The sequence below is a fragment of the Idiomarina sp. genome (assembly GCF_048265525.1).
GTDB lineage: Bacteria > Pseudomonadota > Gammaproteobacteria > Enterobacterales > Alteromonadaceae > Idiomarina.
The window spans coordinates 1-57671 of record NZ_JBLXBI010000003.1 but is presented as its reverse complement, the minus strand read 5'-3'; the positions used below and the strand labels follow the sequence as shown (position 1 = coordinate 57671).

Annotated in this window: 49 protein-coding genes (1 of these 49 running past the window's edge); 19 read left to right on the top strand and 30 right to left on the bottom strand. The window is 47.4% G+C overall.

All coding sequences use genetic code 11. The features are described from left to right. A protein-coding gene (locus ACN0TF_RS07885; RefSeq protein WP_417441481.1) for a hypothetical protein crosses the window boundary here: on the top strand, window positions 1-199 show its final stretch. The gene continues 293 nt to the left of window position 1, outside the view; 199 of the gene's 492 nt are visible here — the last part of the coding sequence; its start codon lies off the left edge, out of view; its stop codon occupies window positions 197-199. Here ACN0TF_RS07885 and ACN0TF_RS07880 read toward each other — a convergent pair. Further along, the gene (locus ACN0TF_RS07880; RefSeq protein WP_417441480.1) at window positions 196-903 is read right to left on the bottom strand and encodes a ZIP family metal transporter; all 708 of its coding nucleotides are present in this window, start codon (window positions 901-903) and stop codon (window positions 196-198) included. The genes ACN0TF_RS07885 and ACN0TF_RS07880 overlap by 4 nt on opposite strands. 277 nt (window positions 904-1180) lie before the next feature. On the opposite strand from ACN0TF_RS07880, the gene ACN0TF_RS07875 reads away from it, so the two are divergent. Continuing rightward, a complete protein-coding gene (locus ACN0TF_RS07875) occupies window positions 1181-3124 on the top strand; it encodes a S8 family serine peptidase (protein ID WP_417441479.1) in 1944 nt (647 codons plus the stop codon). Window positions 3125-3198: 74 nt separating this feature from the next. Here the strand turns inward: ACN0TF_RS07875 and ACN0TF_RS07870 are convergent, their stop codons facing one another. After that, entirely contained in the window at window positions 3199-4479 is a 1281-nt protein-coding gene (locus tag ACN0TF_RS07870; RefSeq protein WP_417441478.1) for an anti-phage deoxyguanosine triphosphatase, read from the bottom strand. Window positions 4480-4662: 183 nt separating this feature from the next. On the opposite strand from ACN0TF_RS07870, the gene ACN0TF_RS07865 reads away from it, so the two are divergent. After that, on the top strand, window positions 4663-5310 hold the full coding sequence (locus ACN0TF_RS07865; RefSeq protein ID WP_417441477.1) for a hypothetical protein: 648 nt from the start codon (window positions 4663-4665) through the stop codon (window positions 5308-5310). 22 nt (window positions 5311-5332) lie between these two features. Here ACN0TF_RS07865 and ACN0TF_RS07860 read toward each other — a convergent pair whose 3' ends face one another. Next, window positions 5333-6484, bottom strand: a complete 1152-nt coding sequence (locus ACN0TF_RS07860; protein WP_417441476.1) for an alpha/beta hydrolase — start codon at window positions 6482-6484, stop codon at window positions 5333-5335. A gap of 497 nt (window positions 6485-6981) precedes the next feature. Between ACN0TF_RS07860 and ACN0TF_RS07855 the strand changes: the two genes are divergently transcribed. Beyond that, a complete protein-coding gene (locus tag ACN0TF_RS07855; RefSeq protein WP_417441475.1) occupies window positions 6982-8106 on the top strand; it encodes a DNA cytosine methyltransferase in 1125 nt (374 codons plus the stop codon). Here the strand turns inward: ACN0TF_RS07855 and ACN0TF_RS07850 are convergent. The 7 genes from ACN0TF_RS07850 to ACN0TF_RS07820 all read right to left on the bottom strand — a co-directional run bounded on the left by ACN0TF_RS07850 (window position 8097) and on the right by ACN0TF_RS07820 (window position 22086). Then, window positions 8097-8978: a hypothetical protein gene (locus tag ACN0TF_RS07850; protein ID WP_417441474.1), complete on the bottom strand. Its 882-nt coding sequence runs from the start codon at window positions 8976-8978 to the stop codon at window positions 8097-8099. The genes ACN0TF_RS07855 and ACN0TF_RS07850 overlap by 10 nt on opposite strands. Further along, the gene (locus ACN0TF_RS07845; RefSeq protein WP_417441473.1) at window positions 8968-10107 is read right to left on the bottom strand and encodes a DUF3696 domain-containing protein; all 1140 of its coding nucleotides are present in this window, start codon (window positions 10105-10107) and stop codon (window positions 8968-8970) included. The genes ACN0TF_RS07850 and ACN0TF_RS07845 overlap by 11 nt, the downstream gene beginning before the upstream one ends. Before the next feature lie 10 nt (window positions 10108-10117). After that, window positions 10118-12019, bottom strand: coding sequence for a DUF262 domain-containing protein (locus tag ACN0TF_RS07840; protein WP_417441472.1), 1902 nt, complete (start codon window positions 12017-12019; stop codon window positions 10118-10120). 70 nt (window positions 12020-12089) lie between these two features. Then, window positions 12090-13994 carry an exodeoxyribonuclease V subunit alpha gene (gene recD / locus ACN0TF_RS07835; protein WP_417441471.1) on the bottom strand — a complete coding sequence of 635 codons (1905 nt, stop codon included), beginning with the start codon at window positions 13992-13994 and terminating at the stop codon, window positions 12090-12092. Beyond that, window positions 13991-17695 carry an exodeoxyribonuclease V subunit beta gene (gene recB, locus ACN0TF_RS07830; RefSeq protein WP_417441470.1) on the bottom strand — a complete coding sequence of 1235 codons (3705 nt, stop codon included), beginning with the start codon at window positions 17693-17695 and terminating at the stop codon, window positions 13991-13993. Before recB ends, recD begins: the two co-directional genes overlap by 4 nt. Beyond that, window positions 17692-21159, bottom strand: coding sequence for an exodeoxyribonuclease V subunit gamma (recC, locus tag ACN0TF_RS07825; RefSeq protein ID WP_417441469.1), 3468 nt, complete (start codon window positions 21157-21159; stop codon window positions 17692-17694). Before recC ends, recB begins: the two co-directional genes overlap by 4 nt. 90 nt (window positions 21160-21249) lie before the next feature. Then, complete coding sequence (locus ACN0TF_RS07820; RefSeq protein WP_417441468.1) at window positions 21250-22086, bottom strand: glycosyltransferase; 837 nt, start codon at window positions 22084-22086, stop codon at window positions 21250-21252. Window positions 22087-22254: 168 nt separating this feature from the next. Here ACN0TF_RS07820 and ACN0TF_RS07815 point away from each other — a divergent pair, with 168 nt between their 5' ends. The 3 genes from ACN0TF_RS07815 to ACN0TF_RS07805 all read left to right on the top strand — a co-directional run bounded on the left by ACN0TF_RS07815 (window position 22255) and on the right by ACN0TF_RS07805 (window position 24980). Then, on the top strand, window positions 22255-23157 hold the full coding sequence (locus tag ACN0TF_RS07815) for a hypothetical protein (RefSeq protein WP_417441467.1): 903 nt from the start codon (window positions 22255-22257) through the stop codon (window positions 23155-23157). A 12-nt stretch (window positions 23158-23169) separates the two neighbouring features. Next, window positions 23170-23784 carry a LysE family translocator gene (locus ACN0TF_RS07810; RefSeq protein WP_417441466.1) on the top strand — a complete coding sequence of 205 codons (615 nt, stop codon included), beginning with the start codon at window positions 23170-23172 and terminating at the stop codon, window positions 23782-23784. 86 nt (window positions 23785-23870) lie between these two features. Beyond that, window positions 23871-24980, top strand: a complete 1110-nt coding sequence (locus tag ACN0TF_RS07805) for a sensor domain-containing diguanylate cyclase (RefSeq protein ID WP_417441465.1) — start codon at window positions 23871-23873, stop codon at window positions 24978-24980. Here the strand turns inward: ACN0TF_RS07805 and ACN0TF_RS07800 are convergent. After that, window positions 24977-25843: a tetratricopeptide repeat protein gene (locus tag ACN0TF_RS07800; RefSeq protein WP_417441464.1), complete on the bottom strand. Its 867-nt coding sequence runs from the start codon at window positions 25841-25843 to the stop codon at window positions 24977-24979. The genes ACN0TF_RS07805 and ACN0TF_RS07800 overlap by 4 nt on opposite strands. Continuing rightward, window positions 25840-26586, bottom strand: a complete 747-nt coding sequence (locus tag ACN0TF_RS07795; protein WP_417441463.1) for a hypothetical protein — start codon at window positions 26584-26586, stop codon at window positions 25840-25842. Before ACN0TF_RS07795 ends, ACN0TF_RS07800 begins: the two co-directional genes overlap by 4 nt. A 131-nt stretch (window positions 26587-26717) precedes the next feature. Between ACN0TF_RS07795 and ACN0TF_RS07790 the strand changes: the two genes are divergently transcribed. Together ACN0TF_RS07790 and ACN0TF_RS07785 are read left to right on the top strand one after the other, a co-directional pair. Continuing rightward, complete coding sequence (locus ACN0TF_RS07790) at window positions 26718-27875, top strand: sensor histidine kinase (RefSeq protein WP_417441462.1); 1158 nt, start codon at window positions 26718-26720, stop codon at window positions 27873-27875. Next, window positions 27875-28522, top strand: coding sequence for a response regulator (locus ACN0TF_RS07785; RefSeq protein WP_417441461.1), 648 nt, complete (start codon window positions 27875-27877; stop codon window positions 28520-28522). Before ACN0TF_RS07790 ends, ACN0TF_RS07785 begins: the two co-directional genes overlap by 1 nt. A 6-nt stretch (window positions 28523-28528) precedes the next feature. On the opposite strand, the gene ACN0TF_RS07780 is transcribed toward ACN0TF_RS07785, so the two are convergent. Further along, window positions 28529-30400, bottom strand: a complete 1872-nt coding sequence (locus ACN0TF_RS07780) for a DUF885 domain-containing protein (protein WP_417441460.1) — start codon at window positions 30398-30400, stop codon at window positions 28529-28531. A 95-nt stretch (window positions 30401-30495) separates the two neighbouring features. On the opposite strand from ACN0TF_RS07780, the gene ACN0TF_RS07775 reads away from it, so the two are divergent. Continuing rightward, window positions 30496-30747 carry a hypothetical protein gene (locus ACN0TF_RS07775; RefSeq protein ID WP_011235762.1) on the top strand — a complete coding sequence of 84 codons (252 nt, stop codon included), beginning with the start codon at window positions 30496-30498 and terminating at the stop codon, window positions 30745-30747. Between the two features lie 7 nt (window positions 30748-30754). After that, window positions 30755-31861, top strand: coding sequence for a threonine aldolase family protein (locus tag ACN0TF_RS07770; protein WP_417441459.1), 1107 nt, complete (start codon window positions 30755-30757; stop codon window positions 31859-31861). Between the two features lie 4 nt (window positions 31862-31865). Here ACN0TF_RS07770 and ACN0TF_RS07765 read toward each other — a convergent pair whose 3' ends face one another. Beyond that, on the bottom strand, window positions 31866-32285 hold the full coding sequence (locus ACN0TF_RS07765) for a DUF6746 family protein (RefSeq protein ID WP_417441458.1): 420 nt from the start codon (window positions 32283-32285) through the stop codon (window positions 31866-31868). 115 nt (window positions 32286-32400) lie between these two features. Here ACN0TF_RS07765 and ACN0TF_RS07760 point away from each other — a divergent pair, with 115 nt between their 5' ends. Then, complete coding sequence (locus tag ACN0TF_RS07760; protein ID WP_417441457.1) at window positions 32401-34233, top strand: ABC transporter ATP-binding protein; 1833 nt, start codon at window positions 32401-32403, stop codon at window positions 34231-34233. Here ACN0TF_RS07760 and ACN0TF_RS07755 read toward each other — a convergent pair. From ACN0TF_RS07755 to ACN0TF_RS07745, 3 genes are all read right to left on the bottom strand, one after another. Beyond that, the gene (locus tag ACN0TF_RS07755) at window positions 34230-35753 is read right to left on the bottom strand and encodes a methyl-accepting chemotaxis protein (protein ID WP_417441456.1); all 1524 of its coding nucleotides are present in this window, start codon (window positions 35751-35753) and stop codon (window positions 34230-34232) included. The genes ACN0TF_RS07760 and ACN0TF_RS07755 overlap by 4 nt on opposite strands. A 147-nt stretch (window positions 35754-35900) precedes the next feature. Beyond that, the gene (locus ACN0TF_RS07750; protein ID WP_417441455.1) at window positions 35901-36725 is read right to left on the bottom strand and encodes a mechanosensitive ion channel family protein; all 825 of its coding nucleotides are present in this window, start codon (window positions 36723-36725) and stop codon (window positions 35901-35903) included. Between the two features lie 23 nt (window positions 36726-36748). Beyond that, window positions 36749-37753 carry a hypothetical protein gene (locus tag ACN0TF_RS07745; protein ID WP_417441454.1) on the bottom strand — a complete coding sequence of 335 codons (1005 nt, stop codon included), beginning with the start codon at window positions 37751-37753 and terminating at the stop codon, window positions 36749-36751. A 224-nt stretch (window positions 37754-37977) separates the two neighbouring features. Here ACN0TF_RS07745 and ACN0TF_RS07740 point away from each other — a divergent pair, with 224 nt between their 5' ends. Then, on the top strand, window positions 37978-38451 hold the full coding sequence (locus ACN0TF_RS07740; protein ID WP_417441453.1) for an Hsp20 family protein: 474 nt from the start codon (window positions 37978-37980) through the stop codon (window positions 38449-38451). 27 nt (window positions 38452-38478) lie between these two features. Here ACN0TF_RS07740 and ACN0TF_RS07735 read toward each other — a convergent pair whose 3' ends face one another. The 3 genes from ACN0TF_RS07735 to recQ are packed head-to-tail and all read right to left on the bottom strand — an operon-like array spanning window position 38479 to window position 43378. Continuing rightward, window positions 38479-41271, bottom strand: coding sequence for an EAL domain-containing protein (locus ACN0TF_RS07735; protein WP_417441452.1), 2793 nt, complete (start codon window positions 41269-41271; stop codon window positions 38479-38481). Next, entirely contained in the window at window positions 41264-41524 is a 261-nt protein-coding gene (locus tag ACN0TF_RS07730) for a DUF3630 family protein (protein ID WP_417441451.1), read from the bottom strand. Before ACN0TF_RS07730 ends, ACN0TF_RS07735 begins: the two co-directional genes overlap by 8 nt. A gap of 9 nt (window positions 41525-41533) precedes the next feature. After that, the gene (gene recQ / locus ACN0TF_RS07725; protein WP_417441450.1) at window positions 41534-43378 is read right to left on the bottom strand and encodes a DNA helicase RecQ; all 1845 of its coding nucleotides are present in this window, start codon (window positions 43376-43378) and stop codon (window positions 41534-41536) included. Between the two features lie 60 nt (window positions 43379-43438). Between recQ and ACN0TF_RS07720 the strand changes: the two genes are divergently transcribed. After that, entirely contained in the window at window positions 43439-43903 is a 465-nt protein-coding gene (locus ACN0TF_RS07720) for a thioesterase family protein (RefSeq protein ID WP_011235772.1), read from the top strand. A gap of 26 nt (window positions 43904-43929) precedes the next feature. Next, the gene (rarD, locus tag ACN0TF_RS07715; protein ID WP_417441449.1) at window positions 43930-44865 is read left to right on the top strand and encodes an EamA family transporter RarD; all 936 of its coding nucleotides are present in this window, start codon (window positions 43930-43932) and stop codon (window positions 44863-44865) included. Here rarD and ACN0TF_RS07710 read toward each other — a convergent pair. The 8 genes from ACN0TF_RS07710 to lptM form a co-directional block, all read right to left on the bottom strand. Further along, a complete protein-coding gene (locus tag ACN0TF_RS07710; protein WP_011235774.1) occupies window positions 44842-45264 on the bottom strand; it encodes an OsmC family protein in 423 nt (140 codons plus the stop codon). The two genes, rarD and ACN0TF_RS07710, sit on opposite strands and share 24 nt — an antisense overlap. Window positions 45265-45339: 75 nt before the next feature. Then, window positions 45340-47511, bottom strand: coding sequence for a DNA helicase II (gene uvrD, locus ACN0TF_RS07705; protein ID WP_417441448.1), 2172 nt, complete (start codon window positions 47509-47511; stop codon window positions 45340-45342). Window positions 47512-47608: 97 nt separating this feature from the next. Continuing rightward, window positions 47609-48319 (bottom strand): HAD-IA family hydrolase, encoded by a 711-nt coding sequence (locus ACN0TF_RS07700; protein WP_417441447.1) that lies wholly within the window; start codon window positions 48317-48319, stop codon window positions 47609-47611. 25 nt (window positions 48320-48344) lie between these two features. Next, complete coding sequence (locus tag ACN0TF_RS07695) at window positions 48345-49247, bottom strand: tyrosine recombinase XerC (RefSeq protein WP_417441446.1); 903 nt, start codon at window positions 49245-49247, stop codon at window positions 48345-48347. Beyond that, window positions 49234-49929 carry a DUF484 family protein gene (locus ACN0TF_RS07690; protein WP_417441445.1) on the bottom strand — a complete coding sequence of 232 codons (696 nt, stop codon included), beginning with the start codon at window positions 49927-49929 and terminating at the stop codon, window positions 49234-49236. Before ACN0TF_RS07690 ends, ACN0TF_RS07695 begins: the two co-directional genes overlap by 14 nt. Continuing rightward, complete coding sequence (dapF, locus tag ACN0TF_RS07685; protein WP_272989292.1) at window positions 49926-50753, bottom strand: diaminopimelate epimerase; 828 nt, start codon at window positions 50751-50753, stop codon at window positions 49926-49928. Before dapF ends, ACN0TF_RS07690 begins: the two co-directional genes overlap by 4 nt. Window positions 50754-50755: 2 nt before the next feature. Continuing rightward, window positions 50756-52018, bottom strand: coding sequence for a diaminopimelate decarboxylase (lysA, locus tag ACN0TF_RS07680; protein WP_417441444.1), 1263 nt, complete (start codon window positions 52016-52018; stop codon window positions 50756-50758). Next, entirely contained in the window at window positions 52015-52161 is a 147-nt protein-coding gene (lptM, locus tag ACN0TF_RS07675) for an LPS translocon maturation chaperone LptM (protein WP_011235781.1), read from the bottom strand. The genes lysA and lptM overlap by 4 nt, the downstream gene beginning before the upstream one ends. Before the next feature lie 92 nt (window positions 52162-52253). Here lptM and hemC point away from each other — a divergent pair, with 92 nt between their 5' ends. The 4 genes from hemC to ACN0TF_RS07655 are packed head-to-tail and all read left to right on the top strand — an operon-like array spanning window position 52254 to window position 56211. Then, a complete protein-coding gene (hemC, locus tag ACN0TF_RS07670; protein WP_417441443.1) occupies window positions 52254-53195 on the top strand; it encodes a hydroxymethylbilane synthase in 942 nt (313 codons plus the stop codon). Continuing rightward, a complete protein-coding gene (locus ACN0TF_RS07665) occupies window positions 53170-53931 on the top strand; it encodes a uroporphyrinogen-III synthase (RefSeq protein WP_417441442.1) in 762 nt (253 codons plus the stop codon). Before hemC ends, ACN0TF_RS07665 begins: the two co-directional genes overlap by 26 nt. After that, window positions 53924-55051: a uroporphyrinogen-III C-methyltransferase gene (locus ACN0TF_RS07660; protein ID WP_417441441.1), complete on the top strand. Its 1128-nt coding sequence runs from the start codon at window positions 53924-53926 to the stop codon at window positions 55049-55051. Before ACN0TF_RS07665 ends, ACN0TF_RS07660 begins: the two co-directional genes overlap by 8 nt. Next, window positions 55048-56211, top strand: a complete 1164-nt coding sequence (locus tag ACN0TF_RS07655) for a heme biosynthesis HemY N-terminal domain-containing protein (RefSeq protein WP_417441440.1) — start codon at window positions 55048-55050, stop codon at window positions 56209-56211. Before ACN0TF_RS07660 ends, ACN0TF_RS07655 begins: the two co-directional genes overlap by 4 nt. Before the next feature lie 24 nt (window positions 56212-56235). Here the strand turns inward: ACN0TF_RS07655 and ACN0TF_RS07650 are convergent, their stop codons facing one another. Next, complete coding sequence (locus ACN0TF_RS07650) at window positions 56236-56817, bottom strand: YceI family protein (RefSeq protein ID WP_417441439.1); 582 nt, start codon at window positions 56815-56817, stop codon at window positions 56236-56238. Continuing rightward, complete coding sequence (locus ACN0TF_RS07645; protein WP_417441438.1) at window positions 56817-57368, bottom strand: cytochrome b; 552 nt, start codon at window positions 57366-57368, stop codon at window positions 56817-56819. Before ACN0TF_RS07645 ends, ACN0TF_RS07650 begins: the two co-directional genes overlap by 1 nt. Between the last annotated feature and the right edge of the window lie 303 nt (window positions 57369-57671).

The following is a 57671-nucleotide window of genomic DNA, read 5'->3' as shown; positions in this document are numbered from 1 at the left end:
GGATGGGCTGTTACACGCGGAGTCCGAATGTCGGCTGACCATGTGCATTACGACAGGCGCATTCATGAGCCAGCAAGAATTCCGTTCTTTCTCAATAGAATACAATAACCTGCAATTTTACGGTCAGCATTATGGAACGAAGTCTTTAGCTGATGGACTACTGGTTTTTTATGTTACTACCTATAAGCAGACCGACTAGCCCATAAGTTGCTTACTGAGCATACCAATAATGAAACCAAATACAGCTCCAAGCGCGGGCATCCAGTGGCGGCGCATTTTCGCCTGTGGGGCTATGTCCTGAAACACCAGGTAGAGAATGCCGCCCGCTGCAAAACTCATGATCATCGCTGTAATTTTTGGCGCATCGCTCAACCACCAGTAGCCCATTATTGCTGCCAGCGGACCGAAAAAAGACACACCAAACAGACCGAACAGCGCTGATTTTGTCGTTAACTTCGCGTTCTTTAATTCACGGTAGGCGTTAAACCCTTCCGGGAAGTTTTGCGCGGCAATGAAAATGGCCAGCAGAATGCCCATTTTTGGGTTAACTGCAAACACAGCCCCGAGAGAAACCGCTTCAGGCACAAAGTCGAGCACCATCGCCATAAACTGTGAGACATTGCCCTCATGCTTTTGCAACCAAGCATCAACAAGGCAAAAAGTAACGCCGCCAGCGGCAAATAGCCCTGTCAGTTGCCAGGCATTTAACTCTTTCATTCCCTCTGGAACTAATGCAAAAGCCACAGCGGCCATTAAAATTCCGCCACCAAATGCCGTAACGCAGTGTACGAACTCTTTCTTAAGTGTCGTATTAGCTTTGCCCTCAACGTGCGCTAAAAAGCCGCCGAAAACCGCCATTAAGCCAGCGCCCCAGGCAATGAGCAGCATAATATAAACGTTCATTTTGTCTCTTGTTTCGCCAGCTCAATATGCTTGCAGCATAGCCAAAAATTATCACCTTTGATACCGCCGCTATTCAATATTAGCGTCTTTATTGTTTAAAATTTGTAATAAAAATAAACAATATTTGTAAAAAAGCCTTTAAATCCCGCTTAAATTGTTATTAAATGTAACAAATGGCGTTGTTTGACGTCATCCCGCGCAGCCAAGCGCCGTATCCCCTGCTGCCTTCTTTACAGGCTTCTACAGCCTCAAATAAACAAGAAGAGATTACTCAGTTATGAAAAAACTTAAGTATCTTACGCTGACTGCTCTGGCAGTATCAGTATCATCAGCATTTGCAAAACCTCCAGACGATTCTCAGGCGCAGCCGTTGTTACAGGCACAGGAGCAAGTAGAAAGCTCCGCACCACAGCGTTACATCATAAAGTTTAAGAATAAAGGTAACGCAGTTTTCAAAAACAGTGAAAGAGGTCGCTCTGAGCTTGCAATATCACGGGCAAATAACGTCGTGAAAAAGGCGGGCGGTAAAATAAAAGTCAGTATGCGCAACAACTTAGCAGTGGCCGCTGAGCTTAGCCCCAAGCAGAGAAAACGGCTTGAGAAAAACCCTAACATTGAATACATAGAAATTGACCATAAGCGTCGCTTCATGGCTCAAGACGTTCCTTACGGTATTGGTCAGGTACAAGCGAACTTAGTTGATGACAGTGTAGCGGCAGCATCTGCTGGCGGTAAGAAAATCTGTGTCATCGACTCTGGTCTAGAATTGCCGCACGAAGATATGGGTACACAGGGCGGTACTATTACCGGCACAAATGATAGCGGTACCGGCAACTGGTACGATAACGGCGGCCCTCACGGAACACACGTTGCCGGAACCATTGCCGCTTTAGATAACAGCTTTGGTGTTCGCGGCGTTATTGGTAGCGATCCAAATTTGCACATTGTTAAAGTCTTTAACTCTAACGGCTGGGGCTACTCATCATCACTGGTTTCGGCGATTGAAACCTGTGCAGACAACGGAGCCGACGTGGTTAACATGAGCTTAGGCGGAGCGGGTTCAAACCAAACCGAAGCCAATGCCATGCAAAACCTTTATAACCAGGGCGTTTTACTCGTAGCCGCGGCTGGTAATGACGGTTCAGCCTTTAGCTCTACGGACCCAATGTCTTATCCTGCATCTTACAATGCAGTGGTTTCCGTTGCTGCAGTTGACAGCAGCAAGCAACTGGCCGATTTCTCACAGAAAAACAGCCAAGTTGAAATTGCAGGCCCGGGTGTTGATGTTCTTTCAACCTACCCTGAAGGCACTGGTCAGCAAGGTAACTACGGCACTATGAGCGGTACTTCAATGGCATCTCCACACGTAGCCGGTGTTGCAGCGTTAGTTTGGTCACATCACCCAACTTGTAGCGCACAAGAAATCCGGAGCGTTCTTAATACAACAGCACAGGATCTAGGCCCCACAGGGCGCGACGTCCAGTTTGGTTACGGTTTAGCACAAACCAAAGACGCTGTTGATTATATCGACGCTAATGGCTGTGATGGCTCAGGTGACGGCGGTGGTGGAGATCCAGAACCACCAACAGACAACGAGCTGACTAACGGTCAAACCGTAAGCAACCTATCGGCAACAACAGGTGATGCAGTCTACTACACCTTAGATGTGCCAGCCGGTGCCACAGACCTCAGCTTTAGCATTAACGGCGGCTCAGGCGACGCGGACCTTTATGTTCGTTTCGGCGCACAGCCAACTACTTCAAGCTACGACTGCCGTCCTTACCAAGGTGGTAATACTGAAACTTGTACTATCTCTAACGTACAAGCCGGTACCTATTATGTAATGGTGAACGCGTACTCTAGCTTCTCCGGTGTGAACTTAACCGGTTCATTTACCGAACCTAGTAGCGGCGGTGGCGAAGGCGGTTCTGCCTCAGTTAATGACGTGTCAGGTTCAAGCAATGAGTGGTCTCACTATTACGTCGATATTCCTGCGGGCATGTCATCACTTAACGTGACCATGTCAGGCGGTAGTGGTGATGCTGACCTGTATGTTCGCCAAGGCAGCCAGCCAACGGAATCGAACTACGAGTGTCGCCCATACCGTTCAGGTAACAACGAGACTTGCAGCATCGAAAATCCAGCAGCTGACCGCTGGTACGTTAGTATGAAAGGCTATACTAACTACTCAGGCGTCGACTTATTAGTTGAATGGGAATAAGTTTATTCTCTAATTGAAACTACTCGTTAAACTCAAAGGGCGCCAACACGGCGCCCTTTTTTATCAATAGAAAATTAAACCTTATCAAATACAGAGCCGGTATCCGGGCTGAATAATTTACTGTAAAGCTTGGTTGCGTAGTTGTCCGTCATGCCTGAAATATAGTCGCAAATAACGCGCTTGGGGTTTTCTGCGTTTTTATACTTTTGCAGAGTAGAACCCGGCAGCAACTGTTCAGGGTTTTCGCTCAGTACCTGAAACAACTTCAGTATCATCATTTGGCCTTTGTACTCCAGAACCTGCACCGAAGAGCTGCGAATAACATGCTTAAAAACAAAATCCTTCAGTACTTGCAAAGTAGGTTCAATATGCTCCGGAAGGCTTGCCTGCAGATCCAGCCAGGGCGATTCAAACAGGTTCTGTTCTGTGACTTCAATCGCATCAACAAAATGCCCGACAAGCTTACTAATTGCGTGCTTACGCGCCCGGCTTTGGCCTGAAAAAAGCGCCTCGGTGTAAAATCGCTCTTCCTGCATAATAACGCTGTTGTCGTCCAACACAGCGAGTACGTCTTCGCGCCACTGCTTTTCGGTTACCAGGTTCAGTGCCAATGAGTCTTCTAAATCGTGCACGCCGTACGATATATCATCTGCCAGTTCCATAATGGAGGTATCAAAAGCTTTATACTGAGCTTTCGTTTTACCCTCTTTCGCTTTAGTGGAACGAAAAGCCGCTTTGTCGTTGGGAGTCAGCGGTTCCAGTATCCAGTCCAGCACATCTTGTTCGTCGTCATGAATAGATTTTGGCGGTTTAAAAGCACTTAGATGGTCTTCGGCAGACAGTGAGCGAGTACTAACTTCGCTATGCAACACCGGATACTTAAGCACACCGAGTAAAGTGCGCCGGGTTAAATCCAAACCGTCGTGGTCGGAATACTCACCCAGCTTTGAAATAATACGCAGCGTCTGCCCGTTACCTTCAAAACCACCGCTGCTGTGCATGTGGTAGTTCAGCGCTACTTCTCCACCATGCCCGAACGGCGGGTGACCAATATCATGCGCCAGACAAATGGCCTCAATTTGAAAATAAGACGGGATATGCGTCGAAATAGCATCGTTCTCTTCATACTTTTGCTTTAACTTCTCACAAATACCCGAACCAATCTGAGCCACTTCCATAGAGTGCGTTAAGCGCGTGCGGTAAAAGTCACTCTCACCCACCCCCAGCACCTGAGTTTTTGCCTGCAAGCGGCGAAACGCCGACGAATGAATAATACGCGCCCGGTCACGCTGAGCATCGCTGTCCGGCGTAGCGGCATTAAAGGTCGTAGTTTTTCCTGAGCGGCGTTTGAGCATAGCAAAATGTCTTCGTTTGTTTTTTCAGTTACTCACAGCAAAACAAATTTTTGCGGGTTTGCCCAGAAAAACCTGTTCATAAATGGCACACCTCTTGCAAATTCCTATCCATAAACGCGAATAACACACTAAACAGGCAAAACATTGCCACCCGGCAATGCCAGTTTTGGATAAGGGAAAGCCATGAATATGAACCCTGTGAGTAATAACGCGAGTTATCCGACGACAACAACGACCCAAAGTAATAAAACTGAGGAACCTGGCAACAGGGACATTGCCCCGGAACAAGACCGTGAGTCGCTGATAGACAATGCCTACCGCAGCATATTGCTGAATCGTATGGGTGTTGATACCGGGCATCTGGAAGAAATTGAGCAAAAGATAGAAGAGCTTGAGAGTAAATCCAGCCTTACCAAAGAAGAAAAAGACGAACTTAACAGCCTGATGGAAGCGCGCGATCAGCTATTCGAAGATGCTATGCGTCGCCAGGCCGAAGAAGGCAATAACGGCAAGCAGTCCGATATTCCCATAGCAATAACTGAAAACTTTAATGCCCGCAATATATCACCTAACGACATGAGCGAACTGGCCAGCCAGTTGTTTGATGCTGGCGTTATTACTCGTGAGCAGCGTAGCGCAATGAGTTTTCAAATTTCCAAAACCAGCTTACACAAAACCTTTACGCCAGAGTCTCAGCAGATAGACCCGGATGAGCCCATGGATTTTGTGAAGTTTTGGGAAGACAGGGTAAAAGCCAACGACTATTTTGACGTATCAGCAAAAGAAAAAGCGAAAGATCAGGGAATTTTAGATGTGTTGCGGCAAGTCTGAATGTCACTTGCCGCAGGCTCCATCATTTACTGCGTGACTTCAAATCACTATTCTGCGCTTCAATTTCACTGATGTACTTTGACTGGTGCTCGCGTGCGAACTGCACAGCTTTATTCGAGGCCTTTAGCGCACTCTCGTTGTTGTCATTCATTGCATAAACCGTTGCCAGGCTGTCCCATAAAACTTCGGACTGGTCGAATACCTCAACACCTTTCTCCAGAATAGCCTGTCCCCAGTCAACCTGGCCTTCATAAGCGGCCTTTAAGCCATAAACGTTGTATTGCTGCACCGACATAGGGAAGTCGTAACCCACCATCTTTTCGTAATCAGCGTAGAACGCCTGCAACTGCTCCAGCGACTTAATCTCAATATTCGGCACCGCGTTAAACCCACGAAAAACCGATTTAAGCCCCTCGACATTGCCAATTAGTGGCGTGCTGTCATGGGTTTCGCTGGGAAACTGCTTTGACTCCCAGTTAAAAGCCGATTCCGGCTTCGCTTCAAGCTCATTCAATAAACGCTCATAGCTTTCGGCCATTTCGTTAGGCTCATTCGCCATACTGACAAACCAACGTACCGCCGGCTTTTCTGCCTCTTGCTCTGCCGCTTTTATGTCATTGATAAGCGCAAAGTCATCCCACCAAAGGCTTGGGCTGACCGATATTGCGGCGTTGATAAAATCTGAGTGGTGAGTCGCCAGATAACTGGTGTAGAGCCCTGACAGCGAATGCCCAGTAACCACCGTATAAGGCGACACTCTGTACTTTTTCTGCAACGCTGGCATAAGCTCATCTCGCAAAAACTGGGTGTACTGCTCAGCACCGCCAGAGCGGTCAGCGTAGGCTTCCATTTTGGTGTGAGTAAAACGCTTTAAGCGGTTCCTCGCACTGACCCCGACAACAATCATTTCCGGCACGATAGAAAACGTACTTAAAAAATTAACGTTACCCGCTATGTGCTCAAACTGCGTTGAACCGTCCATAACCAGCAGCACCGGATACTGAAAGCTGTCTGAATGCTCATAGCTTTCCGGCAAAGCAACCCTTGCCGTGACTCCTTCATCAAGGAGCTTAGATTCCATAGTGAAGGTTTCGGACGCATGTACGCTGGCAGCGGTGAACAGAACAAAAAGATAGGCAAATGAACGGGTTAAGCTTTTAAAGGAAAGAGCCATGAGATCAGTAAGTTACTGGGTCGTGGAGAGATCCTAGAGCTAATTGGATTGGCGCACAACTAAAGTGTTAAAGTTTGACCGCGCATAGGTGCCAATATAAGTCACCGATGGTCCGTAATAACGAAGTAAAGCCCCTTAGATATTACTGTTCCGAGAGTTACAAAAACTCAAAACGACAGACAGACTACTCAAGAAGTAAGATTTTCGCTAACATTAGCGTCTCAATTATCTCAAAACTACATTAACCGTCCACTAAAGTGCTAAGCTTGTAGAGAATTAGTTCCTGAACGTATAAAGGAGGCTCTTTTTCACCCTTTAGCCAACTTTGCAAAGTCCGTTGGGGAACTCCATATAGTTCGCCGCATAACTCACGCTGACTAACATTAAGCTCGGTTTTGTAATAATTTAATTGCTTAGAAAATACCATTTTTATCTCTTGACAATTACGCACTCAGTGCGTAAATTAACAAATCTGAGCTCAACTAATCGGTACATTAATGAAAAATCCAATTTTGTTCTCATTTTTCTCGGGTTCAGGCTTTCTAGACCTTGGATTTGAACTAAATAATTTTAATGTCGTATTCGTAAATGAATATCATAAACCTTTTCTTGAAGCTTATAAATATAGCAGGAAAAAACTTAATATCGCTCCTCCTATTTTCGGCTTCAACGACTCCGATATATCCGAATTAGTGTATGGGAACCTAAAGGCATATCTGAACAGTAAAGTTACCGAAGCCAAAAAGTCGAAACAACCCGTCGGATTCATCGGCGGACCTCCTTGCCCTGACTTCTCAGTTGGAGGAAAGAATAGAGGAAGTTCAGGCGAAAATGGTATGCTAACTAAAACTTATATCGACTGTATAATCGATAATCAACCAGACTTTTTCATCTTCGAAAACGTTAAAGGACTTTGGCGAACAAAGGCACATCGAAAATTTTATGACGCCATGAAAGATGATCTATATAATTCTGGATATCTACTGGCCGATCGCCTAACCAACTCAATAGAGTACTCTGTCCCTCAAGACCGAGATAGAATAATTTTATTTGGAATAAAAAAGTGTAATACATCAGTTGCTAATAATGATGAATTATTATCAGAATTAAGTTGGAATAGTTACCTAAAACAGGACCGAGAAAAAGTAATCTCTAGCTTCCCTTGGCCTACTACAAACTCTTATAAAGAGAACGTAGCAACTAAAATGCCTGAGGAAATAAGCTCTTTAAAGGAGTTAACTATACAGCACTGGTTTGATAAAAATGATGTTAATAACCACCCGAATTCCTCTCATCATTTTAAACCACGAGCCGCTTTAAAGCGTTTTCAATCTATAGAAGAAGGGGATGTCAAAAAGAAATCATTCAAAAGACTGCATAGGTGGAGATACTCGCCAACAGCTGCATACGGAAATAATGAGGTTCATATACATCCTTATAAAAGCAGGCGTCTATCTGCGGCCGAAGCACTTGCGATACAATCTCTTCCTAAAAATTTCGAATTACCGCCTTATATGTCTTTAAGCAATATGTTTAAAACTATAGGTAACGGCGTCCCATACTTACTAAGTGAAGGGATAGCTAATATGATTTCAGACTTTCTTGAAAAGAATTATAAATGATTACCTATATGGGCTATAGCGAATTTATTTTCTTTATAACCTAAAATACCGAAATATATTCGATTAGCATTAGTATATTTCTTTCTTTGATTATCTGAGTCTTTATATGACAATTTATAATGATATTCACAGTTTATATTCTTTCTTTCTTTATTTATAACAACTAATCGCTTAAGACGATCTGACGTTGAGTTATTTCGTCTTTTTTCTTTCCCTCCACCTTCCTCGACTACATCATAAGGAACTCCTGCTTTGATTTCCCTAAGAATTCTTTTTGTATCAACATCTATATTTTCAAAGTTATTTAGGCATAACAGAAAATCGATTATAGCTTTCTTATACTCATTAAAATCTGAATCCAACTTAGATAGTGAGTTATACTCAGGACAAAAATATAAGTTTTTAAAAATACTCTCGATATAACTCGGAAAATTCTCTACGCTATGATTAAAGTTTTTTAGCGTTTCAATACTGGATTGAAAAATATCGTCTTCATTAAAAACGATGTTCTTATATTTTCCAATAGATTTATCTATAGAAAATAAAAAATCTTTAGAAACCTGTTTATCTTTATCATCTTCTTCAATCAGGTTTAATATTTCATTAGTAGAAATCTCACTTTTTTCGACACCAGACAAAACTGGACCATAAATAATACTAGTAATAACTCCTTTTTCATTTTCGTTAAATCCGTTATCCGGCTCATATAGTTTTTCTATAAGTTGCCCTATGTCATTTGATTGGGAATAGCTATTCAGTTCTGATTTTGTTTGATTTTTTATTCTTGACGCTTCATCAAGTAATTTCTGAACTTTCGAAAATCCGCCACTAAGAACTAAGCTATTCTTTGCAATCCATATCCTATTTTTCATCGCGGAGATCCTTTCCTGTAGCTATTTTATACATATCTAAAGCCTGTTGATCAAAGAACCCTTCTGGCCATGAAGACAATGCTGAATTATCCTGAAGTGATATATACTGAGCTTTACTAATCGATTTCTCTTGAGATATATAATATAGAGCAAATTCACTATTATCAAAGCTATCGTTAATTCTAAATATTACTCTAATCCCATTCAGCAAATGATCGCTATGCGTCTCCACAATCACCTGGACTCCTGAAATAGACGTTAAAGCTATTAAGCGACCAAGGTAGCTTTGCCCCTTAGGATGGAGGTGCGCCTCCGGGTTCTCTAATATAACTAATTCTCCAGGCTTAGCTAGCAATAACGCAGTCACCACAGACAATGCATATGAAAACCCAAATCCAATATTTATTGGTCTAGATTTATGTCCTGAAACGCCTATAGAGGTTTCGCTGGCAATATCTATTGAATTATAGCTTACATTGGCTTCGATTATTGTCTCCGGGTTAATGCCATACCCAGGTGAGATTTCTGACATCCACAATACTATATTATGAAAAACTTGAGAGTTACCTTTAGAATTAGCATGCATCCTGTGCTCGTCTGGAGATAACCTCAAAGAAGAGCGTCTTTCAGTTCTAATTTTAGAGAGAACTTCAAATGTGTATTCTCCTTGAATTCCAAGCCAATTTTCTCCTTTTTGACTTTCGCTTAAAACAAGGTTATCTCGAGGCCCTAAGCGTTCAGCGTGCAAGTACTGAAAAATTAGGTTTTCAGGTGTTTTTTCGTTTCCCTGGTTACTGATTAATGGCAATTCTTGAGGAGGAGTATTCTCTCTACCTTCAGCATCAAAATAACCCCATTTAACTTGAAAATCATCGCCAACTATCTCAATACTCAACTCATCCGAATCGACATTAAAAAAACTGTGGATATCTTCTTTTCTTCCTAGTCTAATTAGTTCGCCGTTTAGACGAAAAGGAGAACGATTACCAGTTTGTAAGAAACCAGCAATTGATTGTATTACCGTACTTTTTCCAACAGAATTACTTCCACAAAACAAAGTTAAGTTTTTCATAGAAAACTTTTCTTTTTTATAGGATTTGAAATTCTTCAATTCCACTTCCTTAATCATTTCATTACTCCTAATTTACCAGTAGAGGCCTTAAATTAATATCTGCGCCTGTATGCTTAACCAAAATATTAAGAAAAGACTGAAACCTATAATTTACAGTAACATTCTTTCCAGTTGATGTAGTTATTGAGTATAAAAATCCTCTATCTCTCCCTCTATATGATTCTGATGTCCACTTTGCGTAACTTTCTAAATCATAGTAAATCGCTTCATATAGGGCTTCGATAAACTCTTGAGAATTTTTTCTAATTAATGCTTTTTGTTCATTTGTTGCGAAAAAGAAACTAACAGTTATGACTTCAAACAGAGCTCTATTGATTGGAATTTTTTTATCTTTTGCTGGTTCTTTTTTAAAGTTAAAATCGCCAAAAATTTCTTTAGAAAAATTCAGACTATTGAGAAACTGTTCAATTAGACTAAAAATAAACCCATCAGTTTCTCTAGTAATTTTAGCATCTCCTGAATCCATTAACTTAGCGTCATCAACCTCAAAATTAAACTTGTTTAATTCTTCCATTGTTAAAGATAAAAATTGATCGTAACTATTTTTAAACTTATTAACACCTAAGCAAATAAAGGAGATACTCGAAAGACAAAGCTCCATGTCTTTTTGTCGGTCAGGATTAACTTTATAGTTAGTTGCTGATTTAAACTGTTTAGTAGCTGCTATATACCTCAACATTCTTACACTAGAGCCTTGGTTAAGGGCTGACCGTATTTCCTGATCGCTAAGTTTTACACCATAAGTATTGATTCTATGGAATATCTCAACGACTAAATCATCATAATCGTTGTTCATATCTATAATATGAGCTGTAATCGAATACTCTCTGATTTTCCTCTGCTGAGATCTAGATAAGTTCTTAAAGCTACACCCTTCTAAATCTGGCAGTATAGAAAGGTCTTTCAAGAAAAATTCGCCCTTTATAAAATCATAGAACGTAGTAATTCTTTGCAAACCATCTACAACGACCCAGTCACCATTTGGCTTCTCTCCAAAATAAAATACAGGCAAAGGAAGTCCCATTAAGATTGACTCAATTAATTTAGACTTTTTAGAAACTGGCCAGATTCGATCCTTCCTTTGGAAGTCTGGTTGCAAATCAATTTCCTTGAACTCAACCCTATCGTAAATTAATGATATCACTGGGGTTAGGGGTCTTATTCTTGCACTAACAGTCCTGAGATTGTTTGAGTTTTCACGCGGAGCACCTTCAACCCCTGAAGTCTCACTGCTCTCAATCAAATCATCCATTGCTAAATGGTTAGGTTTTAAATCTTCAGATGAAGACCTAGTTTTGTCAAACTGATAGTCTAGATTTACTATTCCAGACTCAACTTCTCTTTTACATTCATATAAATTTTCCATGCATTCATTAATCACTTGATTTGCAAACTCGCCCGGATATTTATTCCTTAAAGCTTTTAAATTTTCATCTAAGTCGATAAGATTATCACTCATTTTTAGTGATAATCTTGTAAGCGATACTTCATTAAACCCTTCTATTTGCCTTCTCAAGGTTTTTATATCTTCGTTCTTAACCTCTGAAAGTCCAATAGAACAGTTATTTTCACATGTTCTTAGCAGAAGGTGTTTTTTTCCTTTATATTTAAAGTGCTGAATAAATGGTAAGTTTGCCACTAATGTTTCAGGCTGATTTCTGCTTGATCCTGAACCATATAATGCCTGGTCAACATTACAGAATCCATCTCGTTCTAATGTCGAATAAATATCTTTTAGTTCCTTTATATTTCTACTTTGTATTGTTCCTCCACCTGCTTGAGAAATGAAGTATTTTCCTTCCTCTAAATTTATCTCTTTTAGCACAAGATCTGGAGTATTTGGATTAATTGAAGGTAGTTTCAACCCTATCAAACTGGATAGACTTTTTATAAAGTAATCTAAATTCATTATCTGAACTCTTTTAGTTAATATTTAAAATATATAGAAATCGTTTAATTATAGTCATAATCTAATAGACTTAATATAACAAGTCGCCCCCCACCAAACTCAACCGCTCCTTAGCCCGCGTGATTCCGGTATAAAGCAGCTCTTTGCTTAGCACAGGGCTGTCGTGGTCGGGCAAAACCATCACGGTGTGTTTGAATTCGGAGCCCTGAGATTTATGCACCGTCATGGCGTACACGGTTTCGATGTGGGTAAGGCGGCTGGGCAGTACCCAGCGCACGCCTTTATTTTCAGACTTGTTAGTCTGGTCGGGAAAGGCGACGCGCAGGTGCCCGTGTTCCGGGTCTTTAAAGGTTAGGCCAATGTCGCCGTTGTTCAGCTTCAGTCCGTAGTCGTTTTTGGTGACCATAACGGGGCGGCCTTCGTACCAGGTGTTGGCGTTTACGCCGAGTATATCGCCGACTTTTTGGTTAACGGCTTTTACGCCCCAGGGGCCTTCGCGCAGGGCGGTCAGGATTTGGAAGTTGCTTAGGTTTTGTAGAGCTTCCACGGCGATATCGTTGATGTTGTTGGCATCGGCTGTTGTGTCGGTATTGTGCCTGACGTGTAACGTCAGGCTACCCCTGATAAGAGCTTCGAAGGCTGGGTCGTCTAGGCTGCTGACTTCGTGCAGGCTAACAGGATAGTCTTCATCGGCGTGTTTGGCTTTTTCGAGTTCCTGTTTTGTTGCGGCGTTGTCTTGCTGGTTAATAGCGTTAGCTAAGTCGGCAATAGGGCCTTTGAAGCGATAGCTTTTGCGGAATTTCACCACGTGTTGCAGGCGTTGCTTGCCTCTTTCGTCAATTAAGTCGCCTGGGAACGTGGGAGTATCGGCTACTTGTTGTAACCACTGAGCGGTGTCGGTGTTGTAATGGCCTTCATCAGCACCTTCACACAAGTTGCCCAACACAGCGCCGGCTTCTACTGAGGCGAGCTGATCTTTATCGCCAATAAGCACCAAGCGCGCATTTTTGGGTGTGGCTTTTAGCAGCGCGGCCATCATTTCAATGTCTATCATTGAGGCTTCGTCGACTATCACAACGTCGGTGCGCAGTGGGTTATCGGCGCGGTGTTTAAACGCCCGCGAATTCGGTTTTACACCCAGCAAGCGATGCAGGGTTTTACCTTCAGGCTTTATGGAGTCTAAGGCATCTTTCAGGGTGGCGAGCTTTGCATCACCCCGCAGCCTATTCAGCTCGCTTTCTATTGACTCGGTGAGTCGAGCGGCGGCCTTACCGGTAGGCGCTGCCAGCGATACGCGCAGCGGCGGTAGGCCGAGGAATAAAGTCTGATGCTGCAACGCAGTTAGCAAGCGCACTACGGTGTAGGTTTTGCCGGTGCCGGGCCCGCCGGTTATTACGCTAAAGCGGTTACGCACGGTATTGGCGCAGGCCACACGTTGCCAGTTAATGTCATTCGTCTTTTCACCACCGGCTTGGGCAAACAACTTAGCCAGCGTGCTTTTCAGCAAGTCGTCGTTGGTAACTGGCCGGTCGCTCATGCGCGCCTGTAAATCATTCTCTATAAAGGCTTCGTACTGCCAGTAGCGACGCAAATACAGTTTGCCGCCACTTAACACCAGCGGCTGATTGCCTTTTCCGTCGACGTCTACGCAGTGACTTTGAATTAATACCGCTTCAACATCGGTACCAAACTGACGGAACAACTCGCTGGGAGTATCGCAGTTTGGTGAATAGCGGTTTTCGGGCGGTAAATTCAGTACGCTTTCGGGCTCATTCTGCAGCGCCTTTATGTCAATACTGGTATGCCCGCGACCGGCTTCGTGCGAGGCACATAAGGCAGCCAGTAATACCTCACTGCGCGCTTCTCCGGCTTGCTGCAAAAACTCGACAAAGGCTAGGTCTATTGAACGTATCCAGCCGGCATCGCGCCACTCACGCAGAGCATCAAATAAGGTGTTCGAGGTTACTTCTGTCATACCGGCTCCTTACCTGAAAGGTCCTTACCCGCAAAAAGTGCGTCCAGCTGTTCTATTAACGCCCGTGGCGGCCGGTCACAAAATGCCCCGCCGCTTTCCGCCCGGTGCCCACGCAAGAACAGGTACACGGCACCGCCTACATGAGTGTCATAGTCATAATCATTGCCTAGCCGCGCTTTTAACAGGCGATGCAGCGCCAGGGTGTAAATGACGTATTGCAGGTCATAACGGCTGTGCAGAATTTTCTCGCGCATGGCTTGTTCGGTGTAGGCGTGGTCGTCTTCGCCCAGCCAGTTGGACTTATAATCCGCCACGTAATATTTACCCTTGTGCTCAAACACCAAATCGATAAAGCCTTTCAGCATGCCGTTCAGCACATTAGGTTCCAGCGCTGGCCGTTCGTGCCCCGGCAAAATGTGTTCACGAACCAGAGCATCCAGCCTTTGTGCGTTAACTTCGCTGGCACCGAACCAGAATTCCGGCTCGGCTTTGTATTGCTCCAGTGCGCTTAAGCTCACGCTTTCACCACTGTCATTAATGGGGAATTCGTTGTGCAAATAGGCGTCCAGCCAGTGCTCCAGGCTGTTTTGATGTTCCTGCCAATACGGGCTGACACAAAAGCCCTCTACCAGCCCGGTACGCTCGGCAGCGTCACCTGCTATTTGCGCAAAGCCGATATTGGCCGACTCTTCCAGCAAGTTATGTAAGAACGTGCCCGGCCCCGCGCCTTTGGGTAAATGATGAATGCTGTCCGGACTTGGCTCGGCGGCACTGGCAACTTCTGTCTCATCCGGGTCGTCGCGCTCGTCCAACAGGTTCATTTCATCGGGCGACTGCGGTGCCTGCACGCTTTTTGTCACGGCACCTTCGTACTTCAGCGCGCTGTAACTGGCCACCCACCAACGCTCCAGTTTGCGGTCTGCGGGCATGCTGCGCGGTGTGAGTTTAGGCGTTGTTTGTTCCTGCTCCAACGCACGAACTAAAGGCTCGTCGTCTTCCAGTCGCGTTAGTTGTGTGTGCGGTGCCTGCTGCCAGCGCTCGCTGACTTCGTTGTACAGCTCATCGGTTAGTGACTCGCCGCCGTTCAGCAAATAAAACAGCGGATTATTGCGATGCTCTTTCACCGCTTCTAGCGCAATAAAGGTGGCGTATTGCGCGCGGGTAACGGCCACATACATTTTACGTAAGTCTTCGGCGAGGATCTCATTACTCAAACGCTGTTTGTTGTCGTCGTCTTTTGACCACAATACCTGTAGCTCACCGTTTTCATCGTGATACACCGCCGGTGGCTTTATACGGTGGGCTTCCGCCTGGGTGTACGCCACAAAGGGCATAAACACCAGCGGGTACTGCAGGCCTTTTGACTTATGAATGGTGATGATTTTTATCAGTTCGTCGTCGCTTTCCAAGCGCAGCTGCTGCTCGTCACTCTGGGTGCGGCTGTTGCTTCCAAAGCCATGACGTTCGTTTACTTGCTCGGCAAAATGATTCACCAGCGCCGGAATACCGTCCAGCACCAGACTCTGCTGTTGCAGCAACTCGGCAATATGCAGCACGTCGGACAGTTGGCGTTCGCCGTGAATGCGGTCTTCCAGCAGCTTAGCCGGCACCTGATGGTCGTGTAACAGGTTGTGCAACATGGCCAATACGCCCTGTCGCTGCCACTGGTCGTGGTAACTTAAAAACTGCTCTACCCGCTGTTCCCACTCGCGCTCGTGGCTGTGAATATGTTCCAGCTCACTCAGCGGCAGGCCAAGCACCTGTGTGGCCAGGGCGCTGCGTATCAACGACGGGTCGCGTGGTTCGGCGCAGGCACTCACCAGCGCCAGCAAATCTTTCGCTACGCGCTGTGCAAATACCGATTCTCTGTCCGACAAATAAACGCTTTTCAGTCCGCGGTCGCTCAGCGCCTTTTTAATGGCATTGGCTTCATTAAAGTTGTTTACCAGCACTGCAATGTCACTGGTTTTGACGCGCTGTTCGAGCTTGTCGTCTTCAATGTAGTACCCCGCCTGCGGGTCATTAAGCAAGGAGGCAATCAAGTTAGCGTGGTGGTTCGCCGCAGCGCGGAAGAAGGTGTCTTTATTGCGTTTTTCTTCACCGGACACTGACCACAGAAGCGCCGGTGCGGTTTTCAAATTGCTGGATAACAGGCAATGTTTGAAAGTGCGCTTCAGCCCATTTGCACCCACCGGATTAAAGGGCAGCTGATTTTCTACTTCGGTTTTAAACAGGAACGCGCCGCACGGCAGCTCTTCAGCACACTCAAACAGCGCATTAACGCCGTCCACCATAGCCTGCGACGAACGGAAGTTACGTGCCAGATTATAATGCCTACCTTCGGTATCGCGCCGGGCTTTTAAATAGGTGTAAATATCGGCGTTACGGAAGCTGTAAATGGCCTGTTTCGGGTCACCAATAAGGAAAATACCGGTACCCGGGTGCGGCTCTACCAGGTTATAAATGCGGTTAAAAATCTCGTACTGCACCGGGTCGGTGTCCTGAAACTCGTCCACCATAGCCACCGGATACTGCTTACGAATAGCGGCAGCCAAGGCTTCACCACTGGGGCCTTTCAATGCGTCCCGTAAACGCGTCAGCATATCGTCGTGCCCCATTTCGGCGCGCTGGTTTTGCAACTCGGCAAAGCGGCTGCTCACCCAAAACGCCGCGTGTTGTTTTACTTTCGCCAGCTCTTCCTGCTGCTGTACTTTGCTGCGCTTAATGCGCTCCTGCAGCTCACCTAATCCCCCCCAGCTTTCGGGCATACCGCCAAGTTTGGCCTCGGCGAACGTCTGTAACTCGTCGGTGCTTATATTTTTCCAGTTAGCCGCGGTAGCCTCCGGCTCAACTAAGTCAGGGTCGGCACACCAGTCCGCAAATTTCTGAAACTGCTTAAGTTTGGTTGCCGCGCCCTTAGCTTGCGACGCTTGATCAACCAGCTCCTGCAAAATAGGCGCAAGTTCTTGCTTTATAGCTGCCATTCGCTGCTGATGCGCACTTTCGGCGTCTTTCAGCAGGCTGTGCAAGTCACCATTGACTGGTGCCTGTCCGCTTTTGCTCAAACTGTAAGTGAGCCCTAACAAGGCTTCGGGTGATTTAAAGTCTTCCAGCAGTCGGGCACTGAGTTCAGCATCCGCGGGGTAAATAAAGCGGCGGAAGTAGTCTTCGGCGGCCTGCAGGCGCAGCTCTTCGTTGTCGGTTTCAACGTCCTGACTGAACAAACTGCCGCTGGCAAAGGCGTGCTCTTTCAGCATGGACTGACACCAGCCATGAATGGTTTTCACCGCCGCTTCGTCCATAGACTGCGAGGCTAAGTCCAACAGCCGCGCTAAGTGCATCAGGTTTTGGCCCTGCGCTCCACAGTCTTCCCGCAGGCTGGCTAAGAAGGGGTCACCTTCTACGGCTTCCGAGTCACGGAAGTAAGCTGCGGCTTCGGCTAAGCGCGCACGGATACGATCACTCAACTCTTCCGTGGCAGCTTTGGTAAAGGTCATGACCAGAATGTTTTTCGGCACCAGTTCGCGTTCAAACGCGGTTTCCTCCGTACCATTATGCGAACCGTGACCGATAACTAAACGCACATAAAGCGCAGCAATGGTGTAGGTTTTACCGGTGCCTGCACTGGCTTCAATTAGGCGACTGCTGTTCAGCGGAAAGTCGAGCGGGTTCTCTAACTTATGAGAAGACAACTGACTCATGATTTATCCTCCGGCACCAGGGTTAAGCGCATGGGGTCATAGAGTTCGTCCATAAAACGACGGAAGTGCGGTGATGCCTGAATGGCCTGGTAGCTTTCAGCAACTCGCCCACAGTAATCGCTTTGGGTGACCAGCGCCGGGTCTTGAAAGCCTTCTTCTTCGTACTTCTGCCGCGCTGCTTCATGCGCCAACGTTTCATCATGCTCGTTCTTGTCCATTGCGTTTAGCCAAGTCATGGCCACATCCAGATGCATGGCCTGCGGCTGTTGTACCGACAGGGCCACCAAATCTAGTATTTGCTCCAGCTGTTGCACCGCAAGCTCAGCCGGTACCGCCGCCACCTGCAGCTGGCAGCCACCTTTGGACACAATTAAAAGCCGCGTCGGCTTTTGTAAATTTAACAACAACAGACCAAGGTAATACGCGCTGGCATGCTTCCAGCCACCGCTATTTATGCCTTTACCGTTTTTAGCGGCAATGTTGCTGGCAGAGGTAACAACCCATAGCCGCTCGCCGTTCTCATTGCTGTGCAGCCCGGTTAGGGTGTCATCAATAGTCAGCCCGCTGTGCTCAAAAAACACCGCTTCCGGAAACTCATTCACACCCGAGTAACCGGCAATGCTCTGCTGATAGGTTTCCAGTATCTCCTGCGACTGCTCCAGCAACTGAAGCCCATTTTGCTCGGCTATTGCACCAATACCTAAAGCCCCTTCGCGTTTAATCCGGTTCAGCTCTTTTAATAGCGAGGCTTCAATACCAGCCGCTCTCAACAGCGCTCGTTTGCCCGCATCCACCAAGCGCGTGGTTAACGCCCAGCTTTGCAGGCTGTCCATGACAAAGGCTTCGCTGTCGTCCAGATCTTCACTGTTGCGGCTGAAGTAGGTGTCCAGCCGCCAGTTAAAGTACAGCCGCGCGGGCTCTTCAATAAAGCGTTTAATGTCGTTAATGCTCAGAATGCGTTCCAACTCGTCGCCGGTGACAGTTTCCAAAGCCGCGCGGCTCTTAGAAGCTACCGCGCCCCGATGCGCCTGCGCCCATTCACTGGCATAGGTAAAATAGTCCGGGTCTTCCTGGCTGAAATAATACGGGTTAAACGGCTGTAATTTGTGCTCAACGGTCAGGCTGTTTATGTCCACATCCCAGCCCTGCTGCAAGTGCTCCCGCAGTTGCGCCACCAGCACGGACGGCGTGCGCTCGCTGTTGTCTTTAGCGCTGTAACCCACCCAGCTTAAATAAAAACAGTCGCGGGCTGACAACATGGCTTCCAGGAACAAATAGCGGTCATCGTCACGACGGGAACGGTCGCCCGGGCGGTAACGGTCGGTCATTAAATCAAAGTCGACACGCGGCGTTGAACGCGGGTAATCACTTTCGTTCATGCCCAGCACACACACGTATTTAAACGGAATGGCCCGCATGGGCATTAGCGTGGCAAAGTTTACCGCGCCCGCCAAAAAACGTTGGTTCAGGTTCTGCTGATCCACGCGCTCCAGCCAAGCGTCTTTAAATATGGGCAGGCGCAGTTGTGACTCGTTATCCGCCTCTACGCAAATATCCCGCAGCTGATACAACTCGTCACCCAGCTTGGCTAACAGTAAGCGATCACTGTCTTCTTCGGCCTCGAAAAACTGTTCCAGCAACCACTCGCCCTGAGTGACCCACTCCGGCAAGCTGTGTTCACCCTGCGCCTGCTGCCACCATTGTTCCAGGGTGCGCACCACGTCCGCCAAACACCCCACCAGCGCAGCACTTAGCCCGGCCACTTCGGTATAAGGTTCTACGTTAGCCCAGGGCGAATCGTTTTCAGCACCAACTTCGGCCAAATCGCCCATGGCGTAACCGGCTATCATGCGTTTTAAGCCGAACCACCAGCTGTTGGTTTCTTCCGCTGCCGGCATATAAAACTGCCCGCGCTGCTCGGCATTAAGTCCCCAGCGTGCGCCAGCCTCTTTTACCCAGCGCTTTAACTGCGGCAGGTCATCGTCACTTATGTCAAAACGTTGTTGCACCGCCGGAACCGACAGCAAATTGAATAAATCGGTCTGGGTAAAACGCAGCTGGTCAACTTGTAACAACAGCTCCAGCGCTATCATTAACGGTCGCTGATGACGCTCACCCTGGTCGGCAATGGTATAAGGAATAGCACGCGAGTCACGTTCACCAAAACGATTGTGATACCGGCCAAATACCGCATCAATGTAAGGCGCGTAGGTGTTTACATCCGGCAGCATCACCATAATATCGCGCGGTTTTAGTTCCGGGTCTTTTGCAAAGGCGTCCAATAGCTGATCATGCAGCACTTCCAGTTCCCTCTGCGGACTATGACAGACGTGAAACTGTAGTGACTTATCGGCAGTATTCGGCGCAGGCCAAAGCTCGCGGGTTTCCTGTACCGGACGCAGATTCAAAATATCGTCCTGCAACTGGGCGAGTAAATGGTCGGTGTTATGGGGCTCAAACAGCTCCAGCTTAATGGTGTTAAAAGCTTCTTGTTTGGCCAGGGTTTCGTCGTATAAGTCGAGCAGGCGAATGTAGTCCCGACCCTGCTTACCCCAGGACGCCAGCAACGGATGCGCCAGCTGATGCAGTTCGTCGTCATTCGGGTCGTCGGGCAATTCCGGTTTGTGCTTTAAGCGCGAAGAGGCTTTAACCGCCTGCCGCAAGGCTTCTTTGCCATCGACAATATCGGCCCAGTGATATTGCGACGGGTTATGCACACACAGCAGAATTTGGGTGTAACCCTTAATGGCATCCAGTACTTGCAGCATTTGCTGCGGCAGCGAGGAAATGCCAAAAACCACTACGCGTGGCGGCAAGCCTGCCGGACGCTCAGTTAACGTCTTTGCTGTATCAATAAAGCGCTGATGCAGCTCCGCCCGGTTATTCCAGTAGTCGTCTATGCCAATGTCGTTGCTGACTGCGCGCCACAATTCCGGCTGCCACAACTGTTCGACTTCAACTGGTTGTTCCTGCTCCAGCACGTCCTGACCACGCACCCAGTTATCCAGCCAGTCGGCACGATATACCGCGTACTGATCAAACAAATCGGCCAATCGCCCGCTTAGCTGATACAGCTTGCGGCCGTCGTTATCGTCGGAGGTATAGTGCTTAAGCGGTGCAAAGTGCGGGTTGTGCTCAATAAGCTCGGGTAATAAGCGCATTAACCGCCAGGTTAAGCGGTCTTTATCAAAGGGAGAGGTTTTGGGTATGTCATCACCGAGCACGGCTCTGTATGCTTTCCACTGAAACCGTGCCGGCAGCGTGACATCTATCATGGCGGCAATGCCACTGGCCTGGGCTAAATTAATTTTCAGCCACTGAGCAATGCCGTTACTTTGCACCAGTACGGTTTCCTGCTCCAGCGGCGCCAGCGGGTAGTTTTGGGTGAATGTAACCGCCACATCGGTTAGGTCTTCCAGCCGATGTCCATGCGCGACAATAAAGCCGGGGGTCAATTCACTCACTCGCTGCTCTCCGTGTAGGGTTACTGTAAGACATCCATCCTAATCAATAGGGAATTATCTTACTAGTTATAGAGCAACTTATCGACGCGCTTATTTGGTCAGTAACTTGTCCTTGGCCTGACGGTTGGCCTTGCGCATTTCGGAAAAGGCGGAGTCTTTTTTGTAACGACCTTTTTCTACATGGCGGATAATGGATACATCTTCAATATCCAGCGGCTTCCCGTGCGTACCCAGTAACCAGCGAAACGTGCGGTCCTCGTATGTTTTTACCCACCGGTCTTTCGGCTGCTGGTAGCAGTCTATCTGCTCGCAGTAGCCATAGCGGCGCGCTGTGTCACCATCGACTATTTGCACCGGTCCGGACGCTTTTGAAAAGGTGTGGGTACTAAAACTTACCTGTTGCAGGCATTCCTTAACTGAGGCCTCTTTGCCGTTACACAGCACATCATGTTCTTTGCTCAGTAAAGACGTCCGGGCAACCTGCTCAGGAAACGCCAAAATGCAGGACTCTTTGCGTAACGCTTGTTTTAAGCTTGGAAAAGTATTTTCACCAAACAGTAAGTCGCAGTCAGTAAACCAAATCCAGTCAGCTTTGGTTTCTTTCGCGGCTTTATTACGACCAATAGCCCGTCGCATTAAATCGTTCTTCTCAAGCGCAACGAAGTTCCACTCAATATTATCCTCTTTCTTACCAGCATATTCTTCTATTAAAGCAACCGTGTCTTTGTCTTCCGGACAGTAAAAACCGGTCAGGGTCACTTTAAAATCTTTCGGTGCGTGGTCAACCAACGACTTCAACTGGTACACGAATAAATGCGAGTAATTCCAGCAATGACTGACAATTTCAATATGCTCTGGAAGGCTGGTTATATCATCAATTTCTGTAGATTGGGGTACATCGTAAAACCAACTGGCTGGAAACTGCAAATCGTAAAACGAATTCTTTACTCTGCTGTAGCCAATGCTGTGTCGCCATTAAGTTATTGCCCCATTTTCGTTTTTTAAAAAGAATGTGATATTTTCGACACAGGCTACAGAACATTAGTTCACTTTGTAACCGCACTATAACAGACGTTGAGGTTAGTTATTAAAACTATGAATCTGACTAGAGATTTTATTGCACAATTACGTTATCGCTGGTTACGAAAGTATAAGTCACTGGCCGGCTCAGGCCTGAAGCGAAACGCACAGGCAATAACAGAATTACAATGGCAACAGCGTGACACGTTAACAAACCAGGCACATTCATTGCCGTCTCAACTGATAGTGAACCTAACCTCGTTCCCTGATCGGTTTGCTCAGCTACACCTGACATTAAAATCGCTGCTACTGCAGTCGATAAAAGCCGACTCTGTCATTTTATGGTTGTATGAAAACGATATCGCCAAGCTCCCTGAAAGCGTCACTGAACTGCAGAAGGATGGATTAACGATAGCACCAGTCGGAATCGATACGCGTTCTTACAAAAAGCTGATTCCGGCACTTGAGAGCCACCCTGATGCTTTTCATGTGACGGCTGACGATGATATTTATTACCGTCCGGACTGGCTGGCAACTTTAGTTAATGCGTACCAAGGCAATCATCAGGAAATAGTGTGTTGGCGAGCGCACTACCTTCGTCGCACTAAGAGTGGAAAAATAAGGCCTTACCGCCAGTGGTATCCAAAAACTGAGGTACGCGGTCCCGATTCGAATTTATTTTTTACCAGTGGCGCCGGAGTGCTTTTCCCGCCGGGTTGCTTTGATCAACGCGTTACCAACCAGGACCTGGCATCATCACTGGCACCTTACGCCGATGACTTGTGGTGGTTCTGGTTGGCCAGCCTGAACCATTGTGTCATTCGCCGGGTGGGCAACAATCCCAAACTAATCAATTGGAAAAGCAGTGGTGACAGCTCGTTGTGGCAATTTAATAAACGTGAAGATGGCGGCAATGACGCACAACTACAGAATTTAATAGCACATTTTGGTCTACCGCCCACCCTAGAGAAGAAGTAAAAGGATCGGATAATGGAAATCTTTATCGCCGTATTTTTCTTTGCCTTTTCAACCACCATAACGCCGGGTCCTAATAACATTATGATCATGTCGTCGGGGGTAAACTACGGAGTTAAAGCCAGCCTGCCGCACTTTTTAGGCATTTGCTTTGGCTTTCCGGCTATGGTGTTAGTGGTTGGTATGGGCTTCGGTTCCGTATTGGAACAGTTTCCACTGCTCCATCAACTGATAAAGGTTGCCGGCACACTTTATTTGCTCTGGCTGGCCTGGGTTATTGGCTCACAAACACCGAGAACCATTGAAAAAGGCGACCGCAAACCCCTGACTTTCTGGCAGGCTGTGTTGTTTCAATGGGTTAACGGTAAAGCCTGGGTTATGGCAACTGGTGCAGTTGCGGCATTTACTACCGTAGCTGGAACGCTTTGGTCCGAGGTAATAGAGATAACAGCCGCCTTTTTGGCTGTTGCCTTCCCTTGTGTAGGAATTTGGCTCATTGCAGGCGCCGGATTGCGTCAATTGCTGACCAACCACACCGCACAAAGAATTTTTAATATTTCCATGGCCTTACTACTGGTCTTTTCTGTGCTTCCTGTCGTAGAGGATATATTACAATTTTATTTTGCTTAAACCTTTATTGAGTTAACATAAAAATAACAAACCAGACTAAACTCGTTAATGGTTACCTAAAGGTTAAAACAGCACAGGGGTGAGCTATGGATCTAAAAACTGAGCAAATATCTTTTGATCAGCTTATCTCTGAACTATCGACCCGCCTTATTAACAGTGAGCCGGCTGAAACTTACGAATGCATAGAAGAGGTTATTGCTGCCATCGGCGATTACGCCGACGCTGATCGCTGTTATGTTTTTGAATTTAATGACAGTACCGAGCACATGACCAACACTCACGAATGGGTTCGTGCAGACCAACAAGCTCACATAATCGATTTACAAGCAATTGAAACAAAAGACTTTCCCTGGTTTTTTGAGCAGATAAAGACCCACCATAAATGTATTGTGGATAATATTGATTTTTTACCTCCGGAAGCAGCAGCCGAGAAAGCGGAATTTGAACGGGAACAAATCAAGTCAGTCATTTGTGTGGCTCTGGTTGCAAACCAACACCTGCTAGGTTTTGTCGGTTGCGACATGGTGCGACAAGAACGGCAATGGACACCGGAAGAAATTCGTCGTCTGCGCCTGGTTGCCGATATGGTAGCGAATACGCTGGAGCGCCAGCGAACCTATTCTGAGCTTATTCATACACAGCGAGCATTAGAAAAAGCCAACCGCATGCTACAGGCACAAGTAGCGCAGGACGGTTTAACCGGTATAGCTAACCGCCGTGCTTTCGATGAGCGTATTACTAACGAGATACAGCGAGCCTCGCGTCATAAAACACCACTGGCTTTGCTTATTATTGATATTGACCAGTTCAAACCATATAACGACCACTATGGGCATTTGCAGGGCGACCAGGCTCTTAAGTCTGTTGCTGACGCAATGTTTGATCAGTTACAGCGTAATACTGACTTTATCGCGCGTTATGGCGGTGAGGAATTCGTTGCGGTTATTTCCGCTACCAATGAAGAACAAACGAAAGAAAGCATGAATCAATTGCTAGAAGCCGTGCGGAATTTGAAGATAAAACATGAGCCCTCAGAAGTTGAACCATACCTGACCGTAAGTATTGGGGGCTATATTCATAAACCCAGGGCTGATGAAGACACTGAAGACTTAATTGCCCGCATGATCTCTAAAGCAGACTCAGCGCTGTATCGCGCTAAGTCTGATGGTCGAAACCGGGGTTACTTAGACACTTAGTTCCAGCTCGACAGCTGCTTTTGAAGGTCTTTATCGTCAACCTTTTTCAGGCTGGCGATAAGCTGCTGAGATTCTTCGTCATTCCCTTTCAGGGCAAGCAGTTGAGCTAACCGAAAGTTTGCCCAATGAGCTTTTGGCGCGCTGTCCGGTAACTCAGCGTCCAAATATTGTTGTAGTGCCACAATACCTTTATCCAGGTGTTCTTCCGCCAAAACAGAGGTTTTACCGAATTGGTATAAAGCCATTACAGAAGCTTCGCCTTTTCTTGATTCACCCTCAGCAGCTTGTTCAAAAAAAGAGAACGCTTTTTCATAGTTCCCGTCTTTTTGTTCCTGAAAACCAAGATAAACCAGAACGTCGGCGTTATTCGGATGCTCAGCTAAAATTTCATTCACTAGCTTCCGTGCCTGCTCTTCTTTTTCATGATGTTGCAGATATTTAACTCGGGCAAACGCTCCTTCCACCGCATCTATTTCCTTAATGGCCTCAATTTGTGCCAGTGCTTTTTCGTCGTCACCGCCGGCTATTGAAGGTGCCATCATATAAAACTGCAATAACGCAGTGCGATATTCCAGCGAACCAGGCTCAAGCTCTACGGCTTTTTCGAAAGAGTCTACAGACTTTCCGGCATAACTGAGCGCACTGAAAAAAGAGTCCTGCGCCTGCTGGGCCATAACAATACCCCGTATATGCCAGGCTTCAGCATTTTCAGGTTCATTCTTGACCCAGTCTTCCACGGTATCTTCGGCGTCATCCAGCCGCTCAGCACTTAACTGCTGCTGAATCGTTTCCTTAATTGATTCGTCGGCATAAGCTCCGGGAACGAAACACCCTATAATCAGTACGAATACAAGCCACTTCATGATAACTCTCCTTGATCATATTTTTGTGACCAGACATAAATCAGTACCGTACCCACAACTCCCGGCACTACCCAGAATAACAATTGCCATTGGCCAAAATAGTCGAGCACATGACGCGCTCCAAAAGCAAAAAAGGCTGTGTAAATTGCAATTCCCGATCCACACATTGAACTTAAATGTTCTATTAACCAACGATTTTTTGTTACAGACTTAGCGAAGGCAAAACGAAACATTTGCCATGAGTTAATGACACCTAATACTCCAAAGATGACATGTAACCAAGGACTTACAATCACTATATCGGGCCTATGCAAAATTTGCCATAGCAATACAACAGCCATTATCAGCAGAGTTGCAGGCATGAGCAGATAGCTTGGTTTGCGCAAGTTTTCACGATTGCGCTTTGATTTTAAAACCGCCATAGCATTTTGAACTGAGACATAAGTCAGCACTGAAAGGAACAGTAACAGCGTCCAGAAGTGCCGAATTCCCTCAATAGCGGCTTCTGGCTGACGGCTTGCTGAAATTACGTCGGCTTTAAAAAACGCCGGCGCAATTAGCACCATAATTGACATAACCACAGCAGACAGAGCAACGGTGTTCATTGTCCAGACATAGGCTTTACCAAAGCGACGATGGTTAAAACCGCCTTTACGAGTCAGAACTGGTACCCAGAAAAGACCCATGGCTACCGCGCCAAAAGTAATATGTAGATAAAGTAGAAACGTATGTAGTGCCAGCATAAGACAACCCTCTTCCTGTATGAAAGAGCAGATTAATTCAGTCTTAAAGCACCCGTCAGTGCTACAAGTCACTTTATGAAAAGTGACTTTCGGCCTATTGTGAAAGTCGGTAACGCAGGCATACTAATTCGATGAACATTAAAGATACTATCTCTAAGGTAATAGCTCCTAAAGCCCTGGCTGACGAACGCTGGGTAGCTCTGCTAGCCTGGGCAATATTGGCAGCACTCTGCCTTTATCTGCTAGGGCTACGTGAGCAGAGCCCTTTTTTTAGCGCTGTCTGGATGCTTTCTGCCGCTGCGTTTTTGGTCTTTATTATCAGTTTTTATTTGGCCACAGAAGAAAAACCTTACCCTGCTGAACCTTGGTTCCGGGTTGTACTAATGGCACTTCAGGTACTTGCTATTTTTTGTCTCTACTATTTAGTGCCGTACAACTTCACCGCTATTCTAATGACCCTGTTTGTAGCGCAGCTGCCTTATTACCTGAGTATAAAACGCTCTATTCTCGTGTCTGTGGCACTCTCTTTGCCCCACTGGTTCATTTATCAGTTTTTCTGGAATGACGACTATAGCTGGATTTCAGCTCTACTTTTTTGCTCATTTAATTTATTTTCTATTGTTTCAATGGGTGCTCGTCTGAATGAAACAAAAGCCTTAGAGCGTGAACAATCCATAAACCGAGAGTTAAGAGCGACCCAATTACTGCTGCAGGAAGCGAGCAAGCAAAATGAACGAACTCGCATTGCCCGAAATATTCATGACTTGCTCGGTCATCACCTGACCGCTTTATCCATTAACCTTCAGGTGGCTTCCCGGCAATCGGACGAAAACACTAAAAACCTCCTGGATAAAAGCCAGAGTATTACCAAACTGCTTCTTTCTGATGTGCGGGAAGCCGTATCTGATTTACGAGATTCTGCGACATTAGACATTCGGCAAGCGCTGGAGTCACTAAGCCAGACCTCTGACAACAAATCGGTGACGGTGAGCTGCACCACTAATCTGTTAATTCAACGAATAAATATAGCCGAGGTGATTTTACGAGTTTCGCAAGAGGCGACTACTAACTTCTTGCGCCACTCTAACGGCAATGAGTTAAGCATTCGTGTGTTTCGTCAGGGCCGGGAATTAAAGCTAGAGATAGCAGACAATGGTAAGGTAAAATCAATTTGCGAAGGTAATGGCCTTAAGGGAATACGGGAGAGGGCGGAACAAATTGGCGGGCAAGTTAACATAACGCCCTCTATGAAGGGCTTCCGACTGACATTAACGGTTGAGGATGAATAATGATCGTTAAGGTTTTATTGGTTGATGACCAAACCCTGGTTAGAGAGGGGTTGAGCTCACTGCTGGCTCTGTCTGAAACGGTCAATGTTGTTGCTCAGGCCGACTCGGCAAAGCGTGCGTTCGAGTTGATGGCAGAGCTATCTGTCGACGTGGTTTTAATGGATATTCGCATGCCCAATATGGACGGAATTGAAGCCGTCAGGACTCTGCGACAGAAAGGTATTAAAACCCCAGTACTGATGCTAACGACTTTTGACGATCATGAATCCATAATGCGGGCCATTCAAGCCGGAGCCGAGGGCTATCTGTTAAAAGATGTTTCACTGGAGACATTAGTTGAAGCCATTGAAGCACTGGGCAGCGGAAAAAGCTGGCTGCAACCCGCAATTACTGAAAGAATTTTACAGGGTTTAAAACAAGGCTCTCAAGCAAGTACGCCGGACAGTAACCTTACAGAACCACTGACAGAAAAAGAGGTTGCGGTTTTGCGGCTTATGGCTGCAGGACTAAGCAATCAAGAAATTGCCGAAAGTTTATTTAAATCAACCGGAACGGTAAAAAACCAAGTGTCCAGTTTGATGGCAAAGCTCGGGGTACGCGACCGTACCCGAGCTGTGCTAAAAGCCATTGATTTAGGCGTGTTGTAGTTAAAGCTAGGCCTTTTTTTGCTTTTCAACCCACTGGTCAACACGGCGCTCCAGAATGTGCAGCGGTAGTGCTCCACCACCAAGAACGGTGTCATGGAAACCACGAATATCGAACTTGTCACCCAGGGCTTCTTTGGCTTCTTCACGCAGTTCCAGAATGCGGATCATGCCAATTTTATAAGCTGTTGCCTGACCCGGCATGACCAGGTAACGACGAACTTCTGAGCGTACCGCGCCTTCGGCTATTGGGGTGTGCTCCTGGAAATACTTAACCGCTTCCTCTTCAGTCCAGCCTTTGGCATGCATACCAGTATCCACAACCAGACGTACCGCACGCCAGATTTCCGTGGTTAAACGACCAAAGTCAGAGTAAGGGTCTTCATAGGCACCCATTTCCTTGGCTAACTGCTCTGAGTATAAACCCCAGCCTTCGCTGTAAACCGTAAAGCCGGCCTGGGTACGGAATTCCGGTACGGACTCCAGCTCCTGCGCAATGGAAATTTGCATATGGTGGCCCGGGTTACCTTCGTGATAGGCAATGGCTTCCATTTCATTTTTCGGCATAGAGCTCATATCGGATAAATGCGCGTAGTAAATACCCGGACGCTCACCGTCAGGCGAACCGGGGTAATAATGCTGGGCGGCGCCGTCTTGTTCGCGGAAGGCTTCAACGCGTTTTACTACCAAATCGGCTTGCGGCAAAATACCAAAGTATTCTGGTAGCTTTTCATTAATGTAAGCTAGGTATTCGCGCGAATCTTCCAGATACATCTCCGCGCCTTCGTCATTGTTCGGGTAGAAGAAGCGCTCATCGGTACGGATATAATCAAAGAAGTCCTGCAAATCGCCGTCAAATTCGACTTTCTCTTTAATGGCGATCATGTCATTGGTCAGACGCTCGACTTCACTCAGCCCAATCTCATGAATTTCATCAGCCGTTAAGTCTGTGGTCGTATAGTTAGCTAAACGGGCATTATAATAAGCTTCACCGTTTTCCAGACGATGCACACCGGTTGCGATTTCGTCGGTGTTTTCAATATCGCTTTCCAGGAAGCTAATAAGCGCTTCGTAACTTGGCTGGAAACGTTCCAGCAGCACTTTTCGCACTTCTTTTTCGTATTTTTCGGCCTGTTCTGCGGAGATCGCATCACTTTCCTGAAGCGAGCTAAGCTTGTTCTTAGCATCTTCGAGTAAACTTGAGTCACCTTCTTCGTCAAACGGAGCGCCGGAGGTCAGCCCTTTAGCTTCTTTAATGATTTGCTCGTACGCAAAACGCGGCGCGCGAACACCATTCTCTACTTGCTGCTCAGCACGCTGCAATAACTGCTCAATAGCGGTTGCACCGCCTTCCAGACGGGAAATATAAGCTTCCATGTCTTCGGCATCATCAACCCGGTGGAAGTTGATTAAAAACTGCGGTAAGAAAGTGTGCGCGCCACGCATTTGGTCAAATACGTAGTCCATGCCGCGGAATTCGGCATTACGCTTGGCCTGCTCGTATTGGTAAACCCACACGTCGTAAGACGTCTGAGCTTCAAGGTTTAGCTTGTCGTAGTCAAAGTTCGCTTTCAGCTCTTCAACAGTTCCTTCCAGCCACTCTAACTGCTTTTTCTCTGCGGCTACGGTCATATCATCAATGTCGCCGTAGCGATCTTTGCGGCCCAGGAAGGTCATTTGAATAGGGCTTTGCTGAAGTTGTTCTTCGTACTTTTCCTCAAACCACTGATTCAGACGTTCGGTTTCAGATTGCGAGCTTTGCTCAGTCTGTTTAGGTTGCTCAGCAGCCGTTTGAGAATTTTGACCGGAATTGGTCTCTTGCGGTTGCCCACAAGCCGTTAATAAGCCCAAAACAGCCAGGGCGACAATGGAATAACGCATAGCAGTGTCCTTTATTCTTCTTTTGATACAGGAAGAAAAACTATAGCGTGCTTGTTACACTAATGGAAATGCTTAAATTATAACCGAAGAAGTTTATGGCGAAACCAAACAAGAAAGGGCCGGTTCGCACCGTGCAGATTTCTTGTCTGCAGTGCAAAACGCCCATATTTAAATATCGCAAAGGTGGCAAAGGCGCTTTGGTAAAATGCTTTATTGAGCGGATTGTTGAAGACCACACGACCACACCATGTCATTGCCCGGGATGTGGACAGGAGTTCGCGCGCGAAACCATGATACGCGGCACCCCTGCTTACAAAATTATTGGCGGTAAAGTCCATTCAAAATAGGTGCAGCATGTCAGTCTCAATTAGTGAAAAAACCAAAAAGGCTTACCAACACGCCGTTGAACAGGCCAGCGCGTCGCTTTTGCGGCAACCGCAGAACTCAATGGCCGACGAACTGAAGCTGCTTGCGGAGCAACTACAACCGAATGAGAAAAGAGACGTTTATGGCAGCGGCTCGCTTATTAATGACTTTGAAGACGAAGTGGCGGAGTTATTAGGCAAACCCGCAGCGTTGTTTTTGCCAACCGGTACTCTGGCACAGCCCCTGGCTTTGCGCGTGCATGCCGATGAGCGCCAACGCAACGGCGTCGCATTGCACCCAACCTCACATCTAATGCTGCACGAACAAATGGGCTTTGAAGCTTTATGGAAGCTCAATGGCACCACCACGGGTTTTGCCGATAAACCCATAACGCTTAACGACCTCAAGTCGGTGCAAACGGATGATTTAGCGAGCGTACTACTGGAATTGCCCATGCGCGAAATTGGCGGACAACTGCCCAATTGGGACGACTTAGTCATGCAGTCAGAGTGGGCCCGACAACACAATATTGCGATGCATCTGGACGGCGCGCGCCTATGGCAGGTGCCGAGCGCTTATGACTGTTCACTACCCGAGGTCTGTGAGTTATTTGACTCGGTTTATGTCAGCTTTTATAAAGATTTAGGCAGCATTTCAGGAGCGATACTTGCTGGCTCAGAGGGCTTTATTGAGCAAGCCAAAATATGGGTTCGCCGCGCCGGTGGCAATATTATTACGCAATATCCGCAAGTACTGTCGGCTCGTCACGGCCTAAAGGAAAACCTGCCAATTATGCCGGAAGCCGTAAATTACGCCCGCGCACTTGGCGAAGCACTTAACACATTGAGTGATGTACGAGTTAACCCAGAAACACCGCAAGTGGCCATGTTTCATCTGCATTTTGCTTTAAAAGCCAATGAACTCAGTGAAAAAATAACAGATTACGCCAGCAATACTGGGGTCGTATTATTACCACTGCCAAGAGCTGAAATAAACGACCAAGCTATTTGCGAAATTTCAATTGGAAGAAACGCCATGTCGCAACCACAAAACTTTTGGCTACGACACTTTAAGGCGTTTTTGGAAACACTCTAAGTTATTAATGCTGCTTTTTTCGGTCGCCCTTGTGGTGTTTGCGATGCTCGCCCAACACATGGTTCAGCGTGTCTAAGTAGCTTTTACCAAAGCCTTTAACGCGCTGTTTATTCATTTGTTCAGAACCCAGATGAACTTCTTCCAGCGAATTCGCTGCAATATCCAGCTCTTTGCTTAAACGCGCCAGCGCCACTTCCAGTGTGTAGGTCAGTTCATGAACTTTAGCCATGTCCTGTGCAGTTAAATCGCCATTCACGATTTCCTGCAGTTTCGCGTTATACTCGTTCAGGTTCATAATAGCCTGTTCCAGATTCTCGGCGGGCTCTGGTTTAAAATGTTGGTATTGCTGATCATCGTCGTCGGCCATTGCCGCTACGTTAAAAAGCAGTGCTGCGCCTGCGACCGTCATGGACAAAAGTTTCATAAAAACCTCATTTATTGTTAATAGTTATCATTATTGTTCATGTGTCCGTTTTTTACAAGATGAACGGCGGTGAACCTGATATGCTTTAGCTTGATGTATCTCAAGGAGTGAAGCAATGTTTTCCTGGTTTGAGCGCCGATTAAACCCTTTTCCTACGGAGGAACCGACTCAGGCTCCTACCGGATTTTTTGCATTCTGCTGGCACTTTACCAAAGGGGCGACCCCTTTTATTGCGGTAACCGCGCTGCTTATGGCCGCTATTGCCATTGCCGAAGTCTGGTTATTTGGCTTTTTAGGGCAAATTGTTGACTGGCTGTCAGCACAGGACAAAGAAACCTTATTAAACGATCAGTTCTGGCCATTGCTTGGAATGAGCACGATGGTTTTAATCGGTCTTCCCTTACTGGTCTGGTTTCATTCTATGCTAACCCACCAGACGTTGCTGGGTAACTTCCCCATGCGCATTCGCTGGCTGGGGCACCGCTACCTGATGAAACAGTCCATGAGTTACTATCAGGACGAGTTTGCCGGCCGGGTTGCCACCAAATTAATGCAAACCTCGCTCGCACTGCGGCAGTGCATCATGACCTTTATTGAGGTCGTGAACTACGTCGCTGTCTACTTCCTGGGGATGTTTGTCATTATTGGTAGTGCCGACTGGCGAATGATGCTGCCGCTGGCTTGCTGGCTTATTCTGTACGCCCTGTTGTTACGCTTCTTTGTGCCTAAACTGGGTAAAATATCAGCTGAACAGGCCGATGCCCGCTCTAATATGACCGGACGCATTGTCGACTCCTATACCAACATTCAAACCGTTAAGTTGTTTTCACACTCGCTGCGCGAGGCCGAGTTTGCGCACGAGGGTATGGACACCTTTTTGGGGACGGTGCATAAGCAAATGCGCCTGGTTACCCAGCTTTACGGCTTTCTCTACTTTATAAACTGCGCACTGTTGTTCGGCTCTGCCGCCACCGCCATTGTGCTGTGGATGGATAATGCTGTGACTTTAGGCGCTGTTGCTGTCGTTATTGGTCTGGTTCTGCGCTTGTTTGGTATGTCGCAAATGGTCATGTGGCAAATGTCGACGCTGTTTGAAAGCATTGGTACCGTTCAGGACGGTATTGGCTCTATTGCGGTGCCACAGCGCATTATCGATGAACCCAATGCGCCCGCTTTAAACGTGACTTCCGGCGACATTAATTTTGACCATGTTCGCTTCCATTATGGCAAAGGTCATGGCGTTATGGATGACTTTAATCTGCACATTAAACCGGGTGAAAAAGTCGGTATTGTCGGACGCTCAGGTGCAGGTAAATCCACGCTGGTGAATTTGTTGTTACGTTTCTACGACGTCGAGGACGGCGAAGTTCGTATTGATGATAAGCCCATTCATAAAGTGCAGCAGGACAGTTTGCGCGCGAACATTGGCATGGTGACTCAGGACACCTCTTTGCTGCACCGCTCAGTACGCGACAATATTTTGTACGGGCGCCCCGATGCCAGTGAAGAGGACTTAATGAAGGCAATACGACAGGCGCATTGCGAGGAGTTTATTGCGGACTTAAGCGACAGCAAAGGTCGTACGGGTCTGGATGCCCATGTCGGCGAGCGCGGCGTGAAACTCTCAGGTGGTCAACGCCAGCGAATTGCTATTGCCCGAGTCATGCTAAAAGATGCACCCATTCTGATTCTGGACGAAGCAACCTCAGCGCTGGATTCGGAAGTAGAAAACGCCATTCAGGAAAACCTGTATAAGCTCATGCAGGGCAAAACGGTTATTGCTATTGCCCACCGCTTATCCACTATTGCAGCTATGGACAAGCTGGTAGTGATGGATCAGGGGGAGATTATTGAGCAGGGCAGCCACGAACAGCTGCTTGCTCAGGATGGACTCTACGCCAAATTGTGGCGCCACCAGTCTGGTGGCTTTTTAGCGGAAGAAGCTTAATCGTCGTCGTCTTCAAAGGCGGCAACCAGCGAGCGGAACTCGGTAACTCGCCTGGAGACACTCTGAACGTCCTCTGCATTAGCAATAGCGACTTCGTGTGTCTCTTTTGAGGTATCGTTAACCTGGTTTATGCCATTACGAACTTCACCGACGGCCTGACTGTGCTCTTCTGCAGCCGTCGCAATTTGAGTCATGCGGTCACTGATATCAGTGATCGCATCTTGAATTGAAACCATTTCATTCTTCGACTGCTGACCAAGTTCACCGCACTCTTCCGCCAGTTCCCGCTGCTCGGCCATCTGTCGATCCCATTTTTCAATCGCCCCAGCCATTCCGGTAATGGTTTCATCAATTTCGTCAACGGCTTGCTGAGTGCGCTTCGATAAATTCCTTACTTCATCTGCAACAACAGAGAACCCGCGACCTGACTCACCCGCACGGGCAGCCTCAATCGCAGCATTTAGTGCCAGCAAGTTTGTTTGTTCTGCAATTGAATCAATTTGCTGACTAACCGTACGAACCATTTCTGAGCGCTCAACGAGATCTTCGGTAGTATTTGCGCTGGCCGAAACTTGTTTTACTAAATAACTCATCTTGTCCGATGTATTTGAAATGAACTCTGCCGCATGATTCACCGTATTTCGGGCATCTTCTGCAGAGCTGGACGATTCACTTGCATTGGTGGCTATATCAGCCACTGTCATTGACATTTCTTCCATTGCAGTCGCAACTTGCTCGATAGCGGCAACCGCTTGTTGCGACATATCCAGAGTATGCTCAGAACGCTGCCTTGTGCTGCTTAACGTTTCGGCCAGCGCTTCTGTACCATTGTCTAGCCGTGATATTACAGCAGTCATCGCACTGTCTTTCAGCATTAACTCATACAGCAATGCGCCCAGAGTAGAGCTATCGGCGTATATACGCTGTTGAATTGGAGCATGTTCACCCTCCAGAGCATTCAACTGTTCCGCATATTTACGTCCGGGGCTCAGCAAATAATAGGTTATTAGAAAGGCGAGTCCTGTCGGTATTACCGCCCACCAGTTAATCATTGCTGAAGCAAAAATTAAGATTAAACCTGCTATAGCTCCAAGCACCGTCTGCATGGATACCCGTCGGTTTAAACTACCAGACTGGTATATTTTTTCAGCTTTGGAAGCAAGCGCATTTGGCGCATAAGTCATTAACCATTGAGCCCCGGTTACTTTGCCTCTGCGGTAAGTTCCCCGGACAAAAACTTCAAACCAGGCTGTTCTTCCTTCGGCTACTCTTATAGGTAAGACACCACGCCACGGGCTCTCATTACGCACGGCATTGTCTATTTCATCCAACACTGCCTTAGGAACCTCACCGACGATATTGGTGCGGGTGCGATGCTTGAGTTCATCATTGGTTTCTTTTACAAGGGATTGAAAAGCAGGTTTAGCGTCCCGAACCCGGGTGTCGTTATCGAAGGTGACAACAAATATTGTGTCATTATTTATACCTTGAAATTTAGCCCGCTCGCTTGTCTGCACCATATTTCCCCACCCCAAAATATTTAAGGGGCGAACAATACAGGAAGCAAGTTATAACTCAATACAGTTGGATAAAAAACAAACAAAAAACAACATACTATACCTATAATTGGAGTTAATTATGAGTTGCAGATACAAGTAATCAACAACTTATTCGTTTAGCTGGTACGCTTCGTCCGACTCAACCTTGGCGAAGCGTACGTCCAGCTCCATTAGCCGCTTTTTGCCCCGGGCGGTCATGTCGGTAATAAATTGAAACTGCTGTCTGGGGTCTATCGGGTAGGCTTTTAAGCGATACTTTGTGCCCCAGGGTTGTTCTGCTGCAGTAACCGCTATTGGCTTACCCAGTTGCAGATAAGGGCTGGTCAGCGCTACTTCTTCCAGCGCGTCGCGAATTTGATAGGCGTCGGCTTCCGGCTGAGTATAAAACTCAGCAATGCACATTAAGCTGGGACCACCGTTGTTGGCATTATGGATTAAGTTATCCCAGAGCTTTAAGTGTGGTACCCAAATAACGGTGTCATCATTGGTAACCAGCTCAACTGTACGCATGCCAATATGGGTGACTTCGCCATAGCAGCCATCCACTTCTATCCAGTCACCCGGACGGTAGGGCATTTCATGAATAGCTACCACGCCGGCAATTAAGCTGCTGACATAATCTTTTAACGCAAAACCAATAGCCAGCCCGGCGGCACCCAGTGTCGCCACCATATTTTGCAAAGTGGGCTCAATAATACGCGGAATAATCATAACCAGCGCAATAACCAGAACCACTATGCGGATCATTGGCACCATTGCCAGAATGTATAACCGCCTTTTGCCGTGCAAATGCGCCGCTACCCAGGGTAAAACGCGCTGAGTGAGCCAAACAACGGTCAGTGCCAGGGCAAAAATCACAGCAATTTCAAAAATAGCAAAGCCGTCCAGCGACTTGAATAGCCCGGCAACGTCTTTTACTGAACCTGTCTCCATTACTTTCTCCTAAGCCCGCAGCGTTAAAACCGGTCTAACCAAAAACCACGGGACATGAGCAAATCCCTGACAACAGGATAGCCGCGAGCAGTGACATACCAAAGCTCTTGCTCTAGCTCAATCAAGCCACGTTGTTTAAGCACCTGTAACTGAATTTCAAGCTGGCTGCCTGAAACTATCGGCAATACCTGCACTAACTGCGTTTTACTCATGCCCCGGTGAAGCAACAGGGCATAACAGACAAAAGCAGTGGCATCATTTATCTCCGAGGGTAGCGCCGGTGTGTCAAAGGTCTTTTCGCTGCCACGTTGATAACGGTCAGAATAGGCCGCAGCGACACCAGCATTACCCCGGCTTAATGCGGCTAAAGCCCGTAAACGACCATCTCCGCGAGCTAATCCAAGCCGCTCAAGGGCGTTTTGATCCAGCCCCTGCAATGTCCATAACTGATTTACCGGCACCGGCCAGACTTTTTCCAGAAAAGCCCAGGCCCAGCTGTCACAAACAATAACGCCTTTACCCGCTTCACCGGACAGTACCTGAGCGAAGAATTCCCGCACCCAGCGCAAACCGTTCGTCTGGCGCAGAAAACTGTGTGCTAACTGAGGCATTATCCAGGGCTTATTATCATCGGACTTAGGAGAAAAATCCGGCATAGGAGAATCATCAGGGTCGCAAAGTAACTCTCTGTCGGGCAGGCTCACTTCCGCTAGACTATGCTTCTCAGCCCACTTTTGCACCGCTTCCTCAACACCAGAGTGAGGTGGCGCAATAATCCAGCGTAAGCTGCTATCGTCATCGTCATTTAACCAGTCAGAAAAGCAATCATCCAGGGTCTCTGCAGCAGTATCAAAACTCAGTTCCAGTACTTGCGATTGCTCTTCCTCACCTTCCTGTTCTTGTTCTGGTGTTATCCAGCGAACAAATTTTTTCCACCACTTTTTTATCTTTATCGTGGTGGGCACGGCAGGTTTTTCATAGTCATCGACTGTCACCCATTGCCACGTTTTTTCTGGCTCTTCGGCCATCCTGAGAGTCCTTTTCACAAATAAATAAAGTATTGCTTAGCCCCGATAATAGAGTGCCTTGAAGCAGAGTCCAATGAAAATTTTGCAACCCGACTCTTGAAACCAAATTGAGCAGTACACATATAGAAGTTAAGGCTGGTGTCTCTGAGAGAGCCGCCTTAACCGACACATGGTGTGTCACTTAATTAAACATTTTAAAGTTATTGCTTCAAAGGAGAATGACTATGGCAACTATCGACTTAAGCCCTCTATATCGTAGCAGTGTAGGTTTTGACCGCATGGCATCTTTGCTGGATTCGGCACTACGCTCAGATACTGGTGCAACCGGATATCCTCCCTACAACATTGAACTGGTAGCAGAAAACCAGTACGCCGTTACACTGGCGGTTGCAGGTTTTGAAGAGGATGATCTGGAAATTGAAGTAGAGAACGGCGTGCTTCGTGTGACCGGCAAAAAAGCCGAAGAAAACGAAAAACGCGAATATCTGCACCGCGGCATTGCAAACCGTGCCTTCGAACGTAAGTTCAGCCTGGCTGAGCACATTGAAGTCACCGGCGCAGCCTTAAAGAACGGTCTGTTAACGGTCGGCTTGGTGAAGAATATTCCTGAAGCCATGAAGCCGAAACGTATCAACATTGGCAGCTCAACTAAAGACCTGCTGGAAGATCGTTCCAAAAGTAAGGAAAGTGCTGCTTAAACTTAAGCACTGGATGAGGGGCGGCGATTAGCCGCCCTGTTTTTCCTGACGTTGCCACTCTACTGGGTGCCCACAGACAAACCCCTGGATATAGTCTACGCCCAGCTGAGTGAGCTTAATACGCGCTTCATCACTTTCCACGCCTACTGCACATACCTCAATATCAAGAACCTTAGCAATGCGCACACAGCTGGCGACCAGTTCCGCATCAACCGCATCTACCAGCATGTCCTGCACCCAAAACCTATTAACTTTAATTTGCGTTAACGGTAACTGCCGCATAAGCCGGAACGAATTGAAACCAGTACCAAACTGATCTAAAGCGGTACCTATGCCTAAATCCCTAAGCTCTCTGAACAGACGGTAAGTTTCATCAAAGTACTTGTCGGCATCAGGCTCTGCCACCTCAAAGACCAACTGCTCCGGCTGTAATATAGAATGCTTCAGGCTTTGCTCTATAAAGCGAATAAAGTCGACATCTTCTAGGCTTTGCGCGGACAAATTAATATGGCAGCGCCAGGTGCGATTAGCTTCAAAGGGCTGTTCATTAAAATGCTCAATAACTTCCCTGACCAACCAGCGGTCAGCTTTACCCATAACGCCTGCACTCAGAGCGGCTCGTAAAAACTGCTGAGGAGCAATAGCCTCGTCGCTTTCGTTACCCGGCAGTCGCAACAGTAACTCGAAGCAATGCTTATCTTCACTTTTTGCGGCACTGACCAGTGGTTGCGCAAACAACTGCCAGTTTTCTTCCCGCAGTGCCTTCTTCAGCCGCGCTTCCCACTCTTCTTCGGCTTGCCCAATTAAACGTTTCTGATCGGCCTCGCTGTGCGAGTGAACTCGATAGTCACCCTGCTGCATTGCCAGCTGTACGGCTTCCCGAGCCTGGCGCATGATGGTGCTGGCGGCCAGGCTTTCACCAAGACTGTAAGCAATACCGGCGTGACCTGTCAGCTGAAAAATACGTTTTTCACTACTAAAGCGAAACTCTCTGCAAACTTGCAGTAAACGATGTGCCTGGGCAAACGCCGCTTGTTCATCTTCGTTCGTCAGCAACGCAATTTCTGCTTCACTTATGCGTGCGACACGTGCGCTTTTAGGTGCTTTTTGCTGCAACGATAGAGTCAGCTGCAGTATGGCCTGATCACGACCGTCAGCACCGGCTTGATCCGCAATAACCTGCAAACCATTAAGACGAATAATGGTGACGCTGGTTGTCTTTTTTCTATCCAGGCGAGATTGCAGCAGGCGTCGAAACTCACGCACATTTAACAGACCCGTTACGGCATCGTGATGCGCCAGAAAGTTAAGATGAACTTCTGCTTCCATACGTTTTGTTACATCGGCCATACGCCCGGTATTGTCAGGAAATAATTCAATATCGAGCCACACTTTACGACCATCAAGCCGCTCAATAGAAACCAGTTGGCGCTGCCCTTCAATGCTAAAACCTTTTGGCCAATGCATCTGAATTTGTTTTAGAGAATGAGCCGCCAGAATTTTTATCATTTGCCGGTTAACCTGTTTAATACTGCCGTCGGGGTTAACTCTGAACCAACCTTCTCCGGTTCGTTTTAAAATACGCCATAAACGCCGCCTTAAAATTTTGCGGTTACGTTTTAAATTGCTAATACGCTGCACCAGACGACTAAATCGGTAGCGCTCAAGCGCCAGCAAAAACATAGTTGTGACTAAAGTCAGGCCGCTGTACAACAATAACCCGGAAAGCCCTTCCCATATTGGGTTATAGCGCGGTGAAACCAGCAGCCAGGCGGATATAATGGTCAGAACCATCAATACCGTTTGCCATTTATGACCCGCCACAGGTTGTTTCTGCAGGCTACGGCCAATAACGACTCCGCCCCAGAGCAATAGCGCATTAATTTGCCAGGATACAGAAGCCAACCGCCAGGGCTCCGGTAGCCACGGCAGCAAAATTGTCAGCGCAATTGACGCCATCATTACCGCAAAACCAATACGGTTGAACCGGGAGAATTTGAAGCGAAAACGCGACCACTCCCATATAAACCAACTAAGAGCCAGGATCAGGAGCTGGCTGATATACACCTTCAGCTCCGCAGCAATGTCCGGTGAGTATGGCGTAAAATAGGTAATCCAGATGCCACTGTGTGATAGCAGTGAAAGAGTAAAGGTTAATGTCAGGCCGCCAAAGGAAATTAACAGACGGCTACCGAACAACCGCGCTGAAACAGCCGCTGCTAAAGCCAACAGAATAAGAATACCGGCGTTGACCCCCAAAGCTGTTTGTTGCTGCTGCAGGCGCAGCTGTAAGTCGCCTGGCTGCCACAGACCTATAGACGGCATTTGTTCGGGCCATTGCTGCACCGACACCGCCAACCAGACAATTTTGTTGGCTGGTAAGGTTACGGGCAGAATTTGCTCATGAGACAAATAATTTCGCTGTAATAACGGGGTGGAAAATCGACTAATGTTACTGCTTTCTATCAGCCCATTTTTATCCAGTAAATAAACCCCAACTTGCTCCAGGTAAGGATCGCTGAAATGCAGGTGAAGAGTAAGCGGCGCGTTACTGCGATTAAACAAGGGAACCACGCCCCAGACATTGGGTCGTTCGCCGGCGTAGTTATGGTCCTGCAACTGCTCAGAGCTTAACCACCGCTGCGGTTCATCAATAGCAATGCTCTCAACTTGCAGATCGGCGTTGACCACCCGGTAATTGAAGTGTTCATTCAGCATTAAGCGCGAGCTTTGCGGGGAAACGGTCAGAGGGTCTTGAGCAAAAGCCGGTGGTATCAGGGTTAACGCTAACAGTAGTGTGGCAAACCAATAGTTAAACATAACCATACTCCGCCAGGCGTGCTTCTACTGTAGCTTCGGTTTCTTCCAAAGCTTGTAACCAGACGGCATCACAAATTTCCGAATAGAACAGCAGCCAGTGCCGCTGGTTAATACTCAAGCGCCAGCAAAACTGATCGGCAGCCCATTCTTTTTCGCGGACAGTAGCACCAATACGCTCACAAAGCTCGGTCACCCAAAGCTCATGCTCAGCTTCCGGTGGTGTACTTTTTAGCGTAATGATGTTGTCTTCCATTGCTATTCTTTACCCGTTAAATAATTGTCGCTCGCTGGCTCCGGACAAGAAAGCTTCCACGGCCTGCATAAACTCATTGCCATAACGTGCCAGTTTAACTTCTCCAACACCATTGATTTCTAACATATCTTTGGCTGTTGTGGGATAGTGCACACACATTTCAACCAGCGCTGCGTCACTGAACACCACAAAAGGCGGCACTTGATCACGGTCAGCAATGTCTTTACGCAACTTGCGTAAACGGCGGAACAATATTTTATTATAGTCACCCCGGTCAGTAATTCGGGTTTTGGTTGCGGTTAATTCTATTCGCGGCTTAGCCAGTTCCAGCGGAACTTCGCCTTTTAAAACTGGACGCGCGGCATCGGTAAGCTGCAACGCCGCAAAGCGTCGAATGTCCTGCAGAATAAGCCCCCTGTGAATCAGCTGTCGTAATACCGAGAACCAGTGTTCCTGCGTTTCCGCTTTACCTAAGCCGTAAGTGCTCAACTGGTCGTGTCCCAACTCAATAACACGCTGAGCTTTTGAACCACGCAAAACCTCCACCACATGATTAATACCAAACTGCTGACCTACACGGTACACACAGCTCAATGCTTTTTGAGCGTCCTCCAGACCGTCGTAGCGCTGGGGCGGGTCCAGACACAAATCACAGTTTCCACACTCTTTATCCGAGTATTCATTAAAATAATTCAACACCACCAGTCGACGGCAGGTCTGCGCTTCTGCCATGGCCTGCATTGCTGAGAACTTTTGCGCCTCGACCAGACGCCGTTGCTCATTCTCCTGATCTTCTATCATTCGCCGTATCCACTGCGCGTCACGCGGGTCATAAAGCATGACGGCCTCTGCTGGAAGGCCATCGCGCCCGGCACGCCCGGTTTCCTGATAGTAAGATTCAACGCTGCGGGGAATATCAAAATGAATAACAAAACGAATGTTGGGCTTATTAATACCCATACCAAAGGCCACCGTCGCAACAACAACATCTATGTCGTCACGCAGAAACTGGCGCAGGGTACTTTCCTTTATCTGGTGCTCAATACCGGCATGGTAGGGTGCAGCGCGCACCCCGGCTTGCTGCAGACTTTCCGACAGCTCTTCAGTTTTTTTGCGACTGCCGCAGTAAATAATTCCGGCGGCGCCTTTTTGCTTTTTAACGTAGTCACGAACCTGCTTCAACGGCTTATACTTTTCCTGCACCACGTAACGAATATTGGGGCGGTCGAATGAGCTGCGATGCACCAGAGGTTCGCGCAGACACAGTCGTTCAATAATATCGTGCTGGGTGGCAGAGTCTGCGGTTGCCGTTAATGCCATAAAAGGGACATTGGGCAGGTAATTACGCAGTACTCCGAGTTTGCCGTATTCAGGCCGGAAGTCGTGCCCCCACTGACTAATACAGTGCGCTTCGTCCACCGCAATAAAGTTGAGCTTTAATGACTGTAAGCGTTCAATAAAAGACGGCTGCAAAACTCGTTCAGGACTCACATACAAGAGTTTAATGTCACCGTTCTGCAAGCCCTGAAATGTTGCCATCGATTCCTGCGATGACACCCCGGAATGCAGCGTCGCCGCTGAAATATCCAGAGCTTTAAGTGCCTCGACCTGATCCTGCATTAACGACAGCAGTGGTGAAATAACCAGAGTCAGTCCATCACCACAAATAGCAGGCAACTGGTAGCACAGCGACTTACCGCCGCCGGTTGGCATCAGCACCAGAGAGTCACGCCCCTGCATAGCGGCCTGCATAATATCCTGCTGGCCATCACGAAACTGATGATAGCCAAAGGTAGATTCAAGCTGCTGCTTAAGCGGATCAAATTGTGCTTTTTCGGCGGTACTGCTGTGCATGGTTATATTGACTTCCCGAGTAACATGCTCTTATTGTAAGCGTCCTGTCCGCTAATCACCATGCCGAAAATGAATACACAAACAATACTGACAAAAGTTTCCGAGTTTATGAACACTCAGGTTCCGTTCCAGGCACTGCTTGGCCTGGAAATTACGGAGTTTAACCCTGCGCGTGGTGAAATTCGATTTAAATGGCAGGAACAACTTATGGGTAATGTGCCACAGCGTATGCTGCATGGTGGGGTTACCGCTACGGCGCTGGATACCGCCGGGGGACTGGTCGCTATAGCCGGCATGGTCGACAGGCTGGAGTCTCCTACTGAAGCTTATTTAATGGAGCGTCTTAGCCGTTGTGGTACTATTGACCTTCGGGTTGATTACCTTCGTCCGGGACGCGGTACCGAGTTCATAGCCAGCGCAACCATTATCCGCTCAGGTAATAAAGTAGCGGTGGCACGGATGGAGTTGCACAACGAAGAAGGCACGCACATAGCGTTCGGAACCGGGACTTATCTGGTCGGCTAACGCTGATAAAAAAGGATTCTATCGACATGTCCGATGACGCCGTTCGGGCGCGGCAAGGCGTTTTTTTCGCACTTGCTGCCTATACTTTTTGGGGCATAGCACCGGTTTATTTCAAGCTGGTGAAACAAGTACCTGCACTAGAAATACTCTCCCATCGAATTATCTGGGCATTTTTGATGGTGTTTGTGCTGATCGTTGCCATGAAGCGACTGGATCGCATTCGCCCTATTCTGAAAAGCCGCAAATTAGTACTACGCTTAACCTTGGCAACCTGTCTGCTGGGTGGTAACTGGTTTTTATTTATTTGGGCCGTCAACAGTAACCATATGTTAGATGCCAGCCTCGGCTACTACATTAACCCACTATTGAATGTGGCTATCGGAATGGTGTTTTTTGCCGAACGTATGCGTCGCCTGCAATTAGTTGCCATTGGTATGGCCGTGGTGGGCGTTACCATCCAGATTATTACCTTTGGCTCGGTACCCTGGGTGGCTCTGGCTTTAGCGTCTAGTTTTGCCATTTACGGCGCCATTCGCAAACGCCTGCCGGTCGATTCTATTAGCGGACTTTGGCTGGAAACCGCGATTCTATTCCCGGTAATGCTTATTTATCTATTTGTGTTTGCCGAATCAGCCAGTAGTGATTTAACCGCTAATCCGTGGACGTTAAACCTGTTACTCGTTGCCGCCGGGCTGGTCACAACCATTCCACTACTGTGTTTTACCGCAGCGGCACAGCGCCTGCGTTATGCCACACTGGGTTTTTTCCAGTATATAGCTCCAACATTAATGTTTGCTTTGGCGGTAGTGGTTTACGGTGAGCCTTTAGAAGAAAGTAAGCTGGTCACTTTCATTATTATCTGGAGTGCGCTGGCACTGTACAGTTTCGATTCTATTATACAGCGCCAGCGTGATCGTAAAGCGAAGAAGAAGTTAGCTTCAGCTGAGGCTGGCATCCATTGATATTTCAGCCTTCAGCACTTTGCTGACAGGACAGCCTTCTTTCGCTTTTTCAGCCAGTTTCTGGAATTTGTCTTCGTCAATATCCGGAATACTGGCTTTCACCTTCAGATGAATTTTAGCGATACTGAAGCCATCACCATCTTCTTCTAACGACACTTCGGCTTTAGCATCAATACTGTCCGGCTCATAGCCAGATTCACCCAGCATTAACGAAAACGCCATGGCATAACAGCCTGCGTGCGCCGCACCCAGAAGTTCTTCCGGGTTGGTGCCTTTGCCTTCTTCAAAGCGGCTCTTAAATGAGTATTGGGTACTGTCTAAAACACCACTTTGCGTTGAAACAACGCCTGAACCTTCTTTTATACTACCTTTCCACTGTGCATTTGCAGAGCGTTTCATAAAATGCCTCCGACATTGTATGTATGTACCTTAAGGGTAGTCGAAGAATGCGGTTTTTGATCACCTCTTTACACTTTAGAAAACCGGATCCAGTCTTGCATAAGCAACAACCAGCCACTTGCTGCCGACATTGTCGAAGTTAATCTGAATTCTGGATTGCGGCCCGGTGCCTTCATAATTCAGCACCGTACCCTCGCCAAACTTCGGATGACGTACCCGCTGGCCTAATGAATAACCGGTTTGCTCAAAGCTTTCGTGGCTGGCAGCATTGTTGAAGCGACCGTAACTGTTAGGCTTTTCAACTTTAGTTTGCAGCCGCACTTCATGCAGAGTATCCGCCGGTATTTCACTGATAAAGCGACTGACTTTATGAAACAACTCCTGACCGTAAATACGGCGCTGCTCAGCATAAGTAAGCACTAACTTCTCCATTGCACGGGTCATACCGACGTAGCAAAGACGGCGTTCTTCTTCCAGCCTTCCGGGTTCATCCATGGACTGCTGAGACGGGAACAGGCCTTCTTCTACGCCCGTCATAAACACCAACGGAAATTCCAGACCTTTGGCGCTGTGCAGTGTCATGAGCTGTACGGCGTCCTGATATTCATCGGCCTGTTCTTCACCTGCTTCAAGTGAGGCGTGTGCCAGAAAAGCATTTAACGGTGTCATGTCCTCTTCGGCGTCATCCAGAGTGAAGTTTTCGCAGGCAGTCACCAGTTCTTTTAAGTTTTCGACCCGGGTTTCCGCTTTTTCGCCTTTTTCGGCCTCGTACATGGCCATCAAGCCGCTTTTCTTAATGACTTCGTCACTCAGGCGACCTAATGAAAACTCTTCGGTTTCGTCGTCTAAGTTCCCGATAAAATCCAGAAACGAACACACTGCGTTACGCGCCCGCCCGGCCAGTTGCTTTTCGTTGACCATATATTTTGCCGCCTGCCATAAAGACTCTTCACGTTCTCGGGCAGCCTGGCGGATCATATCCATAGTCCGGTTACCAATGCCCCGCGTCGGCGTATTGATCACCCGCTCGATAGCGGCGTCATCGTCGCGATTACCCAAAATTCGCAGGTAGGCCAGAGCGTCTTTTATTTCCTGACGGTCGAAAAAGCGCAAGCCGCCATAAATACGATACGGAACGCGCGCATGCAATAAGGCTTCCTCTAAAATTCGCGATTGTGCGTTACTTCGGTATAAAATGGCGGAGTCTTGCAGCGAACCGCCCTGATCACGCCATTCTTCAATTCGCGCCACAATATAACGGGCTTCGTCCATTTCATTGAAGCCGGCATACAGGCTTATCGGCTCGCCGTCGTTACCGTCGGTCCATAAGTCTTTACCCAGACGCCCGGAGTTATTGGAAATAACTGAGTTTGCGGCGCGCAAAATGGTGCTGGTAGAGCGATAATTTTGCTCCAGACGGATAGTCTCAGAGCCTTCAAAATCCGATAAGAACTGATGAATATTCTCGACTTTAGCACCGCGCCAGCCATAAATGGACTGGTCATCGTCACCAACAATGGTCACGCTATTCCGGGTCCCCGCTAATAAACGGATCCAGGCGTATTGAATGGAGTTGGTGTCCTGAAACTCGTCAACTAGAATATGGCGAAAACGGTTCTGATAGTGCTCGCGGACAATGCGGTTATTACGCAGTAACTCGTGCGCGCGCAGCAGAAGTTCGGCAAAATCCACTAACCCGGCGCGGTCACAGCTCTCCTGATACAGAGTGTAGATTTCTTTTAAGGTTTGCTCTGTAGGGTCGTAGGTTTCGATATGCTGCGGACGCAAACCTTCGTCTTTTTTACCGTTGATATACCACTGCGCCTGCTTTGCCGGCCAGCGTTTGTCATCCAGGTTTAAGCTTTTAATTAAACGTTTAATTAACCGTTGCTGGTCATCACTGTCAATTATCTGAAAGTTTTGCGGCAGCCCGACGTCCATATAATGCGCGCGCAACAAGCGATGTGCCAGACCATGGAAGGTACCAATCCACATACCACGCACCGAACTGCCCACCAGTTGCTCAACCCGTCCGCGCATTTCGGCAGCCGCCTTATTGGTAAAGGTAACGGCCAGAATGCTAAAGGGCGAATACTGCCGTTCCTGAATAAGCCAGGCAATGCGATGCACCAACACACGGGTTTTACCACTACCGGCTCCGGCCAGAACCAGCATATGACCGTCGGTTGCAGATACGGCCTGCTGCTGTCGTTCGTTTAAATCTGCCAGAAGCGGGTGTGTACTCATTAGCGGTCACCTAAATCATTATTAAGAACTGTATTACGTTATGCCGTCAGTGTAATAGTGCATCACTGTATAAGCAACCAGTAGTTGTTCGCCGGCTTTAATCCAATAAAAGCCGTTGTAGCTGATTCAGGTTATGCAAAGTAACGGTTGGCAACACCGATAAGTGCGCAGTGGTTCCCAGCCCAGAGGTTAGCCAGGCTGACTGCCAGCCATGACGCTGCGCGCCGAGAATATCGGAATATGGATGATCTCCCACATGTAAGAACTCATGCGGTTGCAATTCGGGCAGTTTTCGCTGGGCTGCGTCAAACATATCGGGCAGGGGTTTACCGCGAATGCCGTCTCCGGGCTGAATCACCAGCTCGAAGTACTTAGCCAGACCAATTTTATCCGCATTAACATTGCCATTACTCAGCGCAATTAATTTGTAACGCTGCGACAGGGCATCCAGTAATTTTATACTGTCTTGTGGCACTTCAAAATTACTACGCTCAGACAAAAACACATCCATAATGGTGTTCGCTGCCCGCGCCGAATTATCAACACCGAATTTCTCTAACCCCAATTCCAGGGTTTTCAGGCGAAGTTTGGTCATATCGCTGGCAAGAGTTTCGTCGGTACGGCTGACTTCATCACGGAAGCGGCGCCAGTGATGCATATCCCACTCAGCAGTTTGTGGGTATTGCTCTGCAATATAGCTATGCGCAACTTCTTCCGTACGCTGCATAACCGGTACATTGTCATAAAGCGTGTCGTCTAAATCAAAACTGATAACTTTGGGTAAATGCCAGCGGCGGTGGAACTGCATAACGCGTTACTCTTATTTGATAAAGTTAAGTCGATTTTTTCCGGGCGCGCGGATGGGCGCTGTCATAAACACTGGCTAAACGTTTAAAGTCCAGATGAGTATAAACCTGAGTTGTGGATAAGTTGGCGTGTCCAAGCATTTCCTGTACAGCGCGCAAATCACCACTGGATTCCAGCATATGAGAGGCAAACGAATGTCGTAACTTATGCGGATGCAAGTCGCCAACCACACCTTGTTGTTTACCCCAGTAATTCAGCCGCTGCTGCACAGTACGGGGACTAATACGTTGTAGCCTTTTGCTCACAAAAAGAGCCAGCTCAGGCTTTTGATTTAACCAGGCCTGACGCACTGACAACCATTTTTTTAAGGCTTTTTCAGCACAACGACCAAAGGGCACAATACGCGTTTTGCTGCCTTTACCGGTCACCCGTAATTGCATCATACGGTGGTCAATGTGGTCCAGATCAAGACTCACCAGCTCCGCCAGACGAATACCACTGGCATAGAGCAGCTCCATCATGGCGGCATCGCGAATCGCTAGGTCATCATCTGTGGGTAAATCCAGCAAATGAGAGATACTGTCCACATCGAGGTTTTTAGGTAATCGCTTGGGAATTTTAGGTGCCGATACTGACATGGCCGGGTTATCATCCATAGCGTTAGATTCCACCATGAACTGACAGAAAGTGCGCCATGCCGATAGTTTTAAAGCGATACTGCGTTCACCCAACCCATTGCGCCGCCAGCCAACTAAAAGCCGTTCAATAACAGGGATACGCAGCGCTTTAGGTTCCGTTATTTTTTGCAGTTCAAGAGCAGTGAGATCAGCGGCAATAAGGCGCTGGTAGTTCTTTAGCGTTAGCTCCGCTAAGCCACGCTCTCCCTGCAGTTGTTGCATCCATTTTTGCTGCCAGTCATGCAGCTTCATGGTTTTGCAGTAGCCCCGGTAACAATGCGCTGAGCAAGGCCTGTAGCTGATTGATCAGTAACTTGTCCATGGCCGGCTCAAAGTGACTGGCGTTAGTATTACCAACCGCCAGCATCCCCAGCTCACCGTTGTCGCCCAACAACAGCAGTGCCACTGAGGCTATTTCTTCGTCCTGAAACAACAGCTTATGCTCTTGCTCCGTTAAGCGACCGAGATAAATAGAACTTTCATTGAAACGTTTGCTTAGTAGCTTCTTGTGAGTGTCGGAAGCAAAGCTGTACTGCTCGCCTAAATCGACCGGGCTGTCGAAAAACTTCAACGACAAGGCCGGCATTTCCAGCTCATTCTCGAAGGTTTTTTGCAGTTCATCCAGAACCTGACTCAGGCTCTGACAGCGCAACAGACTCACGTATAAGTTGCTGTAAGCCGAGAAAATAGCTTCATTGCGGCGCGCGTTTATCATCAGCTCGGTAATTTCTTCTTCCAGCTGCTGTACGCGCAAACGCAGCTTTTGCTGCTGCCGTTCAATTAACGAGACGGCGCCTTTTTCACTGTGTTGAAACTGTAACTGAGCCAGTAAGTCATCGTTTCTCGTGAAAAAATCAGGGTTCTCTTGTAAGTATTCTCTTATCAGGCTGTCGTCTAAACGTTCATTTGCAATCATTTTCGATTCGCTACTCATAACACCATTTGTCCATCGTAAACTAATTCTGCGGGGCCGGTCATTTTTACAGGCTGCCCCTGCTGCCAACGGATAATTAAGTCCCCGCCGGGCAAACTGACTTTTACTCGCTCGTTTAATAAACCTTGCTGAATACCGGCTACAGCTGCCGCACAGGCGCCACTACCACACGCCATGGTTTCACCTACGCCACGCTCAAACACGCGCAGTTTAATTTCATCAGCCGATACTTTCTGCATAAAACCTACATTCACGCTTTCCGGAAAGCGTTCATGCGCTGCAAGGGCAGCTCCCAGAGTTTCCACGGGCGCAGTATCGACGTTATCCACGGCAATAACACAATGCGGATTGCCCAGACCCAGAACACCACAAAGAACCGTTTCTTCTTTTACTCTTAAAACGTAAGTCTGTTCTGCTTTTTGCGCTTTAAAAGGCACCGCCGCCGGTTCGAATAAGGGTTCGCCCATATCCACCGTCACCTGACCGTCTTTCTCTAAGTGCAGAACCATTTTTCCGGCCTTGGTACTGACTTTAAGGTGATTCTTATTGCTTAAGTTTTTAGCTTTTACAAACTTCGCAAAGCAGCGGGCACCGTTACCACATTGAGCAACTTCGCTGCCATCGGCATTAAAAATGCGGTAGTGAAAATCCAGATCAGGGTCGTAGGGCGGCTCAACTAACAGCATCTGATCAAAACCAATACCTGTGTGCCGGTCTGCCCAGCGACGTATTTGGTCTGGGTTCACATATAAATTCTGAGTGACGTTATCCACCACCATAAAGTCGTTGCCGAGCCCGTGCATTTTTGAAAAATGTAATAACATTTTTATTTGCCTTCCTGGTGTAACAAGTGCTCGCCCCGGACGAGATCGTTAAAGCTTTCACGTTCGCGGATCAGTGTAGCATTATCACCAGAGACCAAAACCTCGGACGGCCGGCCACGGCTGTTATAGTTAGACGCCATAGTAAAACCATAGGCACCGGCATGTTTAATAGCCAGTATGTCGCCCTGTTGCACATTTAAGTGCCGTGCGTGTCCGAAAAAGTCACCGGTTTCACACACCGGGCCGACAATATCATTCAACTGGTCGCCGCCGCGCTTATTTTCGTGCGCGGGTAAAATATCGTGCCAAGCCTGGTACAAAGACGGACGTAATAAGTCGTTCATGCCGGCATCAACCAACACAAAGTTCTTATTTTCCGAGGGTTTAATATATTCCACTGTGGTCAGCAAAACACCGGCGTCTGCGGTAATAGCACGACCGGGTTCCAGTACCAAAGTAATTCGCGGGTAATTCTCGGCTAACTTAACCAGTTCCTTTAAATAAAAGGACTTATCCAACGGCTCTTCCGGCTGATAAGCCACACCAAAACCGCCACCTAAATCCAGATGTGTCAGCTGGATACCGTCTTTTTCCAGCTCCGAAACCAGGTTAAACATGCGCTGCGCGGCATCGAGGAAAGGCTCAGCTGTCATTATTTGTGAGCCAATATGGCAGTCCGCACCAATTAAATTAATATTAGGCAGGCTATGCGCTTTCAGAAAAACCGGCTTGGCCAGTGACATGCTAATGCCAAACTTATTGGCTTTCATGCCTGTGGCAATGTACGGATGCGTTTTGGCATCAACGTCGGGGTTCACTCGTAACGACACCGGGGCCTGTTTGTCCATGGCCGCAGCAATGTCCTGAATACGCTCAAGCTCCGCCTCAGACTCTACGTTAAAGCAGCCAATGCCCGCTTCCAGCGCCATAATGATTTCGTCTTTTGACTTCGCCACACCGGAAAAGACCACATCTTCGGCTTTACCGCCAGCCATGAGTACACGCTGAAGCTCGCCACCAGAGACAATATCGAAACCAGCGCCATGCTCGGCCAGTAACTGCAAAATAGCTAAATTGCTATTGGCTTTTACTGCATAACACAGCTTATGAGGTGCGGGCCAATATTGCTGAAACTCACGCCAGTTTTTTAGCATCTGACCTTTGGAATAAACATACAAAGGCGAACTAAAACGCTCAATAAGACTCTCGACGTCGCAGTTTTCGATATGAAACTGGCCATTTTTATAGTCAATTAATTCGCTCATTTGGTGTCTTCCGCCGGCGGCTCTGCAGGTGTATTTTGCTCTGGCATAGGCTCAGGCGTCAGTGGTCCTTTCTGACCACAACCGACTAAAGTCATTAAAATGGCTGATAGCACCAGCGTCTTGATTACAATTCGACTAAACATCGCTAAACTATAGGTATTCCGTTTGGGTTTCTATGATGCCTATCATCGCACCAGATACCTAAAAAGTCATTAATCGTCGTAAAGGAAAACGAATGACCCAAAGCGTTAGAATTGCAACACGCAAAAGCAAGCTGGCTTTATGGCAGGCTGAACACATTCAACAACGCCTTGAGGAGCTGCATCCGGGCCTATCGGTAGAGCTGGTTCCCATGTCTACCAAGGGCGATGTCATTCTGGATACCCCGCTGGCAAAAATTGGCGGTAAAGGTTTGTTCGTAAAAGAACTGGAAGTGGCGATGCTGGAAGGCCGTGCAGATATTGCCGTGCACAGCATGAAAGACTTACCGGTTGAGTTCCCACCGGGGCTGGAGCTTCATACCATTTGCGAACGCGAAGATCCGCGCGATGCTTTTGTATCCAATAACTACAAAAACCTTAATGAGCTGCCGGAGGGCGCAGTAGTCGGAACCTGTAGTTTACGTCGCCGCTGCCAGGTAAAAGAGCAGTTTCCACATTTAGTCATAAAAGATTTACGCGGCAACGTTCAAACACGTTTACGCAAACTGGATGAAGGTGAATTTGATGCCATTATCCTGGCGGCATCGGGTCTCATTCGACTGGAGCTGGGCGACCGCATTACCTCCTTTATTCCGGTGGAGCAGTCATTACCGGCTAATGGACAAGGCGCACTGGGTATTGAGTGCCGCAGCGATGACGACGAAATGAAAACCTTACTTGCACCGCTGCAATGTCAGGAAACTCGTACCCGAGTGTTAGCTGAGCGCGCAATGAACCGCGGGCTGGATGGCGGCTGTCAGGTACCTATTGGTGCTTATGCCGAGCTGGAAGGTGATGAAGTCTATTTACGCGGCCTGGTTGGTGAGCCTGACGGCGGCAAAGTGCTTCGTGATGAAGTGCGCGGCCCGGCGTCTAAAGCTGAAGAGTTAGGTTCAGAGCTTGCTGAACGGTTACTTAAACAAGGTGCAGCCGAAATTCTGAGCGCAGTCTATGACAGTGAATCCAGTCACTCGTAAAGCAGTTTTACTGCTGCGTCCGGGGAATAGTCCGGACGACTTTACCCAACAGCTGCGCGAAACTGGCAGAGAATGCTTTGTTCACAGTTTTATTGAAATAGAGCCTTTACCTGTGAATAAAGAGCAGCTGACCCAGATTAAACAAAAGCATTGGGATGGCATTGTTATTGTCAGTAAAAATGCAGCTCATTATGCCTCCCAGGCTGGTTTTAGCGGGGTTCCTTCTAAATATTATGCAGTAGGTCCGGGAACCGCTTCTTTTGCGTGCAGACATTTAAACACAGCGGTTAGTTGCCCGACCTTCATACATCAGTCGGAAGGGTTGCTGGAGTTGTCGGAATTACAAAAGCTGCAGCAACAGAACTGGTTGATCATTCGCGGAGAAGGCGGCCGTGAATTATTAGCGGATGCCATACGAGCTCGCGGAGCTTCTGTCGATTACTGGGAAGTGTATCGCCGAAAACAACTCACATTGAACGACCCTGAACTGATTCAGCAGTGGATAAGCTCAGTTGGTACTATTGTTGTTACCAGCGCTGAACAACTGGGATACTTTTTGTCGTCTATGCCAAATTCTGCCCAAAGCTGGCTGGATAGCTGTCAGTGGATAGTTCCCAGTCATCGCCTGAAAGGTTTGATTCCTTTCGGACAATCAGACAATATCAAAGTGACAGGCAGTGCAGCGGACGCCATATTAATGAATGCGCTAATAGCGGATGGAAAAACTCATGACTGAAGAGAATAAAGTTGAGAACGAAGAAGTTCAGAATAATGAACAAAGTAGCGAGAAGAGCACAGAAGAAGAAACCATAACCGCGGAGAAAAGTAGCGGGCGTTTCTTCAAACGCTTAGTCTGGCTTATTGTTTTAATCGCTATTGTCGCCGCCGCATACTGGGGCTATACGCGTTTCCCTGGTTTATTTAAGACAGACTCTGAACAGGTTAGTGAACAGCCGCAGGAAGATCCGGTTGAAACGCGCTTTAATCAGCTAGAACGTTCAATTGCTAATTTAGAGCAACAATTACAAAGCACTGTTCAGGCTCGCGAGCTGGATAAGTTGAGTAACACCGATCAGCAGCTAGAGCGCGAGTTAACCAGTTTGCGTCAGAGTATTGAGGATGTGCGCGATGACATGCGCAAAACGCCTGCCGAAAAAGCGGCTTACTGGCGTCTACTGGAAATAAAACAGACCTTATCCGCGGCTGCACGAATGATGTGGAGCCAGGACGACTACAAAGCGGCGCTGCAACTTTTGAAGTTAGCCGACCAGCAGCTGTCGGGTATCGACAGCCGTAATGCAATTCGTACCCGCGAGAAGCTGGCGGGCGATATTGAACGAGTGAACGCAGCAGTTAAAGCAGACAATACTGACCTGGCGCTGCAACTCGTGGGTCTGCAACAACGTGTGTCTGACCTGCCCGACGAAGTAAACAGTAATCAACAGCGCTTAAGTTCCAATACTCAGAATGTCAGTGGCGATGTTAATGACTGGCAAACGAACCTGAGTGCTAACTGGCAGTCATTCCTTGATAATTTTATTCGCATTCAACCCGTGGACAGCGATCCTGAACCTCTACTGAGTAGAACCCAACGCACTGCAATAAACGAACGCATCCAACTACTATTTACTCTGGCTCAACAAGCAGCTGTAAAAAATAATGATGAATTGTGGCAGCGCTACCTGGAACAGTTATCTGAGCTAATTGCGCAGCTAAAAGGCTATGGAGCAGCCTCTCAGGATATTATTTCGCGTATTCAGTCGCTGAGTCAGGAGGACTTCGAACAACAGAGCATAGAGCAGCTCGAATCTCTGGATTTCATCGCTCAGGCTATTGAGCAGGGAGATGCCTCATGAAATGGATCATCGCTCTGGTTGTCATCATTATATTGGGGGCTATTATTGGACCACTCGCGTCGGGTAACGCGGGCTATGTTTTAGTTCAGTTTGCCGGAGTAGCGATTGAGACGACCGTAGTCGGCCTGCTTGTCGTTACTATTGTGGCAATTGCCGTACTCAGTGTTGTGGTGTCATTACTGCGCCGGCTACTTAGCAAAACCCGCCAGGGCCGGAAGTGGTTGGCAAATCGAAGCGAGCGTAAAGCTCAGAACATTTTCCAGCAGGGCATACGCGAGCTGCTCGATGACAATCCCGAAAAAGCGACTGAGAGCCTGTCTAAGGCCTACAAAAAGTCTCCTGACAACAACATTGCCGCGTTAACTGCGGTTGCCGCTTGCCTCAATAAAGACGCCGGAAAGGCAACTTATTGGCACGATGAAGCAGGGGCATTTTATGATAATGCAGATACGCTACTTCAGCTTGTTTCCATTGAACAGTTGGTAAAAAAAGACCCGGCAGAAGCGGATAAAGAGATGCGAAGCTTACTGGAAGCTAAGCCACCCTCTGCAAATGTACTTAAGTTAGCTTACCGGGTCTTTAAAGCGTCCGGAAATTGGCAGCAACTGAAAGATTTATTACCGGAGTTGCGTCGTGTAACCGACCTTGCTCCAGCGGAATTTGACCGTCTTGAATATCAAGTCTATTTTGAACGCTTTGTTGCTGAGGGTCGCAGAAGTAACGAGATACTGTACAACGAGTGGCGCAGCCTACCCAGTAAACAACGTAGCGACGCAACCATCAGGTTAAGTTATGCCGCCGCGTTAAAGCATTTAGGTGATTATGAAGTCTCTGCCAGAGTGGTTTTAAAAGGATTAAAAAGAGGGGAGCTGCAACCGGCTGCCGTTAACTCTTTGCATTTATTTAATGCAAAATCGGAGAAGTTGCTGGAATTTGTTCAAGCTCAATTGAAACAAGATCCGGAAAATAGAGATTACCTTTATGCTCTTGCACAAATAGCTATGGATAATCAGGACTTTTCGTTAGCCCAACGTGCTTTGAAAAAGTTAGCAGAAATTGAACCGAGCAGTCACGTTTATCGTTTATTGGGCAACGCCTACCACGCTCTTGGTGATAGTCAGCTAGCGGCTAACGCTTACAAAGAAGCGCTAGCTCACTAACTCTAATGCAGTTGATGCTGTCGGTTATTGACGTACGCCTTCAATGGACAGTGTCAACTGAACTTCTTTAGCCGCTGGCCCGAGGTTATAGTCGATTCCATAGTCGGCTAAGGTTAAGTCTACTTCACCTTCAAAGCCACGACGGAATCCGCCCCATGGATCTTCGCCAGCGCCAATATGCTCAACTTCGATAGCGATTTCTTTAGTCACGCCATTAAGAGTGAAGTTGCCATGCAGTGTACCTTCGCCTTCATCGTCGTCATCCGGCACGTATTTAGTGCTTTCAAACTTCGCAGTAGGGTGATCAGATACACTCAAGAAGTCGTCGCCACGTAAGTGCTTATCACGCTCAGCGTGGTTAGTATCAACGCTGGAGGTATCAATTGTCACGTTAACGGAGGAATTCTCAGGAGCGTCCTCGTCGTAGCTAAAAGAGCCCTCGAAATCGTTGAAGCGACCATATAACCAGCTGTAGCCTAGATGGCTGATCTTAAACTGAATAAAAGCATGCTGGCCTTCAGTATCGATTTTATAGTCTTCAGCCATTGCTGCCGATGTAAATAAAGTACCGCCCGCTAAAGCGGCTGCTATTAATGTCTTTTTCATTATGATTTCCTCTTAGTTTTTCCAAACATTCGAATAAGTGTACTGTCTTTATTAATAAAGTGATGTTTCAGCGCCGCCAGCCCATGACCACCAGCCAGAATCACTAAAGACAACGCTGAATACCAATGCACGTCACCAGCAATATCTTCCTGCTTTGGTAAATCAGTTATTACTGCTGGTACCGAAAACCAGTCAAATACGCTGATAGAACTGCCGTCTGCTGTTGAAATCAAAAAACCGCTGACCATTACTGTGAATAGCAGCAAATAAAGTAAAAAGTGACCCGCTTTCGCTCCTAACCGTTCAAACTTGCTACCTAAAGGTTTAGGCTTAGTATTGATTAAAGTCCAGAGCACTCGTAAAACCGTTACGATAAGTAAGGTAATGCCAAACGATTTATGCCACCAGGGACCCAGACGATACCACTCGTCGTAGTAGGTTAGGGTTAGCATCCACCAGCCTAAAGCAAATAAACCAAATATTATTAAGGCCGACAGCCAGTGAATTAATACTGCTGTCAAACCGTATTTATCTGATGTGTTTTTCCACATAAAGTTTTCCTGATTCGCCTGAGTTTTATATTAGTTCATATTTATAGAATGAAAATACGTATTATTAGTAGATTAACATCTAATTAATAGAATGTAGTAGCCTGATGCTCTGCATCAGGTGAGGTGGTCGGGGATAAACGCGCCGAGGCGGAGTATTCAGTGACTTTACCGGAGCAGGTGGCGTACATCCACATCACACCTGACGTTCACATCCGGGGCTACCGGGCAGACATAAAAAAAGCCCCTCGCATAAGCGAAGGGCTGTTTTATTAATAGTCTGGCGGTGACCTACTCTCGCATGGG

What these genes read in the sequence shown, in the direction of transcription:
- ACN0TF_RS07880 (WP_417441480.1), bottom strand. Translation starts at nt 903, where the DNA reads ATGAACGTTTATATTATGCTGCTCATTGCCTGGGGCGCTGGCTTAATG.
- ACN0TF_RS07875 (WP_417441479.1), top strand. Translation starts at nt 1,181, where the DNA reads ATGAAAAAACTTAAGTATCTTACGCTGACTGCTCTGGCAGTATCAGTA.
- ACN0TF_RS07870 (WP_417441478.1), bottom strand. Translation starts at nt 4,479, where the DNA reads ATGCTCAAACGCCGCTCAGGAAAAACTACGACCTTTAATGCCGCTACG.
- ACN0TF_RS07865 (WP_417441477.1), top strand. Translation starts at nt 4,663, where the DNA reads ATGAATATGAACCCTGTGAGTAATAACGCGAGTTATCCGACGACAACA.
- ACN0TF_RS07860 (WP_417441476.1), bottom strand. Translation starts at nt 6,484, where the DNA reads ATGGCTCTTTCCTTTAAAAGCTTAACCCGTTCATTTGCCTATCTTTTT.
- ACN0TF_RS07855 (WP_417441475.1), top strand. Translation starts at nt 6,982, where the DNA reads ATGAAAAATCCAATTTTGTTCTCATTTTTCTCGGGTTCAGGCTTTCTA.
- ACN0TF_RS07850 (WP_417441474.1), bottom strand. Translation starts at nt 8,978, where the DNA reads ATGAAAAATAGGATATGGATTGCAAAGAATAGCTTAGTTCTTAGTGGC.
- ACN0TF_RS07845 (WP_417441473.1), bottom strand. Translation starts at nt 10,107, where the DNA reads ATGATTAAGGAAGTGGAATTGAAGAATTTCAAATCCTATAAAAAAGAA.
- ACN0TF_RS07840 (WP_417441472.1), bottom strand. Translation starts at nt 12,019, where the DNA reads ATGAATTTAGATTACTTTATAAAAAGTCTATCCAGTTTGATAGGGTTG.
- recD (WP_417441471.1), bottom strand. Translation starts at nt 13,994, where the DNA reads ATGACAGAAGTAACCTCGAACACCTTATTTGATGCTCTGCGTGAGTGG.
- recB (WP_417441470.1), bottom strand. Translation starts at nt 17,695, where the DNA reads ATGAGTCAGTTGTCTTCTCATAAGTTAGAGAACCCGCTCGACTTTCCG.
- ACN0TF_RS07815 (WP_417441467.1), top strand. Translation starts at nt 22,255, where the DNA reads ATGAATCTGACTAGAGATTTTATTGCACAATTACGTTATCGCTGGTTA.
- ACN0TF_RS07810 (WP_417441466.1), top strand. Translation starts at nt 23,170, where the DNA reads ATGGAAATCTTTATCGCCGTATTTTTCTTTGCCTTTTCAACCACCATA.
- ACN0TF_RS07805 (WP_417441465.1), top strand. Translation starts at nt 23,871, where the DNA reads ATGGATCTAAAAACTGAGCAAATATCTTTTGATCAGCTTATCTCTGAA.
- ACN0TF_RS07800 (WP_417441464.1), bottom strand. Translation starts at nt 25,843, where the DNA reads ATGAAGTGGCTTGTATTCGTACTGATTATAGGGTGTTTCGTTCCCGGA.
- ACN0TF_RS07795 (WP_417441463.1), bottom strand. Translation starts at nt 26,586, where the DNA reads ATGCTGGCACTACATACGTTTCTACTTTATCTACATATTACTTTTGGC.
- ACN0TF_RS07790 (WP_417441462.1), top strand. Translation starts at nt 26,718, where the DNA reads ATGAACATTAAAGATACTATCTCTAAGGTAATAGCTCCTAAAGCCCTG.
- ACN0TF_RS07785 (WP_417441461.1), top strand. Translation starts at nt 27,875, where the DNA reads ATGATCGTTAAGGTTTTATTGGTTGATGACCAAACCCTGGTTAGAGAG.
- ACN0TF_RS07780 (WP_417441460.1), bottom strand. Translation starts at nt 30,400, where the DNA reads ATGCGTTATTCCATTGTCGCCCTGGCTGTTTTGGGCTTATTAACGGCT.
- ACN0TF_RS07775 (WP_011235762.1), top strand. Translation starts at nt 30,496, where the DNA reads ATGGCGAAACCAAACAAGAAAGGGCCGGTTCGCACCGTGCAGATTTCT.
- ACN0TF_RS07770 (WP_417441459.1), top strand. Translation starts at nt 30,755, where the DNA reads ATGTCAGTCTCAATTAGTGAAAAAACCAAAAAGGCTTACCAACACGCC.
- ACN0TF_RS07765 (WP_417441458.1), bottom strand. Translation starts at nt 32,285, where the DNA reads ATGAAACTTTTGTCCATGACGGTCGCAGGCGCAGCACTGCTTTTTAAC.
- ACN0TF_RS07760 (WP_417441457.1), top strand. Translation starts at nt 32,401, where the DNA reads ATGTTTTCCTGGTTTGAGCGCCGATTAAACCCTTTTCCTACGGAGGAA.
- ACN0TF_RS07755 (WP_417441456.1), bottom strand. Translation starts at nt 35,753, where the DNA reads ATGGTGCAGACAAGCGAGCGGGCTAAATTTCAAGGTATAAATAATGAC.
- ACN0TF_RS07750 (WP_417441455.1), bottom strand. Translation starts at nt 36,725, where the DNA reads ATGGAGACAGGTTCAGTAAAAGACGTTGCCGGGCTATTCAAGTCGCTG.
- ACN0TF_RS07745 (WP_417441454.1), bottom strand. Translation starts at nt 37,753, where the DNA reads ATGGCCGAAGAGCCAGAAAAAACGTGGCAATGGGTGACAGTCGATGAC.
- ACN0TF_RS07740 (WP_417441453.1), top strand. Translation starts at nt 37,978, where the DNA reads ATGGCAACTATCGACTTAAGCCCTCTATATCGTAGCAGTGTAGGTTTT.
- ACN0TF_RS07735 (WP_417441452.1), bottom strand. Translation starts at nt 41,271, where the DNA reads ATGTTTAACTATTGGTTTGCCACACTACTGTTAGCGTTAACCCTGATA.
- ACN0TF_RS07730 (WP_417441451.1), bottom strand. Translation starts at nt 41,524, where the DNA reads ATGGAAGACAACATCATTACGCTAAAAAGTACACCACCGGAAGCTGAG.
- recQ (WP_417441450.1), bottom strand. Translation starts at nt 43,378, where the DNA reads ATGCACAGCAGTACCGCCGAAAAAGCACAATTTGATCCGCTTAAGCAG.
- ACN0TF_RS07720 (WP_011235772.1), top strand. Translation starts at nt 43,439, where the DNA reads ATGCCGAAAATGAATACACAAACAATACTGACAAAAGTTTCCGAGTTT.
- rarD (WP_417441449.1), top strand. Translation starts at nt 43,930, where the DNA reads ATGTCCGATGACGCCGTTCGGGCGCGGCAAGGCGTTTTTTTCGCACTT.
- ACN0TF_RS07710 (WP_011235774.1), bottom strand. Translation starts at nt 45,264, where the DNA reads ATGAAACGCTCTGCAAATGCACAGTGGAAAGGTAGTATAAAAGAAGGT.
- uvrD (WP_417441448.1), bottom strand. Translation starts at nt 47,511, where the DNA reads ATGAGTACACACCCGCTTCTGGCAGATTTAAACGAACGACAGCAGCAG.
- ACN0TF_RS07700 (WP_417441447.1), bottom strand. Translation starts at nt 48,319, where the DNA reads ATGCAGTTCCACCGCCGCTGGCATTTACCCAAAGTTATCAGTTTTGAT.
- ACN0TF_RS07695 (WP_417441446.1), bottom strand. Translation starts at nt 49,247, where the DNA reads ATGAAGCTGCATGACTGGCAGCAAAAATGGATGCAACAACTGCAGGGA.
- ACN0TF_RS07690 (WP_417441445.1), bottom strand. Translation starts at nt 49,929, where the DNA reads ATGAGTAGCGAATCGAAAATGATTGCAAATGAACGTTTAGACGACAGC.
- dapF (WP_272989292.1), bottom strand. Translation starts at nt 50,753, where the DNA reads ATGTTATTACATTTTTCAAAAATGCACGGGCTCGGCAACGACTTTATG.
- lysA (WP_417441444.1), bottom strand. Translation starts at nt 52,018, where the DNA reads ATGAGCGAATTAATTGACTATAAAAATGGCCAGTTTCATATCGAAAAC.
- lptM (WP_011235781.1), bottom strand. Translation starts at nt 52,161, where the DNA reads ATGTTTAGTCGAATTGTAATCAAGACGCTGGTGCTATCAGCCATTTTA.
- hemC (WP_417441443.1), top strand. Translation starts at nt 52,254, where the DNA reads ATGACCCAAAGCGTTAGAATTGCAACACGCAAAAGCAAGCTGGCTTTA.
- ACN0TF_RS07665 (WP_417441442.1), top strand. Translation starts at nt 53,170, where the DNA reads ATGACAGTGAATCCAGTCACTCGTAAAGCAGTTTTACTGCTGCGTCCG.
- ACN0TF_RS07660 (WP_417441441.1), top strand. Translation starts at nt 53,924, where the DNA reads ATGACTGAAGAGAATAAAGTTGAGAACGAAGAAGTTCAGAATAATGAA.
- ACN0TF_RS07655 (WP_417441440.1), top strand. Translation starts at nt 55,048, where the DNA reads ATGAAATGGATCATCGCTCTGGTTGTCATCATTATATTGGGGGCTATT.
- ACN0TF_RS07650 (WP_417441439.1), bottom strand. Translation starts at nt 56,817, where the DNA reads ATGAAAAAGACATTAATAGCAGCCGCTTTAGCGGGCGGTACTTTATTT.
- ACN0TF_RS07645 (WP_417441438.1), bottom strand. Translation starts at nt 57,368, where the DNA reads ATGTGGAAAAACACATCAGATAAATACGGTTTGACAGCAGTATTAATT.